At 57.5% G+C, this 57,671-nt stretch carries 46 protein-coding genes (1 of these 46 running past the window's edge); 11 read left to right on the top strand and 35 right to left on the bottom strand.

All coding sequences use genetic code 11. The features are described from left to right. The first annotated feature begins 91 nt into the window (after nt 1-91). A complete protein-coding gene (locus ACP90_RS13945; protein WP_062488681.1) occupies nt 92-1,243 on the top strand; it encodes a fumarylacetoacetate hydrolase family protein in 1,152 nt (383 codons plus the stop codon). Nucleotides 1,244-1,302: 59 nt separating this feature from the next. Here ACP90_RS13945 and fumC read toward each other — a convergent pair whose 3' ends face one another. Continuing rightward, on the bottom strand, nt 1,303-2,688 hold the full coding sequence (gene fumC / locus ACP90_RS13940; RefSeq protein WP_062488680.1) for a class II fumarate hydratase: 1,386 nt from the start codon (nt 2,686-2,688) through the stop codon (nt 1,303-1,305). A gap of 21 nt (nt 2,689-2,709) precedes the next feature. Then, nucleotides 2,710-3,519, bottom strand: coding sequence for an alpha/beta hydrolase (locus tag ACP90_RS13935; protein ID WP_088665231.1), 810 nt, complete (start codon nt 3,517-3,519; stop codon nt 2,710-2,712). Between the two features lie 153 nt (nt 3,520-3,672). Here ACP90_RS13935 and ACP90_RS13930 point away from each other — a divergent pair, with 153 nt between their 5' ends. The 3 genes from ACP90_RS13930 (at nt 3,673) to lexA (ending at nt 6,981) form a co-directional block, all read left to right on the top strand. Then, complete coding sequence (locus ACP90_RS13930) at nt 3,673-5,253, top strand: acyl-CoA synthetase (RefSeq protein WP_062488679.1); 1,581 nt, start codon at nt 3,673-3,675, stop codon at nt 5,251-5,253. Nucleotides 5,254-5,345: 92 nt separating this feature from the next. Beyond that, entirely contained in the window at nt 5,346-6,149 is an 804-nt protein-coding gene (locus ACP90_RS13925; RefSeq protein ID WP_208993318.1) for a hypothetical protein, read from the top strand. Nucleotides 6,150-6,270: 121 nt separating this feature from the next. Further along, on the top strand, nt 6,271-6,981 hold the full coding sequence (gene lexA, locus ACP90_RS13920; RefSeq protein ID WP_022998485.1) for a transcriptional repressor LexA: 711 nt from the start codon (nt 6,271-6,273) through the stop codon (nt 6,979-6,981). 4 nt (nt 6,982-6,985) lie between these two features. Here lexA and ACP90_RS13915 read toward each other — a convergent pair whose 3' ends face one another. After that, nucleotides 6,986-9,394, bottom strand: coding sequence for a ComEC/Rec2 family competence protein (locus ACP90_RS13915; protein ID WP_082809739.1), 2,409 nt, complete (start codon nt 9,392-9,394; stop codon nt 6,986-6,988). A gap of 131 nt (nt 9,395-9,525) precedes the next feature. Here ACP90_RS13915 and gltX point away from each other — a divergent pair, with 131 nt between their 5' ends. The 3 genes from gltX to ACP90_RS28010 all read left to right on the top strand — a co-directional run bounded on the left by gltX (nt 9,526) and on the right by ACP90_RS28010 (nt 15,343). Beyond that, the gene (gene gltX / locus ACP90_RS13910; protein WP_062488677.1) at nt 9,526-10,950 is read left to right on the top strand and encodes a glutamate--tRNA ligase; all 1,425 of its coding nucleotides are present in this window, start codon (nt 9,526-9,528) and stop codon (nt 10,948-10,950) included. Nucleotides 10,951-11,186: 236 nt separating this feature from the next. Next, on the top strand, nt 11,187-12,479 hold the full coding sequence (gltA, locus tag ACP90_RS13905) for a citrate synthase (protein ID WP_022998477.1): 1,293 nt from the start codon (nt 11,187-11,189) through the stop codon (nt 12,477-12,479). Nucleotides 12,480-12,916: 437 nt separating this feature from the next. After that, nucleotides 12,917-15,343, top strand: coding sequence for a methyl-accepting chemotaxis protein (locus ACP90_RS28010; protein WP_062488676.1), 2,427 nt, complete (start codon nt 12,917-12,919; stop codon nt 15,341-15,343). Nucleotides 15,344-15,693: 350 nt separating this feature from the next. Here the strand turns inward: ACP90_RS28010 and ACP90_RS28245 are convergent, their stop codons facing one another. Beyond that, the gene (locus ACP90_RS28245; RefSeq protein WP_145915775.1) at nt 15,694-15,957 is read right to left on the bottom strand and encodes a hypothetical protein; all 264 of its coding nucleotides are present in this window, start codon (nt 15,955-15,957) and stop codon (nt 15,694-15,696) included. A gap of 3 nt (nt 15,958-15,960) precedes the next feature. Here ACP90_RS28245 and ACP90_RS13890 point away from each other — a divergent pair, with 3 nt between their 5' ends. Beyond that, entirely contained in the window at nt 15,961-16,350 is a 390-nt protein-coding gene (locus tag ACP90_RS13890; RefSeq protein ID WP_145915774.1) for an aminotransferase class I/II-fold pyridoxal phosphate-dependent enzyme, read from the top strand. Between the two features lie 315 nt (nt 16,351-16,665). Here ACP90_RS13890 and lpxB read toward each other — a convergent pair whose 3' ends face one another. The 14 genes from lpxB to rpsB all read right to left on the bottom strand — a co-directional run bounded on the left by lpxB (nt 16,666) and on the right by rpsB (nt 31,194). Then, nucleotides 16,666-17,838 (bottom strand): lipid-A-disaccharide synthase, encoded by a 1,173-nt coding sequence (gene lpxB, locus ACP90_RS13880; protein ID WP_286145678.1) that lies wholly within the window; start codon nt 17,836-17,838, stop codon nt 16,666-16,668. 11 nt (nt 17,839-17,849) lie between these two features. Next, complete coding sequence (lpxI, locus tag ACP90_RS13875; RefSeq protein WP_062488671.1) at nt 17,850-18,755, bottom strand: UDP-2,3-diacylglucosamine diphosphatase LpxI; 906 nt, start codon at nt 18,753-18,755, stop codon at nt 17,850-17,852. 3 nt (nt 18,756-18,758) lie between these two features. Then, nucleotides 18,759-19,556 carry an acyl-ACP--UDP-N-acetylglucosamine O-acyltransferase gene (lpxA, locus tag ACP90_RS13870; RefSeq protein ID WP_062488670.1) on the bottom strand — a complete coding sequence of 266 codons (798 nt, stop codon included), beginning with the start codon at nt 19,554-19,556 and terminating at the stop codon, nt 18,759-18,761. Between the two features lie 6 nt (nt 19,557-19,562). Continuing rightward, complete coding sequence (gene fabZ / locus ACP90_RS13865; RefSeq protein WP_022998467.1) at nt 19,563-20,027, bottom strand: 3-hydroxyacyl-ACP dehydratase FabZ; 465 nt, start codon at nt 20,025-20,027, stop codon at nt 19,563-19,565. A gap of 49 nt (nt 20,028-20,076) precedes the next feature. After that, nucleotides 20,077-21,114: a UDP-3-O-(3-hydroxymyristoyl)glucosamine N-acyltransferase gene (gene lpxD / locus ACP90_RS13860; protein WP_062491620.1), complete on the bottom strand. Its 1,038-nt coding sequence runs from the start codon at nt 21,112-21,114 to the stop codon at nt 20,077-20,079. Between the two features lie 79 nt (nt 21,115-21,193). Then, nucleotides 21,194-23,575 carry an outer membrane protein assembly factor BamA gene (bamA, locus tag ACP90_RS13855; RefSeq protein WP_031268423.1) on the bottom strand — a complete coding sequence of 794 codons (2,382 nt, stop codon included), beginning with the start codon at nt 23,573-23,575 and terminating at the stop codon, nt 21,194-21,196. 164 nt (nt 23,576-23,739) lie between these two features. Next, nucleotides 23,740-24,882, bottom strand: coding sequence for an RIP metalloprotease RseP (rseP, locus tag ACP90_RS13850; RefSeq protein WP_062488669.1), 1,143 nt, complete (start codon nt 24,880-24,882; stop codon nt 23,740-23,742). A gap of 112 nt (nt 24,883-24,994) precedes the next feature. Next, nucleotides 24,995-26,194 carry a 1-deoxy-D-xylulose-5-phosphate reductoisomerase gene (locus ACP90_RS13845; RefSeq protein WP_062488668.1) on the bottom strand — a complete coding sequence of 400 codons (1,200 nt, stop codon included), beginning with the start codon at nt 26,192-26,194 and terminating at the stop codon, nt 24,995-24,997. Between the two features lie 16 nt (nt 26,195-26,210). Then, nucleotides 26,211-27,053, bottom strand: coding sequence for a phosphatidate cytidylyltransferase (locus ACP90_RS13840; protein WP_055654495.1), 843 nt, complete (start codon nt 27,051-27,053; stop codon nt 26,211-26,213). A gap of 15 nt (nt 27,054-27,068) precedes the next feature. Next, nucleotides 27,069-27,836: an isoprenyl transferase gene (locus tag ACP90_RS13835; RefSeq protein WP_022998461.1), complete on the bottom strand. Its 768-nt coding sequence runs from the start codon at nt 27,834-27,836 to the stop codon at nt 27,069-27,071. Nucleotides 27,837-27,867: 31 nt separating this feature from the next. Then, nucleotides 27,868-28,431 (bottom strand): ribosome recycling factor, encoded by a 564-nt coding sequence (gene frr / locus ACP90_RS13830; RefSeq protein ID WP_022998460.1) that lies wholly within the window; start codon nt 28,429-28,431, stop codon nt 27,868-27,870. A gap of 111 nt (nt 28,432-28,542) precedes the next feature. Further along, entirely contained in the window at nt 28,543-29,262 is a 720-nt protein-coding gene (gene pyrH / locus ACP90_RS13825; RefSeq protein ID WP_022998459.1) for a UMP kinase, read from the bottom strand. Nucleotides 29,263-29,331: 69 nt separating this feature from the next. Then, the gene (gene tsf, locus ACP90_RS13820) at nt 29,332-30,249 is read right to left on the bottom strand and encodes a translation elongation factor Ts (RefSeq protein ID WP_062488667.1); all 918 of its coding nucleotides are present in this window, start codon (nt 30,247-30,249) and stop codon (nt 29,332-29,334) included. 144 nt (nt 30,250-30,393) lie between these two features. Further along, a complete protein-coding gene (rpsB, locus tag ACP90_RS13815) occupies nt 30,394-31,194 on the bottom strand; it encodes a 30S ribosomal protein S2 (protein WP_031268422.1) in 801 nt (266 codons plus the stop codon). A 321-nt stretch (nt 31,195-31,515) separates the two neighbouring features. On the opposite strand from rpsB, the gene ACP90_RS13810 reads away from it, so the two are divergent. Continuing rightward, complete coding sequence (locus ACP90_RS13810) at nt 31,516-31,917, top strand: VOC family protein (protein WP_201030468.1); 402 nt, start codon at nt 31,516-31,518, stop codon at nt 31,915-31,917. 67 nt (nt 31,918-31,984) lie between these two features. Here the strand turns inward: ACP90_RS13810 and ACP90_RS13805 are convergent, their stop codons facing one another. Continuing rightward, the gene (locus ACP90_RS13805; RefSeq protein WP_062491618.1) at nt 31,985-32,347 is read right to left on the bottom strand and encodes a cupin domain-containing protein; all 363 of its coding nucleotides are present in this window, start codon (nt 32,345-32,347) and stop codon (nt 31,985-31,987) included. Between the two features lie 105 nt (nt 32,348-32,452). On the opposite strand from ACP90_RS13805, the gene ACP90_RS13800 reads away from it, so the two are divergent. Then, on the top strand, nt 32,453-33,922 hold the full coding sequence (locus ACP90_RS13800) for a PLP-dependent aminotransferase family protein (RefSeq protein WP_062488665.1): 1,470 nt from the start codon (nt 32,453-32,455) through the stop codon (nt 33,920-33,922). 19 nt (nt 33,923-33,941) lie between these two features. On the opposite strand, the gene atzF is transcribed toward ACP90_RS13800, so the two are convergent. Genes atzF through ACP90_RS13775 form a run of 5 tightly spaced genes read right to left on the bottom strand, consistent with a single transcriptional unit; the run spans nt 33,942 to nt 40,965 of the window. After that, a complete protein-coding gene (gene atzF / locus ACP90_RS13795) occupies nt 33,942-35,780 on the bottom strand; it encodes an allophanate hydrolase (protein ID WP_062488664.1) in 1,839 nt (612 codons plus the stop codon). Nucleotides 35,781-35,801: 21 nt separating this feature from the next. Further along, entirely contained in the window at nt 35,802-37,433 is a 1,632-nt protein-coding gene (locus ACP90_RS13790) for an ABC transporter ATP-binding protein (protein WP_055654506.1), read from the bottom strand. Nucleotides 37,434-37,444: 11 nt separating this feature from the next. Further along, nucleotides 37,445-38,335 (bottom strand): ABC transporter permease, encoded by an 891-nt coding sequence (locus ACP90_RS13785; RefSeq protein WP_062488663.1) that lies wholly within the window; start codon nt 38,333-38,335, stop codon nt 37,445-37,447. Continuing rightward, nucleotides 38,332-39,357: an ABC transporter permease gene (locus ACP90_RS13780; protein ID WP_062488662.1), complete on the bottom strand. Its 1,026-nt coding sequence runs from the start codon at nt 39,355-39,357 to the stop codon at nt 38,332-38,334. Before ACP90_RS13780 ends, ACP90_RS13785 begins: the two co-directional genes overlap by 4 nt. A 3-nt stretch (nt 39,358-39,360) precedes the next feature. Continuing rightward, a complete protein-coding gene (locus ACP90_RS13775; RefSeq protein ID WP_062488661.1) occupies nt 39,361-40,965 on the bottom strand; it encodes an ABC transporter substrate-binding protein in 1,605 nt (534 codons plus the stop codon). Nucleotides 40,966-41,088: 123 nt separating this feature from the next. Here ACP90_RS13775 and ACP90_RS13770 point away from each other — a divergent pair, with 123 nt between their 5' ends. Then, nucleotides 41,089-42,003, top strand: coding sequence for a LysR family transcriptional regulator (locus tag ACP90_RS13770; protein WP_062488660.1), 915 nt, complete (start codon nt 41,089-41,091; stop codon nt 42,001-42,003). A gap of 83 nt (nt 42,004-42,086) precedes the next feature. On the opposite strand, the gene dnaE is transcribed toward ACP90_RS13770, so the two are convergent. From dnaE to nuoL, 11 genes are all read right to left on the bottom strand, one after another. Beyond that, on the bottom strand, nt 42,087-45,590 hold the full coding sequence (gene dnaE, locus ACP90_RS13765) for a DNA polymerase III subunit alpha (protein ID WP_208993529.1): 3,504 nt from the start codon (nt 45,588-45,590) through the stop codon (nt 42,087-42,089). 509 nt (nt 45,591-46,099) lie between these two features. After that, nucleotides 46,100-46,816 carry an ABC transporter ATP-binding protein gene (locus tag ACP90_RS13760; protein ID WP_022998443.1) on the bottom strand — a complete coding sequence of 239 codons (717 nt, stop codon included), beginning with the start codon at nt 46,814-46,816 and terminating at the stop codon, nt 46,100-46,102. 11 nt (nt 46,817-46,827) lie between these two features. Continuing rightward, nucleotides 46,828-48,132, bottom strand: coding sequence for a lipoprotein-releasing ABC transporter permease subunit (locus tag ACP90_RS13755; protein ID WP_022998442.1), 1,305 nt, complete (start codon nt 48,130-48,132; stop codon nt 46,828-46,830). Between the two features lie 124 nt (nt 48,133-48,256). Continuing rightward, the gene (gene proS, locus ACP90_RS13750) at nt 48,257-49,585 is read right to left on the bottom strand and encodes a proline--tRNA ligase (RefSeq protein WP_055656575.1); all 1,329 of its coding nucleotides are present in this window, start codon (nt 49,583-49,585) and stop codon (nt 48,257-48,259) included. 561 nt (nt 49,586-50,146) lie between these two features. Further along, nucleotides 50,147-50,437: a DUF1467 family protein gene (locus tag ACP90_RS13745; protein ID WP_022998440.1), complete on the bottom strand. Its 291-nt coding sequence runs from the start codon at nt 50,435-50,437 to the stop codon at nt 50,147-50,149. A gap of 3 nt (nt 50,438-50,440) precedes the next feature. Beyond that, nucleotides 50,441-50,845, bottom strand: coding sequence for a methylmalonyl-CoA epimerase (gene mce, locus ACP90_RS13740; RefSeq protein WP_006934701.1), 405 nt, complete (start codon nt 50,843-50,845; stop codon nt 50,441-50,443). A gap of 44 nt (nt 50,846-50,889) precedes the next feature. After that, complete coding sequence (locus tag ACP90_RS13735; RefSeq protein WP_055654514.1) at nt 50,890-52,575, bottom strand: ribonuclease J; 1,686 nt, start codon at nt 52,573-52,575, stop codon at nt 50,890-50,892. A gap of 42 nt (nt 52,576-52,617) precedes the next feature. After that, a complete protein-coding gene (locus ACP90_RS13730; RefSeq protein ID WP_062488659.1) occupies nt 52,618-53,391 on the bottom strand; it encodes a biotin--[acetyl-CoA-carboxylase] ligase in 774 nt (257 codons plus the stop codon). An 8-nt stretch (nt 53,392-53,399) separates the two neighbouring features. Then, nucleotides 53,400-54,839 (bottom strand): NADH-quinone oxidoreductase subunit NuoN, encoded by a 1,440-nt coding sequence (gene nuoN / locus ACP90_RS13725; RefSeq protein WP_062488658.1) that lies wholly within the window; start codon nt 54,837-54,839, stop codon nt 53,400-53,402. 22 nt (nt 54,840-54,861) lie between these two features. Next, nucleotides 54,862-56,388 (bottom strand): NADH-quinone oxidoreductase subunit M, encoded by a 1,527-nt coding sequence (locus ACP90_RS13720; protein WP_022998436.1) that lies wholly within the window; start codon nt 56,386-56,388, stop codon nt 54,862-54,864. Further along, nucleotides 56,388-57,671: the 3' portion of an NADH-quinone oxidoreductase subunit L gene (gene nuoL, locus ACP90_RS13715; protein WP_055654518.1), read on the bottom strand. 720 nt of this gene lie beyond the right edge of the window; only the last 1,284 of its 2,004 coding nucleotides appear in the window; its start codon lies off the right edge, out of view — the gene reads right to left on this strand; it ends in the stop codon at nt 56,388-56,390. The genes ACP90_RS13720 and nuoL overlap by 1 nt, the downstream gene beginning before the upstream one ends.

The raw sequence follows: 57,671 nt of genomic DNA, 5'->3' as shown, positions 1-57,671 counted from the left end.
TGCGTTTCCACATTTGTTGGACAACTGAGAATTTTCCCAGCAGACTAGGGAAAACCAACAATGATGGCCTAACGGCCAACCCGGGAACGCCATGAAATTCTATTCAGAAACTGAATTGTCCTCCGGCACATTTTTGGGCCGTGTCTGGCGACCCGATGTCAGGGGGCCCGCCGTCGTCACGCTGCGCGAAAACCGCGTTTTCGACATCACGTCCGCAGCGGCCCCCACCGTTCGGGATATTTGCGAACTAACGGAACCGGCTGCCTATGTTGCCGCAGCTAAAGGAGAAGATCTTGGCACTCTGGATGAAATCGCGGCAGGTACCTGCAGCGATCTCGCCAACCTGCATTTTCTGGCTCCCTGCGATTTACAGGCAGTGAAGGCATGTGGCGTGACATTCGCAAATTCCATGGTCGAACGCGTGATCGAGGAGAAAGCGGCAGGAGATCCTCAAAAGGCCGAAGCCATACGGGCACGGGTAGGTGCAACCATCGGCGACAGCCTGCGGAACCTGCGAGCCGGATCCGAAGAAGCCGCCAAGGTCAAACAAGCGCTTATCTCCGAGGGCCTTTGGAGCCAATACCTGGAAGTCGGCATCGGCCCGGATGCCGAGGTCTTTTCCAAGGCGCAGGTTCTTTCCTCCGTCGGCACCGGAGCCGACGTCGGACTGCACCCGGTGTCCAGCTGGAACAACCCAGAGCCGGAAGTGGTTCTGACAGTCTCCTCAATGGGTGTGATTGTTGGCGCGACGCTAGGAAACGATGTCAATCTACGTGATGTCGAGGGCCGTTCGGCTCTGCTCTTGTCCAAGGCAAAGGACAACAATGCATCCTGTGCGATCGGACCGATGATCCGACTATTCGACCAGGGATATTCATTGGATGACGTTCGACTGGCAGAGCTGGACCTGACGGTGGAGGGAACGGACGGCTTCATCCTGAAGGGAAGATCTTCGATGAAGGAAATCAGTCGAGATCCTTTGGATCTGGTCCGGCAAACCCTGGGCCGTCATCATCAGTATCCCGACGGGATCATGCTGTTTCTCGGTACCCTCTTCGCACCGACGCAGGACCGGGACGTTGCCGGAGAAGGTTTCACTCACAAACTGGGCGACGTCGTTACAATCGAAAGTCCGGGCCTCGGTCGATTGAGCAACACGGTCCGGCTTTCGACCGAATGTCCGGAATGGACATTCGGCATAAGCTCCCTCATGCGCAATCTCGCGCAAAGGGGTCTCTTGTAGTCGTACGCCGAATTGCCCAGCGCATCACGAAAGCGCTCATCGGGAACCTTTCGGCCGACCTAAAGCGACGGCTGGACCATCTTCGCCGGATCAACAACCCGGTCGAATTCCTCCGCACTGACGAATTCAAGGTCAAGGCACGCCTGCTTCAAGGTCAGATCATGCTCGAACGCATGGTGTGCGGCATGACTGGCCTTGTCATATCCGATCACCGGACTTAGCGCAGTCACCAGCATCAGGGATTGATCCAGAAACTCCCTGATGCGCTTCTCGTTCGGCTCCATGCCTTCCACCAGGAAAAGGGAGAAGTTGGTGCAACCGTCGCCCATGATCTTTACCGACTGGAGGATCGCATTGATCATCAGCGGCTTGTAGACATTCATCTCCAGGTAGCCACTGGCGCCACCTATCCCGACGACGACGTCATTGCCCATCACCTGTGCTGCAACCATCGCCAGTGCCTCGCACTGCGTCGGGTTGACCTTGCCTGGCATGATCGAGGAGCCGGGCTCGTTTGCCGGAATTTTCAGCTCAAAGAAACCGCAGCGGGGCCCGCAGGACAAGAGGCGGATATCGTTTGCGATCTTGAACAAGGACACTGAAAGCGTCTTCAACGCTCCGCTCAACATGACAAGAGCATCATGCGCCCCCTGAACCGCAAACTTGTTCGGAGCCGTATAGAACGGCAAGTCCGTCAGTTCCGCGATCCGGGTGGCAGACAACTCCGCAAAAAGGGAATGAGCGTTGATTCCCGTCCCAACTGCGGTTCCGCCCAGCGCAAGTCCATAGACATCCTTTAGGGCAAAACTGATGCGCTCAATGTCCTGACGCAGCATTTCCGCATAACCGGAAAACTCCTGACCAAGCGTCAGAGGCGTGGCGTCCTGCATATGCGTTCTGCCGATCTTTATGATGTCGTCCCAGGCGTCGGCTTTGTCTTGCAGGCTCTTGTGGAGCATCTGCACGCCGGGCAAAAGGCGATGCGTCACCTGGAGTGCAGCGGCCATGTGCATCGCTGCGGGAAAGCTGTCATTGGACGATTGAGACAGGTTCACGTGATCGTTCGGATGAACCGGATCTTTTGACCCCAACACACCACCGGCAAGGGCAATGGCGCGATTGGAGATCACTTCGTTCACGTTCATGTTGGTTTGTGTTCCGCTGCCGGTCATCCAGACGTGCAACGGAAAATGGTCGTCAAGTTTTCCATCAATAACTTCGTCGGCAGCCTGGACAATCAACCGAGCAAGATCTGCATCCAGCAACCCCAGCTCTTCGTTTGCAAGGGCCGCTGCCTTCTTCAAAACGCCATAAGCGTGGACAAGCTCTATCGGCATCAGGTCGCTACCGATGGAAAAATACTTCAAGGAGCGCTGTGTCTGTGCCCCCCAGTATTTGTCCTCCGGCACGTCTATTTCGCCGATGCTGTCGCTTTCAGTACGCATATGCGCCTCCTCGTGAGTGGCTCAAGGGGCCAGCAAGGTTTCCGTCAGTTCACTATCGGGATCCTTCAAACCGTCTATGACATCGAAATGATGGCGGCCGGGATCCTCCTTGTAGGTGGCCATTGGCCAGGCATCCGCAAGGAGTTTCGATTGCCTTAGAAACTCCGGACGCTCCGCTCCACCGACCCAGGCGACAACCGGACAGTCGACGGCGGGCACCATCAATGCCGCACTTTCGTCCATGGCATCGTCTTCGTTCATCTGGAAGGACTTGTTCATCACCGTGTTTCTGAGCGGGCGAAGGTCGTGCAAACCGCTAATGGAAACAACACGCTCGATTCGATCCAGAACGTCTTTCGGCAACCGGCTGTCTTCGCAAATCATGCGTGTGACCAGATGCCCACCGGCGGAATGCCCGGCAAGACGGATCGGGCCACCGACGCGAGCAGCCGCCTTTGTAATCGCAACAGAGATTTGCCGCGTGATATCTGCGATCCGCGCCTCAGGAGCCAGATCATACGACGGCATGCATACCGTCCAGCCTCTTGCCAGGCAGCCGCTAGAAAAATGCGACCAGGAACTTTTATCGAATCTCAACCAGTAGCCCCCGTGCACGAACACGACGAGCCCCTTGGACTTCCTCTGTGGCCGAAACACATCGAACCGCTGACGATCCCCTTCCCCGTAAACGACATCCAGATCCTTTTCGACCCAGCTTTTCCGGAAGGTTTCCGCTTCCTGCGCCCAGCGCACGATGAAATCGTCAGCGCCCGGAATATAGGCAGCATTTGAATAGGCATCGTCCCAATCAATAATCGTCATCTCACTCATTCGAAATCCTCAGGCAAACGTCGAAACCGATCGGCGGCATACTTGCACGATTTACCTAGAAAGCGGAACGGCCTGAATGCCAATCTCAACTTGTCAAACGGACTGCCATCAACCTAACGTCTGAAAAAACCAGTAGTCGGGAGGCAAACTTAGATGGTGGAGCGCTGTTCCAATCGCGTGGCCAATCTTGCGCATTTTCTGTCCAGGAACGCTGCCCGGTGGCCCTCTGGTCCCGCAGTTGTCGAGGATGGGGTCACCTTGAGCTGGTCGCAAATCGATTCGCGCGTCTCCGCACTTGCCAAGGGTCTCCAATCGGAATTCGGCGTTTCCAAGGGCGACGGCTTGCTGGTCCAGGCCCAGAACTCGCATCAGATGATCGAGATCATGTTGGCCGCATTTCGTCTGGGAGCCATCTGGGTTCCCTGCAATTTCAGACAGGCTCCGGGCGAAACGGCCTATGCTGCGGTAAAAGCGAAGGCGAAGGTTTTCCTGTGTGACGCTGATTTTGGTGCTCAGGCCGATGCAGTGCGAAACGCCCAAGATCAGCTGACAGGATGCATTACAATTGGAGCCAGCGACTTTGGCACAAGCTATGAGGATCTCCTCTCCCGTTACCAGGGACAGGTCCTGCAGAACGAGGCAGTGGACTATAACGATCCCTGTTGGCTGTTCTTCACCTCAGGCTCAACCGGCCGCCCGAAGGCGGTTGTCCTCAGTCACGGGCAGATCGGATTCGTTTGCGTCAACTACATGGCAGACCTGTTGCCCGGGACGACGGAGCGCGATGCGTCGCTGGTCATAGCTCCATTGTCACACGGTGCAGGGTTGCAACTGATTGCCCAGCTATCAGTTGGTTCCACACATGTTCTCCTGCCCGGAGGCGGCTTCAATCCTTCGACTGCATTCGAGTTGATCGAGAAACACAAGGTCAGCAATCTCTTCACCGTTCCCACTATCGTCAAACGCCTGGTGGAAGACCCTGCTGTCGATCAGTACGATCACTCGAGCCTTCGTCACGTCATATATGCGGGGGCTCCCATGTACAGGGAGGACCAGAAGCTGGCTCTCCAGAAATTGGGGCAGGTTCTGGTTCAATACTACGGACTTGGCGAGGTCACCGGAAACATCACCGTGCTGCGGCCACAGGATCATTTTCTGGAGGATGGACCTGAGACACGCAGCGGCACCTGCGGTACGGAGCGCACAGGTATAGAGGTTTCGATTCAGGACGAGGAAGGCAATCATCTGCCCCCCAATGAAACGGGTGAAGTCTGCGTCATCGGTTCGGCAGTCTGTGCTGGCTATCTGGAAGACGAAGACGCCAACCAGAAGTCTTTCCGGAACGGCTGGTTCCGCACCGGAGACATCGGTCACATGGATGAACAGCGCTACCTCTTTCTGACAGGCCGAGCGTCGGACATGTACATTTCTGGTGGCTCCAACGTCTACCCGAAGGAAGTCGAGGAAGTGCTGCTTACACATCCGGATATTTCCGAGGTCGCAATTCTCGGCATTCCGGACAGGCAATGGGGCGAAGTCGGCCTAGCCGTTTGTGTGGCTGCCCCGGACAAGTCACCCGACCCTCAGGAACTCAGCGACTATCTGAACGGCAAGATCGCCCGTTACAAGATGCCTGCACGTTATCTCTTCATTCCCGCAATGCCGACAAGTGCCTATGGCAAGATCACCAAGAAACTGGTGCGGGAGCATTTGACCGAGAAAGGCCTGTTGTGAGACGGCCCGCCCCCAGGTCTCTGTCCGACATTCGTCATCCCGGCCCTTCTGCCATCAATCGGCTCCCCCATGCCAGATGTCTGGCGAAACCATTGGAAATCTCCCTGGCAGAGCAAACTCCCTTGCTGGAGGCGCTGGGCCGCTTCGCCACGCACCAAGGACTGAGCTCCGCCGTTCTCGATCTTTCCGGGCTCACGCTCGAAGCGTTCGACTTCGTAATGCCTGCCTGTGCAATCGATGACCGACATGCAGCCTGGTACAGCGACACGCACTCTTCGAAAGGCGCAACGCTGAAGTCCGCAGTTGCCATTCTCGGGATACGAGATGGTGAATGGTTCGCTCATGTACACGCTTATTGGCACGAGGAAGAAGTCGAGCACCTTGGCCACTTACTGCCGCATACGCTGAAGGTTGCGCATCAAGGGGCTATCAAAGGGTACGGCCTGCAAGGCGCAGCGTTCGTGGCATCGCTGGATCCGGAAACCGAATTCACGCTGTTTCGTGTGCAACAGGATGACGAACAGTCACGGACAACCGACTACAATGCGCTTATCACCACACTCGCTCCGTTTGCCGACCTGACGGACAGCATCCAAGAACTCGCAAAAGAGCTGAAAGCACCCTCCTACGAAGTCTATGGACTGGGCAGTCTGGCCGGAGCAGCGTTCCGCGATGCCCAGCCGATGACAGGTCTGATCTCCGAGATACTCCTGTCTGCAAACGCTGGCGCGAAACCGAAGCAAGAGCTTTGCGTCCCAATCCGCGCCGTTGATCTCGAAGGTGGACTGCATCGGGGCATTCTCACCGCTGGTGGCGCGCCGACTTTGATCACCTGTGAACTGCTGATCCTGACCGGATCGAAGGATGACCTAAATCCGATATCGGAGACGGATTGAATACGGCAACTTGTTCGAAGCCAAGAACAGTAAGAGAACATTTACCCTTGCAGAACACAATGAGAACAGGTACCATGTTCTTGATTTGTACCAGATGTTTTCTCGGTCAGGGGACGCCTACATGCTGACGCGCAAGCAGTACGAACTGCTCATGTTCATTCACGAAAGACTGAAAGAAACCGGTGTGCCGCCGTCTTTCGACGAAATGAAGGATGCGCTCGACCTGCGCTCCAAGTCTGGCATTCACCGCCTGATCACCGCGCTTGAAGAACGTGGCTTCATCCGGCGCCTGCCGAACCGGGCCAGAGCCATGGAGGTTGTTCGTCTTCCGGACTCCATCGCACCCGGCCTGGGTGCTCCACGGCCAAGAGGCAGCTTCTCACCTGAAGTCATTGAAGGCTCACTCGGCAAACCTGAGCCGGAAAAAGCTGCACCGGTGCCGGTGTCCAGTGTTACCGAAATCCCCGTCATGGGCCGCATTGCAGCCGGCGTGCCCATCGAGGCCATTCAAACACACAGCCATTCCATCACAGTGCCGCAGGACCTGCTTGGTCGCGGGGAGCACTATGCTCTGGAGGTTCGTGGCGATTCCATGATTGAGGCGGGCATTCTGGACGGTGATACCGTGCTTATCCGCCGGACCGACAGCGCCGACAGTGGCGACATCGTGGTTGCACTTGTGGACGATGAAGAAGCCACCTTGAAGAGGCTGCGCAAGAAAGGCGCTTCCATCGCTCTTGAAGCAGCCAACCCGGCTTATGAAACCAGGATCTTCGGTCCCGGCCGCGTTCGTGTTCAGGGCCGCCTCGTTGCCCTGTTTCGTCAGTATTGACCAGTCACTCCTCTGCGCGCGCTTCGGCCACCGAGGCGCGCTCGGCTAGACGCAGGCTGTCTCTCGTTACCGTACCCTGGTGATGCCAGGGGCGCGGTGGGTCAGGGATGGCAAACTTCAGTTTCTCGATTTTCAGATTTTCGTTTGGCGGATGGCCCGGTGCACTGGCACCGCTCGTAGCATTTGCGGCCTCGCTGAAATCACCGGGCGATAGCCAGATGGAGACGGCACCACGTTCGGTGCGCGTACCGCGATCCAGGACGAGGGCTGCACCGCAGCTCTCCGGGGCGACAAGATCGGTCACGACCAAATCGGCATATCGGCAATCCAGCTGAAACGCTTCAAATGTCTTTGGCTGCGCGATTGCAAGAAAGGATCGCTTGCCATCCAGCCGTTCTGCGTCCTCTGAATCGACGTAGGCCCTGATGACACAACCGTCGTCATCGCAATTTCTTTGAGGTGATTTCATCTTGCGCGACAAGATCGCATCACTCCTCACTCCTTCCGACTGCAGCCAGAGATCACTTGCAAACGATCTCCCCCTTGCTGCGTAGCGCAAAATTCCCGTTTCATCGCGGGCAGCTATTCGAGAGCCGCTTGCAGCAATCTGGATATCCGGAGGCCGGCTGGTGAGAACAATCAATATTCCTGCGACAAGAGGCACTCCTGCGAGCACACGCTTTCTGCCAGGCACCAACAATCCGGCAAACAATGCTGATAGCAACAGCAATGCAGCAACCCCGTCGAGCCTTCCGGAAGTTCCGCTGCCGGCATCAAGGGCTGCGGTAAAGGAGGCGACCTTCAACAGAAGTGAAACTCCGAAAGACATGACAGCCAGAGGGAGAGCCGCAAGGCCGAATGGCATCAGAACGAATGCAAGTACTCCCATCGGCATCACAACAAGTGAAAACACCGGCATTCCCAGCAAGTTGCCGACAAGGCCATAGGGTGCGATGCGGCTGAAGTGATGAGCTCCTATAATGCCGGTCGCCAGCCCTGCGACCAATGCGGTGACGAACAGCCCTGCAGCCCACTTGCCGAGGTAAAGACAAGTCGCCACGCCCCATCCGGACACTCTTTCACCAGATGACAGGGAACGATCTCGCTGCCGCCACAGGTCATATACGGCGACCAGGCAGATCACGGCAGCGAAGGACATCTGGAAGCCGGGAAAAAACAACCTCTCGGGAGCAATCAGCAAGAGTACGAGGCCAGCCAACGCTACGCTTCGCAGGGTCAGGCCGCGTCGCCCCACCAGAATTCCGACAAAGACAATCGCAATCATCAGGAACGATCGTTGCGTCGCAACCGCACCACCGGACAGAAGCAGATAAATAACTGCAGCACCAAGGGCTGAAAGCGCGGCCCATTTGTGCACCGGCCACCTGAGCGTCAGGACCGGCACCAACGAAAAGAGCAGCAAGACCGCGCCATAGGCGCCGCCGGCAAAGAGCGCCATATGCAGTCCGGAAATTGCAAGAATGTGAGCCAGTCCGGCGGCCCGCAAAATCTCTTCCTGCTCTTCGGTAATTCCGCTGCGGTCTCCAACCAGAAGAGCAACGATCAGTGCGGTTTCCGGTCCTTCCGAAAGATTGGCCCTGATGCGTTCCGCAAGGTCTATTCGAAGCTTGGCAACGGCAACGGCCGGGCGAAATTCATTTCCAACGTCCTCAGCCTCGATGACCTCGGGGGACCCGAAACTGAAACCCGTCGCACCTATCTGCTGAAAGAAGGCCCGGAAGGAATAATCGTATCCTCCTGGAAAGACGGGACCTGCAGGGGGAAACAACCGCGCACTGACGCTCACGGTGCGCCCCACGTCAATGTCGCTTCCTGCCGGAACGCGCAAGCGCACCTTAGCAGGGAACTCGCCCTCCTCGACAGGACGCCCATTGACCGAGGATACGGCCAGTACGATCCGGTGACCGGCCGCCCCGCTGTCAATCTCTTCTATGTAGCCAACAAGATCCGCGTTCATCTGCTCGGCAAGGCGCGGCGCCGAAACATATGCCGTGCGAAGACTGGAAGCTGCCAGTCCGGCAAAGAATGTCAGGAAGAGAACGACGGAAACCGCCACCGTGCCGCGCCGCTTCACACGCCAGAGAACCGCGCTTACCAGCACGACCAGAACCCCCAACAGAACCCAGGAAGGTTCTTCAGGCAATGAAACGTAGACACCAATTCCCCCGGCAAACGCGAAGGCACACCACAACAGCCCTTGCGAATCCCAAAGACGATCTGCTGACGCATTGTGAGCGGAATAAGTGTGACCAGCACCCGCGAGCCTTGAACGCCGTTTCTCAAGTACTTCAGGCTTGAGCACGGCAGGTGATAAATCCTCGCGATCAACATCAAGGGTTGCCGTTTGCGACCGGCCGGCAGAAATATCGAGCGGACCGGACCGTGACGTCACTTCAGCTCCTCGTTTTGGTCCAAGAAATGGCCGGAGCCCCTATTTAGCCTCGCCAAAGCCTGTGCTAAGACCGCGCCACCAATCCGGCGCGCTCCGCGCCGTCATACTGACAGAGACTTTCATAAAGCACCATGGCACAGAACATCGTCACGCGCTTCGCCCCGTCCCCGACGGGGTTCCTGCATATCGGCGGCGCCCGCACCGCGCTCTTCAACTGGCTCTTCGCGCGTCATCACGGCGGCAAGATGCTGCTGCGGATCGAAGATACGGATCGGGCTCGCTCCACACAGGAAGCGGTGGACGCATTGATTGACGGCCTGTCCTGGCTTGGGCTCGACTGGGACGGAGACCCGATCTCCCAGTTTTCCCGTGTTGAGCGCCACAAGGAAGTGGTCGAGGAAATGCTGGCCAACGGCACGGCCTATCGCTGTTACTGCACCCCGGAAGAGCTCGACGCCATGCGCGAGAAAGCCCGCGCCGAGGGCAAGCCGCCCCGCTATGACGGGACATGGCGCGAGCGAGACGCGTCCGAAGCCCCGGCCGGCGTTGACCCGGTCATCCGCATCAAGGCCCCTCAGGAAGGCGAGACGGTGGTCGACGATCTCGTTCAGGGTCGCGTCGTGATCCCGAACAAGGACCTTGATGACTTCGTACTGATGCGCTCCGACGGGACGCCGACTTACATGCACGCCGTTGTGGTGGACGATCACGACATGGGCATCACACACATCATCCGCGGCGTCGACCACTTGACGAATGCAGCCCGCCAGACGCTCATTTTCAAGGCTCTGGGATGGGATGTGCCGGCGATGGCGCATATTCCGCTCATTCACGGGCCGGACGGCGCAAAACTTTCCAAACGTCACGGTGCGACCGGCGCCGAAGCCTATCGCGAGATGGGCTATCTGCCGCAGGCCATGCGGAATTATTTGGCACGTCTCGGCTGGAGCCATGGTGACGAGGAAATCATTTCGCTCGAAGACATGATCAAGTGGTTCGGTTTCGACGCTGTCGGCCAGTCGGCTGCGCGTTTCGATTTCAAGAAACTTGAGAACCTCAACGGTCATTACATGCGCGCGACCGATGACGGCGAATTGCTGAACCATTGGAAGGTCTATCTCGCACACGCCGAAGGCGGCGACCAGATTCTCGCCTGGCTTGCGGATGGTGACAACGAGAACACCACGCTTGCTGCACTTCCCGGACTGAAGGAACGGGCCAAGACCCTGGTCGAACTGACGGAAAGCGCCTCCTATCTGTGGCGTCAGCGCCCGCTCGACACCGACGAAAAGGCCCAGAAGATCCTGGACGACGACGCCCGGGCGATCCTGAAGGATCTTCACGATGTTCTTTCCAGCGCTTCTGACTGGAGCGCGGACCCGCTGGAAACTGCTGTAAAGGCCTACGCGGAAGACAAGGAATTGAAACTGGGCAAGGTGGCGCAGCCGCTACGGGCCGCGCTGACGGGCCGAGGCACGTCACCCGGCATTTATGACGTCCTGATCGCTCTTGGCCGGGAAGAATCCCTTGCCAGAATTCAGGATCAGGCAGCCTGAGACAAAGCACTGCCGGATGCATTTTTAGGCAAAAGCCAAGCTTCCGGCAGTCACTCTGGTTGGCGAAATCCGTCTTTGACCAAAGCGTTATATCGGCCAGCTTGCGGCAGTGCAGTAAATGGGCTACGCAAGACGCGAAAAAGTCTCCAGTGCTGGTCCGGCAACCGGAAACGGGACCCATCGCCAGAAGGGTCAAACCAGGACAGCACATCCGTTTAACGTAAAGGGGTTTCTGAATGGCCGACAACAACGCCAAGCTCAATGTCGGTGGTAACGACCACGCATTCGACGTTCTTGACGGATCCATCGGACCGTCGGTTGTGAACATCTCGTCCTTGTACAAGGACACGGGCATGTTCACCTACGACCCGGGCTTCACCTCCACCGCCTCCTGCGAGTCCAAGATCACCTATATTGATGGTGACGAAGGCACCCTGCTCTACCGCGGGTACCCGATCGAGCAGCTCGCGGACCACGGCGACTTCCTGGAGTCCTGCTATCTTCTGCTCTACGGCGAACTGCCGACGAAGACCCAGAAGGACGACTTCGTCAATCGTGTGACCTACCACACAATGATCCACGAACAGATGAACCGGTTCTTCTCCGGCTTCCGTCGCGACGCCCACCCGATGGCAGTCATGGTCGGCACGGTTGGGGCGCTGTCCGCTTTCTATCACGACTCGACCGACATCACTGATCCGCACCAGCGCATGGTTGCCTCCCTGCGCATGATCGCGAAGATGCCGACCATCGCCGCAATGGCTTACAAGTACCACGTTGGTCAGCCATTCGTTTATCCGCGCAACGACCTGAGCTATGCGGCAAACTTCCTGCACATGTGCTTTGCGGTCCCTTGCGAGGAATACAAGGTGAACCCGGTTCTGGCCCGCGCCATGGATCGCATCTTCATTCTTCACGCCGACCATGAGCAGAATGCATCGACCTCCACGGTTCGTCTGGCAGGTTCTTCGGGTGCAAATCCGTTTGCCTGTATCGCAGCCGGTATCGCTTGCCTCTGGGGGCCGGCACACGGCGGTGCCAACGAAGCAGCGCTCAACATGCTGTCGGAAATCGGCTCCGTGGACCGCATTCCGGAATATGTCGCTCGTGCCAAGGACAAGAACGATCCATTCCGTCTGATGGGCTTTGGTCACCGCGTCTACAAGAACTACGACCCGCGTGCGCGCATCATGCAGAAGACCACGCACGAAGTTCTCGGCGAGCTTGGCATCAAGGACGATCCGCTGCTGGACGTTGCCATGGAGCTCGAAAAAATCGCGCTCAACGACGAATATTTCGTCGAGAAGAAGCTGTACCCGAATATCGACTTCTATTCCGGCATCACGCTGCGCGCGCTTGGCTTCCCGACCACGATGTTTACCGTTCTGTTCGCTCTGGCCCGTACCGTCGGCTGGATCGCCCAGTGGAAGGAAATGGTGGAAGATCCGTCCCAGCGCATCGGCCGTCCGCGCCAGCTCTACACTGGTGAGAAACTGCGCGACTACACGCCGATCGACCAGCGCCGCTAAGGCCGCACACCGACAAACGCCTGGAATTTGCAGCAGCATTTCAGCTGAATGCATATCAAAACGGAAGACGCTCGGCTTTATTGCCGGGCGTCTTCTTTATTTTGTGACCCAGCGGAAACAAAACAAATCCAAGAAATATTTTTCCCGTTCAATCGAGGCAAGAAAAAAAGCATTCACCTACCATTACTCAAGAGAATAGAAAATATCGAATATTTTCCGAAAAATAAACTGAAGCAAAAAAAGTTAAAAACACGCACTTAAAACTCGAAATGATATTTCTCTAATTTTCCTCATTTACATATGAGATAAAGAATTAATCGTTATAATTACACCCTAAATTCCCGTAGTAGAGAACTTTCACGAATAATAAGGAATCTTTGCTTACCCTTTCAAACAAATAGCGCGCATTGAACACGCTGGGGTTTCGAGGGGTTAACATGAGTTTCCTGAAGTTCGCTTCTGACTTGAAGTTTGGGGTAAAAGTCGGCGGTAGCTTTGCTGCCGTTGTTGCCCTTACGGGCATTGTAGGTGGTGTTGGCGCATACAGCGTCTTGACCCTCTCGGAGCGTATGGAGGTTGCGAAACAGTCAACTTCCGCCATTGCACAGTTGCAAAACCTGGCAAGCAAGAAGGAAAGCTTCCTGTCCTCACAGGACCTTCAGACAGCTGAGGCGACAATCTCCGACATCGGTGTGTTGAGTGCCGAACTTGAAACGCTCCAGAACCAGCTCAAGGCTGATCCCGAAGCTCAGGTTCCCGTCGCTGAAGCAGCTACTGCTGTAAAGCAATTCCGTGAGGCTTTCGAAGAGGTCGTCGGCCTGACGCAGACACAGACCGCAAAGCAACAGCAACTTGATGGCGCTGTGCAAAATCTTGAGAAGATCTCTTCGGAGATTCTCGGCAAGGCCCTGATGGCACGAGACGGCGTCAGCCAGGACGAGACAAACGCACGCAAGACGCTGGTGCTCGCCAACAAGGTGGGCCAGGCTGCCGCCGGTTTCCAGGAAGAGGCGCTTACCCTTCAAAATCTTTTCAACGCTGCAGCCAACAACGCCAAGCAGCTTTCAGACATCAAGGATCGGGTTGCCCTGCTTGTTCCTTCTGCCAAGCAGATGGCAGCAAACAGTTTTGACGGCGTCGACCCGGGCAAGTTCCAGCAGCTTGCTGCCAAAACGGCCGAACTGGAGCAGACACTCGGCAAACTGACCGAGACGAAGGACTACATCGCGATCTTCGACCTGACAGATGCCGCCAAGGCGGGGTTCGAGCAGCTTGTTTCCGATGTGAAGGAAATCCGGTCACAGGCAAATGTGGCCATCGACAATGTCTATGCACAGGCTGACCAGATCAACCAGCGTTTCTATGTCGTCGACAGCGTCGCGGACACGGTTATGCAGATCGAGGCAGACGCAAACGCAGTAAAGGCCGCCGCGTTCTACTTCATGCTGTCGCCGAGCGACACGTCTCAGCAGACCGTGACGACCGGTATCGAGGGCCTCGACAAACTGGCGTCCCGGCTCGAATCGAGCGCAAAGGACTTCCCAGCGATCGCCGACATCGTCCCGGCTGTGAAGAGCTCTATCGACAGCTTCGCTGCGAGTTTTTCCGAACTGGCTTCAAACCAGCTCCAGCTCGCCGAACAGATCGACACCATGACGGAACTGTCTCAGACAGTGCAAACGCAAATCACCACCATCTCCACCAATCAGAGCACTGCTGCACAAGCCTCCAGCACCAGCGCACTTGGCGTTATCAGCCTCGCCCTTCTGACAGCCATCCTGGCCGGCGTTGGGATGGCTATCGCACTCAACTTCGCGGTAACACGCCCTCTCCGCCGGACCACCGAAACAATGTCCCGCCTGGCGGAAGGTGACACGGATGTCGAGATCGACGGTATCGGGCGCGGTGACGAGATTGGCGACATGAGCCGAACCATGCAGGTCTTCCGCGACAACGCTGTTGAGCGTCTGCGCCTGCAGTCGGAAACAGAGCAAGACCAGCACCTGCGTGCAGAGCGGCAAGCCCGCATTGAGGCGCTGATTTCCGGTTTCCGAGAGAAAGCGACAGAAGTCCTGGGCTCCGTTGCAGAAACGGCACAGACACTTGATGGCACCGCTCAGGATCTCAGCGCTATCGCCAGCCAGAACTCCAGCCTTGCCGATAGCACCTATGGTGTAACCGACGAAGCGACACAGAACGTTCAGACGGTTGCGAGCGCCGCAGAAGAGCTTGCCGCTTCTATTCAGGAAATCTCCCGTCAGGTGAACCAGACCACGCAGGTTGTCGACCGGGCAACCGAAGGCACGCAGGTTACCAACGAAAAGGTTCAAAGCCTTTCGACAGCAGCCACCAAGATCGGCGAAGTCGTCAACCTGATCCAGGCGATTGCAGAGCAGACCAATCTCCTGGCCCTCAATGCAACGATCGAAGCTGCACGCGCCGGCGAGGCCGGCAAGGGTTTTGCAGTCGTTGCCGCCGAAGTAAAGGAACTGGCAACCCAGACGTCCAAGGCCACTGAGGAAATCAGCTCGCAGATCTCCGAAATCCAGAACGCAACCAAGGACGCCGTTGTCGCAATTGAGGCGATCACACAGACTATGGAAGAGGTCAACGAATACACCTCAACCATTGCAGCGGCAGTCGAACAGCAAGGTGCTGCAACGAGCGAAATCTCGGTCAACGTTCAGCGGGCTGCCGAGGGCACAGGTTCCGTAAAGACCAACATGTCGGATCTATCGCAGGCAGTCGCCCAGACCAGTCAGAACGCCAATCTGGTTCTCGGCGCTTCAAGCGAATTGTCGCAGAAAACCGATATTCTGAAGAATGAAGTCGGGCATTTCCTGGACAACGTAGCCAACGCCTGAACGAAGCAACCTAATCCCACGAGACTTGGAAGAACCGGGGGCGAACTGCACCCGGTTTTTGTTTGTCTGGCCTGCACCGATTCATCGGAGCTTCCAATCTCCTCGGCCCGCAAGGTTGAAGAGGCCTACAGATCGTTCCTCAAATCTGCCAGAGACCAGATGCAATGTGGCGCCGACACGAGTGTGCACCTGCAACCTACCCACGTCGTCGATATCTTCTGGCACACCCACATCCTCTTCACGCGAAAATACTTCAAGGACTGCGAAGCGGTCTTCGGACAATATCTGCACCATGAACCAGTTTTGCCCGGCCAGTAACCGTCTCAAATACCCGAGAACTGCTGCCCCTTTCAGGCTGAATCATCTTCTGAAGGAGCGCCAGGGACCTTTTCAGGTGGCCCAAAACCTTCGAAGCTGACATTCATGCAATAACGGCCCAGATTGGCGAAGCTGCCAGCGCGGGCGTACTGGCCGGGATTGAAACGGACCTTCAGGAAAAAACCGAGAGAGCAGCGCGCACTGCTTTGGGACTTTCGGATGGTGTCTCGGCTGTCTTCGGCCACAGTATTATCCAGCTCCTGGAGCAGGTTCTCATCACCCGATCCGAGAACCATCCAGTGGCGACCTTGAACAAGGATTTCTTCCTGTTCGACAAGACCTTGATGAAACTCGGTATCGCACAGGAGAAGTTCCCGACACTGGACGAGCTGATCAGGAAATCTCCTTCGCATCACACTATCCTGCTAAGTGCCCCGAACAATCCAACCACGCAGGATCTTTCACCCTGCGAACTGGAGGACCTGGTGAGTGCCAGAGAAGGACTGGTGCTCCTGGACGAGGCTTACGTGCTTTTCTCAAAAGCCCCAGAACACTGCCTCGCCTTTTTGAAGAAGCATCCCAACCTGGTTCTTTTGCGCGGCCCTCAAAGAGCGGTCTCGCGGGTCTTGGACTTGGCTATATGCTTTGTAGCGAGACGACTGCTGTGGAGTTCCTCCAGTCGCGCGTGAGCAGTATGATAAGTGCCATTCAAGCCGCCATGGCGATACGCTTGTTCGGCAAATACGATGAGCTCCGGCGCATGGCAGCCCGTCTCGCAAGCATGCACGACGACACTGGACGCAGGATCGCGCAAGAGACCCGATGCCAACCGGTTTCTGGCAGTTGTGACTTTCTTCTGATACGCACCGGACGCAGCGATTGCAGCAAAATCGTCCGCACGATGAATGACAGTGGAATACCCGCACTCGCCTATCAACGGCTGCCCGGCTATGAAGACGTGGTGAAACTGTTCCCCGCCGCTTTTGAGCGAGGCGACGACATCGTCAGGATTCTGTCTTCATAGCAGCAAGCACGACATCGGCCGCAGCCCCGCGCTGGCTATGCCCGTCCGGCAATCGCATGACATCATCAAGCCATTGCAGATGCTCGATCTGTTGCTGGCGTTCAGGACCGCTGTTCAGAAGCTCAACGAGATGGTTCGCCAGCACCTTTGGCTGCACTTCCTCATCAAGGAACTCCGGGATGGCTTTTGTTCCCAGGATGATATTTGGCAGGACAAAGGAATCAACGCTCGAGAATTTGAAGACCCGGTTGAGTTCCTTCATCCGTCTGAAAAACCAGTCGACCTTGTAGGCAACGACCATCGGAACGCCTGATAGAGCCAACTCAAGTGAAACAGTGCCGGACGCGGCCAAGGCTGCGTGCGCCTTTCTGAAGGCCGCCCGCTTGGCGTCCAGGCCGGTCACAATCTCGACCGGAACAGGCCAATGGGCCGTATCCTGCCGGATCTTGTCTTCAAGGTGCGCGACTGCCGGCAGAATAACCTTGAGCCCGGGCAACTTTTCTTTGACGATCGCAACGGTCTTAGCGAAGTCGCCTAGCAACCTGTCAATCTCGCTTCGCCGGCTCCCCGGCAGCACAAGCAGGATCTTCTCGTCTGCCTCTACAGGCGTTCTTTCGCCAACCGAGGGGCGCAGTTCGGATGCGATTTCACTCAAGGGATGGCCGACGTAATGGGTGCGCGGGCCACCGAGCTTGCGGTGCACATCAGGTTCAAACGGCAACAAGGCCAGAAGGTCGTCGACGTAGACGCTCATCTTGCGGGCTCGGCCTGGACGCCAGGCCCAGACAGAAGGCGAAACATAACCGACGATGGGTATGTGCGGCGCGCGCTTGCGCACGCGCTTGGCAACGTTATGCGTGAAGTCCGGACTGTCGATAATAACCAGAATATCCGGATTGGCCGCAACCACGGCATCCACGGTCTGGTAGACCCGCCTGATGATCAACGGCAATCTGGCGAGGACTGCCGTCAACCCCATGACGGAAACATCAGACATGTCAAAGAAGCTTTTGAGGCCCAGAGACATCATCCTTTCGCCGCCGACACCGCAGTAACGAACACCCACGCCCAACCGTTCGTTGAGCGCCTTCATCAATTCCGACCCGAGCTGGTCACCAGATTCTTCGCCTGCAACCAGGCAAATCGTGGGCATTTTTCCTGTCATCACGAACGCTCGTCCGATTGTCCCTTTGTGGTGACCCCGAACCTGGTGCCGTGCTCTATACCGATGACAAAAAGGCCGGCATTATCCGCCTTCCTGAGCGTCTCTTCCTTTTCCGCGATCAGTGCGCCGCTCGCCTCAACTGCAATGCCGGCAAGGCCTGCTGCAGCTGCGAGGTCAATAGTCATCGGGCCGACGGTTGGAAGATCCACCCGCAAGTCCTGGTTCGGCTTTGCTGTCTTTACCAAGACACCCGCGCGGCCTTTGCAACGGATCCTGCCAATGCGCTTGAGCTCCGCGCAGCGCTGCAGCATGGCGTCGGTCCCTTCTGCTCCCTCAAGCGCAACAACCCGCCCACCAACAGCAATCGCCGCCTGACCGATATCGAGTTCACCGAGCTTTTCCGTCGCCCGCAAGGCCAGCTCAGCATCCCGCCAGTCTCCCTGGTTCGGCTGAACTTTGCCAAGCACACCACTTGAGGCAAGCAGTTGCGGCGCCACATCCTTGATCCCCACAACGCGATACCCCTCAACTTCAAACAGCCGGATCACCTTGGTCAACAGACTGTCATCACCGCCGGCCAGTGCCCGGATGATCGTCGGCAATCGCTTCAAGGTACCCAAATCGCCAAGTATGGACGTGAAATCAGGGCGCCTGGAGACACCTCCGATCAGAAGCACGTCCCGGCACCCCGTCTTTTTCAGAAATTTGTAAAGCCGGCCGATTTCACCCCAGCCAAGTTCGGTATCGGCTTGCGCCCGCGTGCGTTCATCAGCCTCGCCCTTGATGGCGATAATCCTGAATTCACGTCCGGCGCTGCTGAGCGCTTCAGCGATCTGACAGGGCAGACTGCCATTGCCTGCGATCAGGGCAAGGCGTGGCTTCAGTCCCGTATCTGCCCTGTTCATCAGTCAGTCTTCGCTGCGCGGTGTGCAGAACCGGCGGTCTTCCTTTTCAAGGATGAAGTCGGTAACCGTCTTGACCAGGGGCTGATCGGCACCTTCTGCAGCAACAGCTTCTGCCCGGCTGCGCAGGGTTCCTTCGTTGCTCTCAAACAGCGCGCGATAAGCTGCCCGCAAAGCGTGGATCTGCTCCCGAGGCAAGCCCTTGCGCTTGAGACCCACCAGATTGAGACCGGCAAGACGTGCGCGGTCACCGATCACGGAACCATAGGGAATGACGTCGAATTCGACGCCGGTCATTCCACCGACGATCGCACCTGTTCCAACGCGAGACCATTGCCGGACCGCACTCAAGCCGCCCAGAATGACGAAGTCGTCAAGCTCGACGTGACCTGCAAGCGTGGCGTTGTTCGCCAGAATTGCGTGATTGCCGACCTGACAATCGTGGCCGACATGCGAGCTCATCATGAACAGGCAATTGTCACCGACCCTGGTATAGCCACCGCCACCTTCCGTACCGGGGCTCATGGTGACATGTTCACGGATCTGGTTGTTTGCGCCGATTTCCAGAAAGCTCACTTCACCCGCAAACTTGAGATCTTGCGGCTTGTGACCAATGCTGGCGAAGGGAAAGATATGCGTTTTGGCACCCACACTCGTGTAGCCCGTGACGACGACATGCGATTCCAGGATAACTCCGTCAGCAAGTTTCACGTTCGTGCCAACTGTAGAATAAGGCCCGATTCGAACGCCCTCGCCGATTACGGCCCCGTCTTCGACTATGGCCGTTGGATGTATGTCAGTCATATTTCCTCACGCATCTACCAGCATGGCGCTGACTTCAGCTTCTGCGACCTTGTTGCCATCTACCTTGGCAACGGCGTCGAACTTCCAGATGTTGGAGCGTTGCTTGATCTTCTTGACGTGGAAATGAACCTGATCACCAGGCTCAACAGGCCGGCGGAACTTCGCCTTGTCGATGGTCATGAAATAGACAAGCTGCGGCGGCGCATCGTCACCACGGGCATGAACGCAAAGGGCCCCGGCGGTCTGTGCCATGGCTTCGATCAGAAGAACACCCGGGAAAACGGGCCGCTCCGGAAAATGTCCGGTGAAGTGCGGTTCGTTGATGGTGACGTTCTTGATGCCGATGCAGCTGTTGTCGCCATCCATCTCGATGATCTTGTCAATCAGAAGAAAAGGATACCTGTGCGGCAGCAGCTTCATGATCCGCATGATGTCTGCGCTGGCAAGTGTTTTGTTTTCTGCGTCTTCCATATAATACCCCTTGGCGAATTACCGCCGCAAAGTCCTGTTTGTATTCCGTTTACGATCCGCCGCCACGCTCTGCAAGCTTTCTGACGGCAGCAACTTCACGGAACCACTGTTTGACCGGCTTTGCGGGCGTGCCGCCGTAGCGTCCCCCGGCAGGCAAATCATCGTTGACTACGCTCACCGCGGCCACCTGCGACCCCATGCCGATCGTTACGTGACCACGCACACCGGTTTGTCCGCCAATGGCGACGAAGTCCTCGAGTGTGCAGCTTCCGGAAAGACCAACCTGAGAAACGATCACGCAGTGACGTCCGACCACGACATTGTGGCCAATCTGAACCTGGTTATCGATCTTCGTGCCTTCGCCGATGATGGTATCCCGGTTTGCTCCACGATCGATGGTGGTGTTGGCGCCGATTTCAACGTCATCCTGAATGATCACGCGGCCAACCTGGGGCACCTTGAGATGACCCATCGGCCCCATCGCATAGCCAAAGCCATCCTGACCGCAGCAAACGCCAGGATGCATGTAGACGCGGTTGCCAAGCACTGTGTGCTGAACCGTGCAATTCGAACCGATCACACAGTCCCGGCCAATCTTGACGCCCTGTCCGATGACAGCGTTGGCCCGGATCACAGTGCCCGCACCGATCTCTGCCCCCGCACCGATCACGACACCAGCTTCGACCGTGACATTGTCTTCCAGCGACGCAGCCGGATCGATTACAGCCCGTTCTGAAATGACTGCGGCGCCAGGTTCTACCGGAACCATGGCTGCAGGATAAAGTTTGGCGAGGACCTTCGCCCAGGAGCGATAGGCATCTGAACATACAAGAACAGCAACGCCCTCCGGCACCTTGTCCTTGTGTTTCCGGTTGACAAGGCATGCAGCTGCCGTGGTCCCGTCCAGTTGCTTCAGGTAAGCGGTGTTGTCGAAGAACACCAGAGCACCGGGCGTGGCATCTTCCAATGGCGCTACACCTGTTATTTCCAGGGTAGGTTCGCCGCGAGCGATCTCAGCTTCCGCCCACGTTGCGATGTCTGAAAGAGAGACCGGAGCCGGAGACTTAAAAAATTTTGGCTCGGACATGATGTTATCCTTCTTGCCAGCCAACAAAAACGGCCGCCGAACGTGTCGGCGGCCGTTTTTTATCCTATGTGACCGCAGTTTAGAAGCGGGTACCGCCGCTCAACCGGAAAATCTGCGTTTTGTCGGAGTCGTCTTTGACGATCGGGTAAGCAAAGTCTGCCCGCAGAGGTCCGAATGGAGAGTTCCAGCGGATACCTGCACCAACCGACGCACGAACGTTGAAGTCGTTCGAGTCGATCTGGCCACCGTTGGTTTCCACCAAGTTCACCAGGCTGCTGTCGGCATCCCACAGCGAACCGGCATCGGCAAACACTGCACCACTCAGGCCGAATTCCTTCGGGATGACCGGGAACGGGAACCGGGTTTCGGCAGTTGCCGCGAAGTAGAACCGACCACCGATAGCGTCTTCGGTCGTTGCGTCACGCGGGCCGATACCCTGGTTCTCAAAGCCACGAACGAGAGTACCACCAAGCATGAACTGTTCGGACACACGCAGACGCTCATCACCAAGGGCCATGATGTTACCACCACGCACCGACAGGCTACCGATCAGACCGTAGTCAGCCAGGATTTCCTTGTAGGCGCGAGCCTGAGCTTCGGTCTTGATGTAGAAGCTGTCGCCACCCAGACCAGCAATTTCCTGACCGAAGGAAGCATAGATACCGTCGGAGGGATCCAGGATCCGGTCGAGCGTGTTGTAACGCAGCTCGTAGCCAACCAGAGACGTCAGGTAGGTGCCGAGGGAGTCACAGACCGCCAGGGAAAGGCTTGCGGTGTCACAGTTGTTGATGTTGGTCGAGTTGTTGTCCGGATCGGAGTTCTTCTCCTGGAAGATGTTGTAGAACAGACGGACAGTCAGCTCATCTTCCCGAAGCGGCAGAGTGAAACCGAACCCGCCACCGGTCTTCTTCTGATCGAAGGAACGGTAGTCGTTGGCATCATCCACCTTGCGATAGAGGTCCAGATCAAGGGCAACACGGCGTCCCATGAAGAACGGTTCAACGAAACGGAACTCGTAGGACTGGGTGTCCGTACCGCCGCCAACAGCGAGCTTCACGAACTGGCCACGGCCCAGGAAGTTCTTCTCGGTCAGCGAAATGTCACCAATGACACCGTCAACCGTCGAATAACCGACACCGAAGGAGATTTCACCAGTCGGCTTTTCTTCGACGCGAACGTTCACGACCACGCGATCAGGTGCACTGCCCTGCTGCGTCGTGATGGAAACCTTCTCGAAGAAACCGAGGTTGCGCAGACGGCGTTCCGCCTTGTCGACAAGCGCACGGTTGAACGCATCGCCTTCAGCAATGTCGAACTCGCGGCGAATGACATACTCACGGGTACGGTCGTTGCCGATCACGTTGATCCGCTCGATGTAGGCGCGAGGACCTTCTTCGATGTAGTAGATCAGGGAGATCGTGTTGTTGTCGTAGTCACGAGCACCACGCGGACGGACACGAGCAAAGGCATAACCCTCTTCCGACACACGAAGCGTGATGTCTTCGACAGACTGCTCGACGCGCAGCGAGTTGAAGGTCTGACCACTCTTGGTACGGATCAGGCGGCGAAGATCTTCCGGATCAACGTCGGCAATCGTGGAAACGATCTCGACATCGCCAATCTCGTACTTCTCGCCCTCTTCCACCGTGAAGGTCACGTAGAAGATGTTCTGCTCGCGATCGAGGTCTGCGCTGGTGGAGACGATACGGAAGTCCGCATAGCCCTTCTTGTTGTAGTACTGACGCAGCAACTCCTCGTCCGCAGCCAAACGGTCCGGATCGTAGGTGTCGGTGCTGCGCAGCCAGCTCAGAAGGCCGCTTTCGCGTGTACGGATGACATCTCGCAGGCGGCCGTCGCTGAATGCGGAATTGCCGATGAAGCTGATCCGCTCGACGCCGGTCTTCGCACCCTCGTTGATCTCGAAAACGAGATCGACACGATTCTGACCACGATCGATGATCTGCGGCTCGACGGACGCGCCATAGCGACCGGAGCGACGATAAGCTTCAAGAATATTCTGGACGTCAGCCTGAACCTTGGCACGGGACAGCATCGAGCGCGGCTGTGACCGTACGGCGGTTTCCAGCGCGCTGTCCTTGATCTTCCGGTTACCTTCGAAAGAGACCCTGTTGATGATCGGGTTCTCGGTAACCGTCACAACGACAACGCTGCCACGCGGGGTGATGTCGACCGTTGCAAAAAGGCCGGTTGCGTAGAGCGCCTTCAGTGACTCGTCGACATCGAACGCGCTGTAGGAGCGTCCGGGAACGATGGTCATGTAACTGACAACGGTTTCATCCTCGACACGGGTATTGCCACGCACGTCAATGCTTCTGGCCACCGCCGCCTGTGCCTGTGAAACCAGGGACACCGGCCCGAAAGCTTTCGGCAAAACCGTCCCGATCGAAAATACGGCAACCGCCAACAGTACGGCCCGTGTAAGTCTCTGCAATCGCTGCATTATTGCGCTATGCCTTTGTTTTTAATACCCCTCCCGAGAATCCGCACTCACCCCAGCAGATTCTCGGAACCGACGAGTGTTTTATAGGTTTTTACCGATAACGCAACCGCCCTTCCGGGCGGAAAGCGATTTAGTCTGAAGACGTTGCGTCAATGTCACGGGTGTCATGAATTGGTTCCCACGAGCCGCATGATATCCTTCCATGTGACGAACACCATCAGCATGAGAACAAGTCCCAGACCGATCCGGAAACCAACGTCCTGCACCCTTTCGCTGAGCGGTTTGCCACGCAGGGCTTCTGCAGTGAAGTAAACGAGGTGTCCACCATCGAGAATCGGCACCGGTGCCAGGTTGATCAGACCGATGCTGACAGAAAGTACGGCCGCCAGAGAAATGAGCGGAAGGAACCCGAGATCTGCGACCTGCCCGGAGATCTGTGCCACGCGGATCGGACCACCAAGCTGGTCAGCTGACTGCCGCTGGGAAATGATGCCCCAGATATAGCTGACCGTGCTTTCGATGATGCGCCAGGTTTCCGCAGTTCCTTCAAGAGCCGCTTCGCCAAGCCCGTATTTGATGTGAATGAGATGAGACGGATCGGACACGCCGCGAAGGCTGATATCGCCGGCCACCTGCCTCTCACCGAAAAAGACTTCTTTCTCCTTCGCGTCGGGCGTAACGGTCAAAGTGACGTCTTGCCCGCCCCGTTCGACTTCGAAAACGAGAGGCGTGTTGGCATTCATCAGGACGATCTGACGCATCTCGCCGAAAGTCTGGATAGGCCTGCCGTCAATTTCCTTCACGATATCGCCGGCCAGAAGCCCGTCGCGCTCAGCTGCGCCGCCCGCAAAAACCTGTTCGACGACAGGTTCGAAACCCTGCTTGCCGGAGGTTACGAAGAGGGCGGTAAAGATCACGATTGCGAGAAGGAAGTTGGCGATGGGCCCCGCGGCCACAACGGCCATGCGTTGCCAGACCGGTTTTGCGATGAAAGCCGTTTTCCGGTCCTCTTCGCTCATCTGCGCAATTGCCTCACGGCTTGGTACACTTGCCGCATTTTCGTCGCCGGCGAACTTGACGTAGCCACCAAGCGGAATCCAGCAGAGTTTCCAACGAGTTCCCTTCCGGTCATTAAAACCGAAAAGCTCACGCCCGAAGCCGACGGAAAAAGCATCCACCTTTACGTTGCACCAACGAGCCACAGCGAAATGGCCGAGCTCATGGAAGAAGACGACGATTGTAAGCACAAAAAGAAAGGGAATGATTGTGCCGACTATCAGGGAATAGGCGGAAACGAGAAGGTCCATGAACTATGTCCGATCCTGCGCAGCTAGGATTGTTTTGAAGGATTGTACTAAAAAGAAAATTACGGCGTGTTAATGGTGGGAGACCAAAAATTCAGGGCCTTCAACACCCCGATTACCGCGATCTTATCCATTCACCAGTCTTCTGCCGTGCTTCTGCGTCGATGGCAAGAACATCCTCGACGCCGGCAGCGTCCGTCAGCTTGCCGCCTGCCCCCATCGCATCCAGCACCTCTTCAATGGCAGCCGGAATGTCCATGAAGCCGATCCGGCTCTTCAGAAAAGCGTCCACGGCAACCTCATCTGCAGCGTTAAGCACAGCCGGTGCCATTCCCCCTGCCCGCATGGCTTCCAGTGCAAGACGGAGCGCCGGGAACCGGTCGAGATCCGGTGCTTCAAAAGTGAGTGTGCCGAGTTCGGCCAGATCCAGACGTTTCACCGGAACGTTCATCCGGCGGGGAAAGGCAAGGCAGTGGGCGATCGGCGTGCGCATGTCCGGACTACCGAGTTGAGCCAGCAGGGATCCGTCCTTGTATTGCACAAGTCCGTGAACCGTCGATTGAGGATGGACAAGAACGCCAAGCTGATCGTGGGCAACCGGAAAAAGATGGGACGCTTCGATAACCTCGAAGCCCTTGTTCATCATCGTTGCACTGTCGATCGTAATGCGTGCGCCCATGTCCCAGTTCGGATGCTTGAGCGCCTGCTGTGGTGTTACCCGTGCCATGTCGGCTTTCGAGACACTCCTGAACGGTCCGCCCGACGCCGTCAGAATAACCTTCTCGACCATGTCGGCCTTGTCGGTTTCAAAAACCTGAAAGATGGCATTGTGCTCGCTGTCGACGGGCAGGAGTTCCGCCTCGGTCGCGCGGATCTTGGCCATGAACAGATCACCTGCACAAACCAGGCATTCCTTGTTGGCAAGTGCAATGCGGCGTCCTGGCCGGATCGCGGCCATGGTCGGCTTCAATCCCGCGGACCCTACAATGGCACCGACGACGATATCCGTATCCTGCGTGACCGCTTCCAGAACGGCAGCCTCACCGGCTCCCGTTGCAATGCCGCTGCCGGCAAGCCGCTCCTTGAGCTCCGGATAACAGGTTTCCTCGGCAAGGATAGCGGAACCGGTCTTTAGCGCTTTTGCCATGTCGGCGAGGCCCGCGGCGTTCCGGTTCGCAACCAGCGCGACGACTTCATAGCTGTCCGGATTTCTTTGAATGAGATCCGCCAAGCTCTGGCCGATGGACCCAGTGGCCCCTAGAACGGTTATCCGGGTTTTCGCGCCAGGGTCGCGGGCTGCAAAGGCAGCTGCCATGCCTGTTACTCCAAATTCAAATCAGACCGAGGCCGGCAATAGGGTCTGCAAGGCTGCCGCCAGCAACTAGGCCAATCAGCACGGCGAAAATGGCAGCGGCCACCAGACCGTCGATCCGGTCCATGATGCCGCCATGCCCGGGGATCAGCTTGCTGGAATCCTTGACGTCAAACCGCCGCTTGATGGCAGACTCCAGAAGGTCCCCTGCCTGAGAGACGACCGAGAGCCCGGCCGCCAGCAAAGCCCAAAGCATCAGGTCCTGCGCATTTGCGACAAAAGCAACGCCAGCGCCAAAAACCGTGGCAAGCACCAGCCCGCCGATGGCACCAGACCAGGTCTTTTTAGGTGATACACGTGGCCAGAGCTTGGGCCCACCCAATGCACGGCCGGTAAAATAGGCGAAAATGTCGGTTGCCCAGACAACAAACAGCAGGAAAAACGCGACCAGAAGCCCGTTGCTTCCTTCACGAAGTACAAGCAGCGAGAACAGTGCAAGCCCGCTGTAGAGGATCCCTTCGATGGCCCATCGTCCAGCCTTGGAGAAACCACCAAGCGCATAGGCGATGAAAGCACCAGCAACCATGGCCCCGAGACCAAGGTCAGGATGTCCGGCTACTGTCAGCACCCCAATGGCAAACAGCGTTGCAAATCCGGTGAGTGAACTGGGTGACTTTGCCTGTGTCCCGGTGATCGTGAACCACTCCCACAGGAACAGTCCGGACGCGACCAGCGTCAGCGCAGCAAAGGGCAGATTGCCCAGATAGGTGATCAGAAGAACAAGAGGCCCCAGAACGAGTGCCGAAATGAACCTGAGGCGAAGGTCGGACAGTTTTTTCGGGTTCTGGTGTGGTTCTGCCATTGCTCAAGCCGGAGGTCAGTTGGCCTTGGCGTCAAGGCCGCCGTACCGGCGCTCACGGCTGCAGAAACAGCTCAAAGCCTTGTCGAAGGCCGCCTCATCGAAGTCCGGCCAGTAAAGATCGCAGAAATAGAACTCGGAATAGGCGGCCTGCCACAGCAGGAAATTGGAAAGACGCATTTCTCCGCTGGTGCGGATGATGAGATCGGGATCCGGCAAACCGGAGGTATCCAGCGCCGCCGTGATCGCGTCTTCGGTTATCTCGGCCGGCTGCATCTCTCCAGCCTGAACCTTTGCTGCCAGCTCCTGTGCCGCCCGCACGATTTCCGACCGTGCACCATAATTGAACGCAACGACCAGGTTCAGGCCGGTGTTGTGACGGGTCAGGTCTTCAGCTTCTTTCAGAAGCGCCAAAATCCCGGGTTCCAGATCACTGCGCCCGCCGATGATGCGGATACGCACATTGGCTTCGTGAAGCTCGCTCAGATCGCGCTGGACGAAACGGCGCAGCAGCCCCATCAGGAAAGAAACTTCAGCCTGTGGCCGGTTCCAGTTTTCGGATGAGAAGCTGTAGATCGTGATGGTTTCGATGCCGACACGGCCAGCGTGGCGGATCACCTTGCGCAGTGCGGCAAGCCCCTGTCGATGTCCCTCTGTCCGTGGCAAACCGCGCGCAGTTGCCCATCGCCCGTTGCCATCCATGATGAAGGCAACGTGACGGGGCATTTTCGCACCGGTTTCATCCGCAGCAGGTGCATGCAGGTTGCGGTCCGGGCTGACGCTCATGTGCTCCCCCAACTCACACTCCCCAGGTCGATCAGACCTGGGAAATTTCCTGCTCTTTTTTCTCCAGCATGCCGTCGACCTCAGCAATCATCTGGTCGGTCAGCTTCTGCACTTCATCGGATGCGACACGGCTGTCGTCCTGGGAAATGTCACCGTCTTTTTCGGCCTTCTTGGCAGCGTCCATGCCATCGCGGCGGACGTGACGGATCGCAACTTTTGCCTGTTCGGCGTATTTATGGGCCACCTTGATGAGTTCCTGGCGGCGTTCCTGGTTGAGCTCGGGAATCGGCAGCCGCAGAAGCATGCCGTCTACAACCGGGTTCAAACCAAGGTTGGATTCTCGAATCGCCTTTTCAACGGCCGACACCATGCTCTTGTCCCAGACCTGAACAGCCAGCATGCGAGGTTCGGGAACGGAGACGGTGGCTACCTGGTTGATCGGCATGGACTGGCCATAGGCATCAACAGTAATCGGATCCATCATGGAAGAAGAGGCGCGGCCGGTACGCAGTCCGGCAAATTCCGTTTTCAGAACCGACAAGGCTCCCTGCATGCGGCGCTTCAGATCATCAAGGTCCACACCTTCTACCGACATTTTATCCTCACTGTTGTTTTATGCTTGGCTTAATAGAGTCTCGGCGCGCGCCAACATGGCATAAACGCACCGAAACACAAGAGCTTGAACCGGGATTGGTTCTTAAAACTTTCAGTCACCCACGACAGTGTAGGTGCCGGTTTCCTGAAGCACACTGACGAGGGCGCCGGGTGAGTGAATGGAAAACACAATGACGGGAATGGAATTGTCACGGGCCAGGGCAATGGCCGTCGTGTCCATGACTTTCAGGTTGCGGGTTATGATTTCGTCATAACCAAGGGTGTCATAGCGCTCCGCGTTCGGGTTGACCTTGGGGTCCTCGGAGTAGACGCCATCCACCTGTGTCCCCTTCAGGAAGGCGTCGCACTTCATTTCAGCAGCCCGCAGAGCCGCACCGCTGTCCGTGGTGAAGAACGGGTTGCCGGTGCCCCCTGCAAAGACGATCACATCGCCATCTTCCATGTAGCGGTCAGCGACACGCTGCGAAAAGGTTTCACAGATCGAGGGAACGGATACGGCAGACAGAACACGGGCATTGACCTTCAGGCGGCGCAGGGCATCCGCCAGCGTCAGGCTGTTCATGATGGTGGCCAGCATGCCCATGTGGTCGCCGGTGACGCGGTTGCCACCCTTGGCGGCGACTGCAACACCGCGGAAGATGTTCCCTCCCCCGACGACAACGCCGACCTGAGCTCCAAGAGCCACTGCGTCGGCGATTTCCTTGGCGATCCTTTGTACGATGGCCGGGTCAATTCCAAAAGCCTGCGATCCCATCAGGGCCTCGCCGGAGAGTTTCAGAAGGATCCGTTTCCAGCGCAAGGAATTCGTCATGGGTGCACCCTTTTTGAAATTGTCTTTCTAAAAAAAAAGCGCCGGACTTGCCGGCGCTTTTCCTTGAGCTTACTGCCCGGTGGCTGCTGCCACCTCTGCGGCGAAGTCTTGCTCTTCCTTCTCGATCCCTTCGCCGATTGCGAAGCGGACAAAGCCGGTCAGTTTGACTTCAGCGCCGATTTCTTTAGCGAGCGCCTCGACGGCCTGCTCAACCGTCTGATCCGGGTTGATCACGAAGGCCTGCTTCACGAGGGTAACTTCCTCGTAGAATTTGCGCAAACGGCCTTCCACCATTTTTTCAATGATGTTTTCCGGCTTGCCGGATTCGCGTGCCTGTTCGGAGAAGACAGACTTCTCACGTTCGACAACGGTCGGATCCAGTTCTTCGGTGTTCAGCGACAGCGGGCTTGTTGCAGCAACGTGCATGGCAATCTGACGGCCAAGGCCATTCAGCTTGTCCTTGTCACCAGTGGACTCCAGGGCCACCAGAACGCCGATCTTGCCGAGACCGTCGGAAACAGCACTGTGAACGTAGGTCGCGACAACGCCTTCGTTTACGGCCAGAACCGCAGTGCGGCGCAGGGTCATGTTTTCGCCGATCGTGGCGATCGCATCGGTGATCGCTTCTGCAACCGGCTTGCCGCCAAGGTTTGCAGCGGAAACGGCTTCAACGGAACCATCGGTGCCGACGGCTACCTTGGCCACATTGGAGACCAGCTCCTGGAACCCTTCGTTGCGTGCAACGAAGTCGGTTTCGGAGTTCAGCTCGATCACGGCAGCCTTGTTGCCATCGGCGGCAACGCCGACCAGACCTTCAGCAGCCACACGGCCTGCCTTCTTGGCAGCCTTGGCCAGACCTTTGGTGCGCAGCCAGTCAACAGCTGCTTCCATATCACCGCCTGCTTCAGTCAGGGCGGTCTTGCAGTCCATCATGCCAGCGCCGGATTTCTCGCGGAGCTCTTTTACCATCGCAGCGGTAATGCTCATCGATTGCCTCGTGCATGGGGGTTTCAGATGAGACACGGTTTAGCCCATGGCCTTCCGCGCCTTTATGACGGGGCTGCAACAAAATGCAGCCCGCCTTGCGAATTTCAACAGTATTCTGCCACGGCAGACCGCGGCAGGAGAGGCTTAAGCCTCGGCAGCTGCTGCTTCAGCCGGAGCTTCTTCAGAAGCCTCAGCAAGAACTTCTTCAACCGGAGCTTCTTCGGAAGCGCCGATGTCCATGCCGGAAGCACCCTGTGCACGGGAAATACCGTCGATAGCGGCACGAGCGATCAGGTCGCAGTACAGCGACAGAGCGCGGCCGGCATCGTCGTTACCCGGCACCGGATAGGTGATGCCTTCCGGATTGGAGTTGGAATCGAGGATCGCGGCAACCGGAATACCCAGACGACGGGCTTCCTGGATGGCAATGGCTTCGCGGTTGGTGTCGATCACGAAGATCAGGTCCGGAATACCGCCCATGTCCTTGATACCGCCAAGGTTCCGCTCGAGCTTTTCACGCTCGCGGTCCATGAACAGACGCTCTTTCTTGGTCAGAGCGTTGGCAGCGTCGGAAGACAGGGTTTCTTCCAGCTTGCGCAGGCGCTGGATGGACTGGGAGATGGTCTTCCAGTTCGTCAGCATGCCGCCGAGCCAACGTGCGTTGACATAATACTGAGCGGAGTTGCGCGCTGCAGATGCAACAGATTCCTGTGCCTGGCGCTTGGTACCTACGATCAGAACGCGGCCACCACCGGCAACCGTGTCGGACACGGCCTTGAGTGCCTGGTGCAGAAGCGGAACGGTCTGGGACAGGTCCATGATGTGAACATCGTTGCGTACACCAAAGATGTACTGACCCATGCGCGGGTTCCAACGGTGTTTCTGGTGACCAAAGTGAACGCCAGCTTCCAGCAGCTGACGCATGGTGAAATCGGGCAAAGACATGGCCCTTATCTCCTGAGTTTTTCCGGTTTGACCTCCGCAAGAGGATGTGGACCGGAGAGATTTCCCTTCGGCCACCGGAAGGACCCCGATAAGCTCGGTTTCCGCCCCTTGCGTGTGGAATGCGCGCCTTATAGTTGGGAAGAAATTTTATTTCAAGGCCCAAGGGCCGGTTTTCTTCATCCCACTCGCCGTTTGAAAAGCGAATTTTCCCACTCTGGTGCAAGCTCACGTTTCGATACCTTGATAAGCAGCGACGTGTGTTGACGAACAATCATGGCATTTATACCTATTTTGGACTCGCCACAGCAAGGACACTCCACCGTGACCACCAAAGGCATCAACCACCTGGGCCTCACAGTCCGAGACCTGGATCAGACCACCGCCTTTTTCACCGAGCTGCTCGGCTGGCAACTGCTGGCACGTGATGACAACTACCCGCGAACAACCGTTTCCGACGGTACTGCCCGCCTGACGCTCTGGCAGGCAGACCGCACAAGGCCTGTGACGGGCTTCGACAGGAAAACCAATATCGGCCTCCACCATCTGGCCCTTGAAATCTCAAGCGAAGAAAAGCTGCTGGAAATTGCCGAAAAGGTGAAGGCCTGGCCGGGAGCCGAGATCGAATTTATGCCGGAGCCTCTCGGCGGAGGCCCACGCAAGCACATGATGCTGGCTGAACCCGGTGGTATCCGCATCGAATTTATCTGGCCCGCAGGGCAGTAAAAGCTCGCCGAGAACTACCTCGTTGGCCAGGCCGGAACGCACAAAAGTCCCGGCCCGAACCACTTTGTCAGATCCAGAGATCGTTTTCCTGGGTCCTGTCTCCGCCCGCATGGCCGGTATTGAGAATACCCTTCGGTTCGATCAGCAGCAGCTCGGCTTCAGATTCCGCATAAGGCTTGTGCTCGACGCCCTTCGGCACGACGTACATTTCCCCCTCGCCCAGTACAATGGCTCGATCACGAAAATCGATGCGGATTTCGCCCTTGAGAACGATGAAGGTCTCATCCGTTTCAGGATGATCATGCCAGACGAAGTCTCCTTGAATGCGGGCGATCTTGAACTGGTAATCGTTCATTTCCGCAATGACGCGAGGCGACCACAACCCTTCGAGCCTTGCAAGTTTTTCCGTGAAACGGATCGGATGTTCCATTGCCATGTCCGGCACTCCTGATTGATGAAATGTCCGACCCGGTTTGACATCTCTCCTAAAATCAAAACAGATACAAAAACTCGAAAATGAACAGACACAGTTGAAATGGTTTCGTTCAAATACCAGTCCGTTGCCCAGTCCCTGGCTCAACTGATCGACAATGGCACCTTGAAGCCCGGGGAGAGGTTCCCTTCCCTCCGGCGCACCATGCGCGGGTATTCCGTTAGCCTGTCGACAGCCAACCAGGCCTATGCCCATCTCGAAGACAAAGGCTATATCCGGGCACAGGCAAAGTCCGGCTATTTCGTCACCCGCCCAGCAAGCCACAGGCTCATCGAGCCCAGTATAACAACGCCACCCGAGACCAGCCGCAGTGTCGTGTTTCAGGTTCCTTACCTGGAGATGCTCGAACATGCGTCAAACCCGGCATATGTGCCGCTTGGCTGCGCCATTCCCGCCCCGTCTCTGCTGGCCGCAGAGCCGCTGAACGCCTTGCAGGCACGACTCCTCCGCTCGAAAGGACAGCAACTCAACGCCTATGGGTCTGCTCAGGGGTTACCGGAACTCAGGAGAGAAATCGCAAAGCTTATGTGCCTGCATGGCAGCACAGTTTCCCAGGAAGAAATTGTCATTACGAGTGGCTGCACCGAAGCTCTGGGGCTCGCACTTCAAACGCTCACACAGCCGGGCGATACGATCGCCGTTGAATCGCCCGCCTATTTCGGACTGCTGCAGGTGCTCGAACGCCTGAAACTGAAGGCCTGGGAGTTGCCAACCTCGCGGGACGGCATCGATCCGTCCGCACTCGAGCTGGCTCTGAAATCGGGAACCGTAACTGCCGTTGCCTTGTCGTCCAGCTTCACCAACCCACTCGGCACCATGATGCCGGAGCCTGCGAAACGTTCTGTCCTGAAGCTGCTGGACCGTTACAAGACACCCTTGATCGAAGATGATACCTACGGCGGCCTCGGGTTTGGCGGATGCCGTCCGGCACCGTTTTTCAGTCTGCCGCACGAGACCGAGATCTTCTATTGCAGCTCTTTCTCGAAAACCCTCGCCCCAGGCTACCGAACTGGCTGGATCCGCGCGCCCGGCCGCATTGCCCAAATCACCAAGGCCAAGTTCTCCGCCTCAATCTGCAACCCGTTGGCACCTCAACTGGCTTTGGCTGAATTTCTGTCATCCCGGGACTTCGAGCGCCATGTGTCTCGCATGGCCCGGACAATGGAAACCAATGTCTCGCGCGCGCGCCGGGCCATTGCACAGTCCTTTCCGGCGGGTACCAGGGTCACACATCCGGACGGCGGTTTCGTCTTGTGGATAGAAATGGACAAAAACATCGACACAACAATTCTTTATTACAAATCTTTAAATCAAAATATCTGCTTTGCTCCTGGCAGTCTTTTCACCGCATCAGGCCTTTATGCAAATTGCCTTCGCATCAGTTGCGGCGACGTTTGGTCGGACGCACTTGAATCCGCTATTTACCGCCTGGGGACGCTGGCCTGCGAAGAGCTTGGTAATCAGCAATCAGAAGAAACATTCCGCCTACCCTCAATTTCCCGCACTGACTGAACCCTCGTATGTCAAAAGTTCAGCTTGCATGCGCGGTCAGCTTCTCGTCCGAGACATCCGGCTGGGAAACGGAAGCAACCACTGAGGAAAGATAAGTTCGCCAGGAACTCAGTTCGGTGATTTCAACAGCCCCTTCAACTGCATGTCCTTCACACAAAAATCCCTTCACGTCGGTTCCGTCTTCCAGCTTGACCGTGCCGATGCACAGCGGTGCCGGAATACCCGTCATGAAACTGCCGAAGGTCTCAAGCGGCATTGCCCAGACCTCCACATTGATTGATCCGCCCGAGCCGGCCCCAACCTGCACAAGGCCCGGCCGCTTCGGAGGCCCGCCTGCAAGTGCAAAGAAACGGTATTCCGGTGCTGTCTTGCTGGATTTTACAAAGCGTGCGCCGTGAGAAATCAGCTCCTTGTTTAGCGGCAGTCCCGACATGTGGGCGCCGCAGACCGCAACAGCTATTTCACCGGCAGCGATCTCGCTTGTGGTCAGCGCAGGTTTCTGGCGAGCCCAGGTCGTTGCTCCAAGCGGCCCCGCTTCCACTGTAGCGGCAAGCGCGGCGGCGGCTGCATCCTGACCGCAGCGGGCCAGAACGGTCAGGCTTCCAGGCCGGCCGTCCTGTCGCAAACCTGTTGGCACGGCAATACCGCAAAGATCTAGAAGGTTTACGAAATTCGTGTAGGTGCCAAGGCCCGAATTCGGGCCAATGGGGTCAGCGGTAATTTCTTCTACCGAGACGAATGTCGGTATCGTCGGAACGCAGAGGAAGTCCGTTTCTGCCAAAAGCTCATCACATATCCGGCGCAGGTCCTGCAGCTTGTAAAGTCCACGGAATGCGTCGACAGCGGTCAAAGAAAGACCCGGTTCGATAATTGCGCGCGTCGTCGGATGAAGCGTCTGCGGCGCATCAATCAGACGACTACCGACAGCAGCTGTACGTTCCGCGACCCAGGCCCCCTCGTAGAGCAGGCTGGCGACATCGTAAAACGGCTGAAAATCGATTTCCTGCACAACGGCCCCCTGCGTGCGCAGCGATGCGATCGTTGCCCTGAAATGGTCCGCCTGAGCCATGTCACCGAAGGTTTTCAGTGAAGCATCGTCAGGGACCGCGATCCGTACAGCTCCCTGACTGGCAGACAATTGCTTGACCGGCAGCTGCCTGGAATAGGCATCTGCCGGGTCGTAGCCTGCAGCAGTCTCGAATACGGCCCATGCATCCGCAACGGTCATGGCAAAAATCGAGATCGTATCGAGGGTCCGGCATGCAGGGACCAGACCTGAGCCGGACAGAACGCCCAGGCTTGGTTTGAGCCCCACAATGCCGTTGAGGGCTGCCGGCACACGCCCGGACCCTGCCGTGTCGGTTCCCAGCGAGAAACACGCGAACCCGTGGGCAACAGCAACGGCCGAGCCTGAGGAAGAGCCACCGGGAACGATTTCCGGATCCACCGCGTTCAATGGCACGGGGTATGGCGTTCTCACTCCGACGAGGCCAGTCGCGAATTGATCGAGATTGGTCTTGCCAAGACAAATTGCACCCGCTTGCCGAAGACGTCCAACGACAAAAGCATCGCTATCAGCGAAATACTCGAAATCCGGGCACGCTGCAGTCGTCGGCATGCCAGCCACGTCGATATTGTCCTTGGCCACATAGGGAATTCCCCAAAGAGGCCGGTTATCGGGATTGCCTAGACTACGGGCCTCAGCAAGTGCCGTTTCTCGTGCCTGGTGAATGAAGATTCCCGGGTCGCCGATGGCATCAAGCCGCCTGAAGGCTTCTTCGATCACGGCCTCAACAGACAAGCCTTCGGCGTAGGCCTGCCGGAGCCCGGCGAGCGTGAAGGGAAGTTCGCGGATCATGTCTAGTCCTTCCAAAATATCTTAGGCGGCGGTTTTGCGCGCCGGTGCCTGGGGCGCAGCCGTAAGCAATTCGCGAGTGTACGGGTTCTGGGGCGTATCCATGACCGTCTCGACGGCTCCCGCCTCAACAACTTTGCCGCCCTTCATGACGACGACATGGTCGCACAGCAGACGCACGACATTGAGATCATGGCTAACGAAAAGGTAACTCATGCCAAGCCGGGCCCGTAGGTCTGCAAGCAGGTTCAGGACAACGGCCTGAATGGAAACATCCAGAGCGGCAGTCGGCTCATCAAGGATCAGGAGATCGGGATCCGGGGCGATTGCCCTGGCTATGCCGACGCGCGCCTTCTGCCCCCCTGACAGCTGGTGCGGAAACCGATCAAGAAGATGGCTCGGCAAGCCTGTCAATGCGGCCAGCTCTTCCACCCGTTCGCCCAAGTGGGCGCCTTTCAATCCTGTCAAACGCTTCAATGGTTCGGCTATCGACTGACGAGCGGTATGTCTGGGATTGAGACTGTCCGTCGCATCCTGGAAGACCATCTGGATTTTCTGCCGCAGTGGATGCCGGGAGAAGTTCTCCGACGGGAGCTTGGCAATATCCTCCCCCCTGAAAAGCAGGTGGCCCGACGTCGGATCAAGCAGTCGCACGATCATGGAAGACGTGGTGGATTTTCCGCAGCCGGATTCGCCGACCAGTCCCACGCTTTCGCCTTCGCGAATAGTGAAGCTGATGCCCTTGACGGCGTACACCGGACCGGATTTGCCCTGGTAGGTCTTGGTCAGGTTGACGACTTCCATCATCGGAGAATTGCCGATTGTCCGTGCGGCCAGCGGCGCACGTTGATCTTCCGGCAGCAATGAACGAATGCTGGCTCCGCGCCGCGGCGTCGCGTCCACCAGTTTTCTGGTATAGGCATGTCGAGGGTTTGAAAACAGGTCCGCCGGCCTGCCCTCCTCCACAATGACACCGTCCTTCATCACGACGATGCGGTCGCAATATTCGGACGCCAGGCCGAGATCGTGCGTAATCAGGATCGACGACATTTCGCGCGCCCGAACAAGATCATCGACAAGGTCCATGACGGCCTTTTGGGTGGTGATATCGAGGCCGGTGGTCGGCTCGTCCGCGATGAGAAGCTTGGGGTCACAGGCAAGCGCAATGGCAATCACGACGCGCTGGCACATGCCCCCCGAAAGCTCGAAGGGATAGGCTTCGTAACGCTCAGCAGCCTCGTTGATCTTCACCGCCTCCAGTGCCTCGATTGCCTTTGCTTTCGCATTTTGCCTGGTCGCCCGGCCATGCTGGCGAAGGACGTCCTCAAGCTGGTGCCCAACCTTCCGAATGGGATTGAGTGCGGCACGTGGGTTCTGAAAGATCATCGAGATCTCCCGACCGCGGATTTCACGCATGTCACGCTCCGCCGCCTGCTTGAGATCGATACCGTCATATACCGCTTCACCGGATTTGATCCGGCCACCGGCGTCCAGAATGCGCATCAGGGCATAGGATGTAACGGATTTTCCCGATCCGCTTTCCCCGACGATGCCCAGACGTTCGCCCTTGGCGAGGTCGAAACTGATACCCTTGACGGCCTGAACGTCACCGCGGCGGGTCTTGAAGGCAACTTTGAGATCCTTGATGGTCAGCATGGCAAAGCTCCTCAGGTCCGGCGACGCGGGTCGACGATGTCGCGAAGACCGTCTCCCATCAGGTTGAAGGTAAAGACTGCCAGCATCAGCCAGAGCCCCGGAAACAACGCCAGCCACCACTCGCCGGACACGATGAAATTCGCGCCTTCAGCAACCATGATGCCCCACTCCGGCGTGGGCGGACGAACACCAAGGCCGATAAAGGACAATCCGGCCGCGTTCAAAATGGCCCACCCCAGATTGAGCGAGACCTGCACCATCATCGGCGGCAGGGCATTCGGGAATATGTGAAACGCAAGCACCCCGGTATCCGAATTGCCGGCAAGCTTTGCGGCAAGCGTGAAGCCGGCTTCCCGCCGGATGTTGACCTCCGCACGAACAAGACGGGCGTAGAACGGAATGTTGATGATCGCAGTGGCCAGAATGATGTTGGAAATCGAATTCCCGAGCGCCGCCACAATGCCCATGGCCAGCACGAACAATGGAAAGGCCATGATGGTGTCGAGAAACCGGTTGAGCACTACATCCAGCCAGCCTCCACGGTAACCGGCCACGGCACCGAGGACCGAACCGATGACGAAGGAAAGCGCGACAGCGGACACCGAGATGATCAGATCAAGGCGCGTTGCAACGATCACCCTTGAAAAGACATCGCGGCCAAGATTGTCGGTTCCGAACCAATGAGACCAGCTGGGGGCCTGCAATGCATTTGCCGCATTCGTCTGCAGCGGATCGTAGGGAACCAGTGCAGGCCCGAGCAGTGCTGATCCGATGAAAAAAGCGAACATGGCGAAAGACAGGGCCGTGACCGGATTTTCCCGAAGGACATAGATCGTATGGGCCAGCGCACCGGAGCCGGTCTTCCGCTCCGCGACGGTTGGAGGCAACGTCGTATCACTCATTTCGAAGATGTCCCGAAACGTGGATCAATCAGCGAATAGGACAGATCGATCAAAAGGTTGAGAATGACGAACAGCAATGCCATCGCCAGAACGAACCCCTGAACCGCGGCGTAATCGGAAACCACAAGCGCCTCGACCGCATAGGATCCGATGCCTGGCCAGGCGAAGACCTTCTCGACCAGCACATTCGCCCCAAGCACAAAGGAAAACACCATGCCCAGCGTGGTCACGACCGGAAGCAGGGCGTTGCGGAAAGCGTAGCCGTAGAGGACCATCCCTGGTCCGAGGCCTGCTGCCCGTGCGGTCCTGACATAGTCGGCCGCCAATGCAGACAGCATCGCCGCTCGCGTCATGCGCGCGATCGGGGCAAGGGTGAAGAGGGCTAGCGTCGTTGCTGGCAAGACCAGCTGCTTCAGCGCTCCGAACCAGGTTTCCAAATCTCCGGCAATTGCAGCGTCGATCAGGAAGAACCCGGTTATCCTGGGCGGATCAAGATAGATGAAATCGAGCCTGCCGAGGGGCGACGGAGCGATGCCCAAGAGGTAATAGAAAACGTAGATCAGAACGATGCCGGTGAAGAAGGTCGGCAGAGATACGCCAGCGGTGACAAGGATCCGGCATAGCTGGTCAATCCAGGTTCCCGGCCGTGTCGCTGCCAGAACGCCGAGTGGAACGGCTATCAGGCAGGACAGGATCAGGGCGGAGAGCGTCAATTCGAGCGAGGCCGGCAGTCGGGACGCAAGTTCCGTCGCAACCGGCCGGCCGGTGGAAACCGACTGGCCCAGATCTCCCTGCAGCAGATCTCCTACATAGATCAGGAACTGCTCCGGCAACGGTTTGTCGAGGCCAAGAGACCGTCGAACCTCTTCGATGGATTCAGGCGTTGCCGCAGCTCCGGCAAATTGCACTGCTGGGTCACCGGGCAAGGCACGTGTGAGGATGAAGCTGATCACCACAACGCCAATCAGAACCGGTATCGCCTGCAGAATGCGGTTAAGCGTAGCTGAGCTGCGACGCGCCATGACCTAGCTCTCCACGTTCGTCAGAGAGCGGACATCGAGCTGGCGGTGGAACCAGAACTCGTAACCGTCGGCACTGTTGACCGCGACGTTGAGCGCCGGTTGATAAAGCGGAATCCTCGGCAGGTCTTCCATCGCGACCTCGAACATCCGCTTGATCTTTGGCGCGTACTCCGGATCGTCCTGCGCCATGTGAAGCGTTTCCGAGGTCAGGGTCTCGATTTCCTCGTTTCGATAATTCGAGGAATTGAAAAGGTTGCCTTCCTGATACGCCCAGAAGAAGTAGTAGTCGGGTGTGTCCAGCCAGCCGCCGAAGTTTTCCAGATGTAGCGGCAAGCGCTTTTCCACGAGCACCGCCGTGCGCCAGTTTGCCCCGGGGATCTTCTCGATTTCCGTCTTGATGCCGAGTTTGCCGAGACTTTCCTGGATCAGCAGTGCAGTTGGCTCCATCCAGGATGCAAGGTCTGTGCTGATCGACAGAGGGACTTCGAAGCCATCAGGATAGGCGGATGCCGCAAGCAACTCCTTGGCTTTCTCCATGTCATGGCTATAGGGCGACTTGCGTGGCCAGGAGGTGTCTTCAATGGTCTCGCTACCGCCCCACAACGGTGCGCCGCGGCCGTAAGCTGCAGTATCGAAGATATCCTTGTAGGGAATCGCGTAGGCGATAGCCTTGCGCACATTCGGATCCTGGAAAGGTTCGAAAGTGTAATTCAGGCCAACCACATGCATGGTGTTGGCAATCGGTGTGGAATACACCTTCACCTTTTCAGCGAGCTCAGCAGCATCCTTATCCGGTATGTCGAAGGACACCTGCACATCACCACGTTCGATCAGGGCGCGGCGCGTTGCCGGACTCGGCACTTCTCGAACAATGATTCTGCGAACCTTGGGCAAAGGTCCACCAGCCCATTCGTCAAAGCGTTCGTAAACGATCTGCTGGCCGGAATCCCAACGGGCAACCTTATAGGCCCCGGACCCGGCAGGTGTCGTGTGAAGATACTCAGTCGCCCAGGGATCATCGGCTGTCGCATGTTCCTTCGCGACTTTCGAATTGATGACGAACGGCACAGGAACTGCCAGATCCGGCAAGGATAGCTTTGATGGCTTGTCGAGCTTGACGACAAAGGTTTCCTCATCGACGGCTTCAAACTGATCCGGCCGCACAAGGCCGCCAGCTTTCATCTGCGTGCTCGGGAACCCGCCAACTGACACTGCCCTGTCGAAAGACCATTTTACATCCTCAGCGGTCACCTTGCTGCCGTCCCAGAAAACGGCGTTCGGCTTCAGCTTGAAGGTAATGGTCAAACCGTCGTCGGAAATTGTCCAGCTTTCCGCGAGTTCCGGTTCCAGCTTCGAATAGTCGAAGGAAACGCTGCCATCGTCCAGGGTCTTGCTGCCGAACGTAATCAACCGGTCATAACTGTTGATGGCAACCTGATAGCTGGCCCTGTTGGTACCGGTACGGTGAAGATCCAGACTGTTGATGGTCTGACCGGTCACCGCCACCAGAGTATCGCTTGCGGCGAAGGCAGACAGGGACCGGGAAAACGGGAGGGCGCCGACGACGGCAGCTCCGGCTTTGAGGAATTCGCGTCTGTGTAGGGACATGTTCGGAAACTCCGCTGTGCGATTGGCTTTCCGAAGCTTGCAGGTGTTTTCTGTTTCCGAAAAATGCTATAAATTCACAGATGCGATGAAAAAAATGCAACACTATAAACAAAGCCTATTGAAATGAGACACTTATACACGTTTCAGCTCATTGAGGCTGTCGCCCGAGCGGGCTCCATCAGAAAAGCGGCGGAAGACATGAACCTGACCGCCTCGGCGCTTACGCGCCGGGTGCAAAGGTTCGAGCAGGAGTTTGGCGCACAGCTCTTTGAGCGCCTACCGAAGGGCGTACGTCTCAACCCTGCCGGAGAGCTTCTTCTCCACCACTACCGCGCAAGCCTTTCAGACCTTGCTCGTGTGCAGAGCCAGGTCGCGGATCTTGCAGGAGAACGCAGAGGGCACGTTTCCATCGCCTGCTCCCAGGCCATGGTTCCTTATTTCCTGCCCGAGCAGATCGCCCGGTACCGGTGTGATCATCCGGGCGTCACGTTTTCAGTCAACGTCAGGGACAGAACCCAGGCCGAGCAGGAACTCGTGTCCTATTCCAGCGACCTGGCACTGGTGTTCGAGCCAGTCTATCTGGTGGATTTCGAGGTGCTTCATGTCATCCCGCAGGAGGTTTTTGCGGTCATGGCGAGCGACCACCCACTGGCAAAAAAAGCGGAGGTGCGCCTGCGGGATTGTCTCGATGTACCCCACGTCGCACCGACAACCAAATATGGCGTCAGGCATCTGCTGGACTTTGCTGCCCGGCGTGGCAGTCGCCGCGTATCTCCCGCTGTCGAAACCGAAAGCTTCGACCTGATCCGGCACTACGTTCTTTGTGAGAAACTGATCGGCTTCCAGATCCCTCTGGGGCTCAGAGAGCAGGATGACGGCTCGCTGGTTTTCAAACCGATCTCGAGCAAGGACCTGCCACCCGGGAACCTAATTCTGGGCCAGATGCGCGGGCGAACACTTCCCGTGGCTTCAGCGCGCTTTGCGTTGCAGCTGGCCACTGCGCTCAAGGACTATCACAGCGCCCGCATCGGCAACTGACAGAGCGAGCATTTTCAGGACCATTGAAACCCTGGCGCACCAGCGCTCCCACAGTGAAATCGCACTGTCGGCGCCCTGGATGCTCACGCCACCTGTACGTCCGTTACACCTGGCACTGCCTTGAGTGCGCCCGCAATTTCCGGTGACAGGCGGAACCGGCCGGGGAGTTTGACTTCCACTTCCCGTGCGCCGTTTTCCAGAAGCACAATCACTGTTACGTCGCCTTCCCCCCTCACCTGCAACTGCTTTGCAAGGCTCGGGATTGGACGTTCATCGCGAACAAAGACACGCATGCTTTTCTGCAGGCGGGCTGCAACCTGATCGATCGGATCAACCTGTTCGATTCGAAGGGAGGGCTCGTCGTCGCGCATGTCGGCCCCGACGAGCACGACAACGGAACGTCCAGCCTGCAAGGCATCCCGGAACTGTTCGAGTTTCTCCCGGAAGAGCAACGCCTCATACTGGCCCGTAGCATCGGACAAGCGAACGATACCCATGCGATTGCCGGTCTTGGTCTTGCGTTCCTGCATGGACACAACGGTGCCGGCAAGCCGGCCGTGAGACGCCCCCTTCTTGACTGCTTCCGAAAACTGGCTCCACGGCTGTGCCCGCATCTTTTCCAGCACGGAGGCGTATTCGTCGATCGGATGCGCTGACAAATAAAACCCGATCGCCGAGTGTTCCCGCTGCAGCTTCTCTTCGTTTGTCCAGCCATGGACATCATCCAGCTGCAAGGGTTCTTCGCTGTCGCTGCCACCAAAAAGCTCATCCTGGCCGAGCGTCTTGTTTTCCTCGGTGCGTTGAGCCAGGCCCATGATCCTGTCGAGGCCTTCAAAAACCCGCGCCCGGTTGGGCTCAAGCTCATCGAATGCACCAGCCGCCACCAGGTTTTCAAGCGTTCGCTTGTTGAGGGCCTTGGGTGAAATCCGACGCGCAAAATCGCCAAGGCTCTTGAAAGGCTTGTCGCCCCGAACCTCAACAATGTGTTCAACAGCCTGCTCGCCGACACCCTTGATCGCGCCCATCGCGTAAAGGATCTTGCCGTCGGCAACGTCAAAATAGACTTGCCCGCGGTTGATTGTCGGCGGCTCGATCTCGATCTTCATGCGCCGACATTCCTGACGGTAGTCGCCCAGTTTTTCCGTATTGCCCAGATCCAGTGTCATGGAAGCGGCCATGAACTCGACCGGGTGGTTCGCCTTGAGCCAGGCCGTATGATAGGAGACCAGTGCATACGCCGCAGCGTGCGACTTGTTGAAGCCGTAGTTGGCGAACTTCGCCACAAGATCGAAGATTGTTCCGGCGTGGCTCTTGTTGATCCCACGTTCCACCGCGCCGTCGACAAAACGCGCCCGCTGGACTTCCATTTCCGCGGCAATCTTCTTACCCATGGCGCGGCGCAGAAGGTCAGCTTCACCGAGAGAGTAGCCGGACAGAACCTGCGCAATCTGCATCACCTGTTCCTGGTAGACGATAATGCCGTTCGTCTCCATCAGGATGGGTTCAAGCAAGGGATGCAGACAGTCCGGGTCCTGTTCGCCGTGCTTCACCGCGTTGTAGACCGGGATGTTCTCCATCGGTCCGGGACGATACAAAGCCACAAGGGCAATGATGTCTTCGAACCGGTCGGGTTTCATGCCTGCAATCGCGCGGCGCATGCCCTGACTTTCCAGCTGGAACACGCCAAACGTTTCGCCGCGCGCCAGCAGCTTGTAGGTTTTCTCGTCGTCGATCGGCAGGGCTGCGACGTCGACGTCGATACCGCGCCGTTCAATCAGCTTCACCGCCGTATCGATAACCGTCAGTGTCTTCAGGCCGAGAAAGTCGAACTTAACAAGTCCGGCATCTTCCACCATCTTCATGTTGAACTGGGCAACCGGCATGTCGGAACGCGGGTCTCGGTAGAGCGGCACCAGCTGTTCCAGAGGCCTGTCACCGATGACAACGCCCGCAGCGTGCGTGGAAGCGTGCCGGTAAAGGCCTTCGAGCTTCTGAGCCATGCCCAGCAGCCGCTCGACGATTTCCTCTTCCTTGGCTGCCTCGCGCAGGCGTGGCTCTTCCTCGATCGCCTGACCAAGCGTTACGGGATTTGCCGGGTTGGCGGGAACAAGTTTGCAGAGCCGGTCGACCTGGCCATAAGGCATTTGCAGCACGCGGCCGACATCGCGCAGCACGGCGCGGGCCTGAAGCGATCCGAAGGTGATGATCTGCGCGACCTGCTGCCGGCCGTATTTTTCCTGAACATAGCGGATCACTTCTTCACGCCGGGTCTGGCAGAAGTCGATATCGAAGTCAGGCATCGAAACGCGTTCAGGATTGAGGAAGCGTTCGAACAGCAGCGAGAACCGCATGGGATCGAGGTCGGTAATGGTCAGGGACCAGGCAACCAGAGACCCCGCACCGGACCCGCGACCCGGGCCGACCGGAATATCCTGCCCTTTTGCCCATTTGATGAAGTCGGCAACGATCAGGAAGTACCCGGGAAATTTCATGCGTTCGATGATGCCGGTCTCGTAGTCGAGACGGTCCCAGTAGTCCTTCTCCTCAAGACCCGGCGCCAGTCCGTGCGCATCAAGGCGCGCCTGCAATCCTTCGCGCGCCTGGCGGATCAACTCTTCCGCTTCTGCCTTCTCCGCTTCTTCCGGATCCGCATCCGCACCGGCAAACCGGGGCAGGATCGGCGCGCGCTTCAACGGGCGGAAGCTGCAGCGCCGGGCAATTTCTACCGTTGAAACAAGCGCCTCTGGCAAATCCGCAAAGAGCGCGCACATTTCCGCGCGGCTTTTGAAGTAGTGCTCCGGTGTCAGGCGTCTGCGGTCATCCTCTATCAGCACCCGGCCTTCAGAAATGCAGATCAGGGCGTCATGAGCTTCATAGTCTTCGCGCTTGGGAAAGAAGGCTTCGTTGGTGGCGACCAGTGGCAGCCCGTATTCGTAGGCCAGATCGAGAAACGCGTCTTCGGTCTTGCGCTCGGCTTCCATGCCATGGCGCTGGATTTCCACGTAGCAACGGCCAGGAAAACGGTGCGCCAGTGTTTCCAACCGGCTTTTTGCGAGGTCCTTGCGTCCGGCAAGGAGCGCAGCCCCGATCGGCCCTCCGACACCACCGGTCAGAATGATAACGCCTTCGGACTTTGATAGAAGATACCCGGAGGAAACGTGTGGCCTCAGACCGGTCTCCGTGTCGAGGAAGGCCCGAGAACTCAGCTCCATCAGATTGCCGTAACCGGCTTCTGTCATGGCGAGAAGAACAACGTCCGAAAGCGCAGGTTCCCCTCTCCGCCCGCTTTCAAGTCCATCGTCGAAAAAGACGGAAAGCTGACACGCCGCAATCGGCTGAATTCCGGATCCCCACGCTTTGGTTGCAAATTCCTGCGCGCCAAACAGATTGTTGGTATCGGCAATCGCCAGCGCCGGCTGGTCATCGGCCTTGGCGAGGTCGAGAAGCTTCTTGATCGGCAACGCACCTTCCAAAAGCGACAACGCGGAATGGACCCGAAGGTGAACATAGCCGGGACCGCTAGCCTCACCGCCGGCATTTTCTGACGAACCGGAAGACAGAGAATTATTGGGATCTGTAGCAGACATGGCGGCTCTCATAACATCTTCCAGAATCAGCGCTCAAGTGAAGCGTGTTCGGAATTGCGTGTCGAGACGCCGAAGGAGTTGTTACCGCTGTTCTTTGTAATCCTGACTTCGCATCACACCGCAGCGGACTGAGTCCAGGAACTCAAAAAACGCACTGACACCATTTGCCGAAACAACGACCGTTCAGCAGAGATTGATCAGCCGACGGACAGAAGCACGTCGCCCCAGACGGCGAGCGTCGTGCAGAAGCAAACCATTGCACCGAAAGCGGCAAAATCACGAGCGATATGGATCATCACATCCTCCAACCGTTGCTAATTGCGTAACTGGATGATGTTCCATTTTTGTTCCTATTGCAAGCCCTTTTTGTTCCCCTTGTCATCAAGCAAATCAAATTTGCTGAAAACTTTGGGTTTTTGCTTTGTTCTTCTGGGCAATCGCGGCTCTGAGGAGCCCGGTCACACGGGTTAGAAGCAATTTTCTGGCTTGGAATATCTTACCGGAAAAACCTAGAGGTCCCTGACCAGGCCTTCGGACAGCGTTATTGCCCTGTCCATCCGGCCCGCCAGTTCCAGGTTGTGAGTTGCGAACAGCGTCGCAACACCGGACGCCCGCACCAATGCCTGCAAGGCGTCGAATACATAGCCTGCAGTGTTGGGGTCCAGATTTCCCGTCGGTTCATCCAGAAGAAGGATACGAGGCGCATTCGCAACCGCACGGGCAACGGCAACGCGCTGCTGCTCCCCACCGGAAAGCTCCGAAGGGCGATGGCTGCCACGCTCACCGAGACGCATGTATTTCAAAAGTTCGTCTGCTCTCTCCGCTGCCATCTTTCGCGGCAAGCCACGGATCATCTGTGGCATCATCACGTTTTCCTGTGCGGTAAACTCCGGCAGCAGGTGATGAAACTGATAGACGAATCCGATGTCGTTACGCCGGATCGCCGTGCGCTCATCATCCGACAGATCCGAACAGTTGACCGGTCCGAGGAAGACATCGCCCTCGTCCGGGCGCTCCAGCAAACCTGCAATATGCAAGAGGGTCGATTTGCCGGTTCCGGAAGGCGCCACAAGGGCAACCATCTCACCGGCCTCGATGCGCAGATCGGCGCCGTTCAGGATATGAAGTTCGCGATTACCCTCGTCGAAACTGCGGGTAATGCCAGACAATTGCAGGGCGGCGGGCGCCAGTCCCGGTGCCTGGTTGGGGTCAACGGCCATGTTCATCTCCCGTCTCCCTATTCATATCTGAGGGCTTCAACGGGATCGAGCCGCGCAGCCCGCCACGCAGGATAGACCGTCGCCAGCAGTGACAACGCAAGCGCCATGACAAGCACTGTTATCGTCTCTCCGGAGTCAATCTCCGCGGGCAGCTGTGACAAAAAGTAGAGCGTCGGATCGAACAGTTCCGTCCTGGTAAGCCAGGAAACGAATTGACGGATGCTCTCGATGTTCAGGCAGACCAAAAGTCCGAGGAAGAAGCCGGCGAAAGTACCCACGAAGCCGATGCTGGCGCCTGTGATCAGGAAGATCCGCATAATCGACCCACGCGTCGCGCCCATGGTCCTCAAAATCGCGATGTCCTTGCCCTTGTCCTTTACCAGCATGATCATTCCGGAAACGATATTGAGCGCCGCCACCAGGACGATCAGCGTTAGGATGATGAACATCACGTTCCGCTCCACCTCAAGGGCTGCAAAGAAGGTGACATTGCGCTGGCGCCAGTCGGTTACGAAAGCCGGCCGATCCGCGGCCTCCTCGATCGTGTCCTTCATGATACCGACCCTGTCGGGGTCAGCTACATAAACTTCGATACCGGTCGCCTTGGTATCCATGTTGAAATAGGCCTGCGCCTCTTCCAGTGGCATGAACAGAAAGGTCGCGTCGTATTCACTCATGCCGATTTCGAAAATGGCGGTGACCGGATAGGCCTTCAACCGCGGCGTAACGCCCATGGGGGTCACACTACCGCGCGGTGAGATAATGGTGACATTGTCACCAAGGGTGATGCCGAGCTGTTGCGCCATGCGCGAACCAATGGCAACCCCCTCGCCCTCATCGAACCCGTCAAGGGTTCCGGCCCGCACATTGTTCGCGATAAGCGGCACACGGCGCAGATCGCTTTCGTAAAGGCCACGAACGAGCGCTCCGAAATTCCCTGCAGGCCCGGAAACCAACGCCTGGCCTTCCACAAAGGGCATGGCACTGACCACATCCGGCACACCCTGCAACCGGGCAGAAACCGCATCATAGTCCGTCAGCGGCTGGTCGATCGGCTGAACCAGCATATGACCGTTGATACCCAGGATCTTGCCGAGAAGCTCCGTCCGGAACCCGTTCATCACCGCCATCACGATGATCAGCGTTGCCACGCCAAGCATGATGCCAGCAAAGGAAAAGCCTGCAATGACGGATATGAAGGTTTCGCGGCGCCTTGATCGCAGGTAGCGCCCTGCAATCATCCATTCAAATGCGGAAAAGGCGCGTGTCGGGGCTGCCGGTTTGCGACCGTCGTCAATGTCCGCCGTATCTACCGCTGTCATTGTCCATCCAGTTCAGCACAGCCCCAAATTCAGCACAGCCCACCTACCGAAATATTTCCGGCAGGCCGGCTGGCCGCAGCAGACGCCGCGACCGAATCCCCACACAGAGGATCACCGGACTTGGTTAGTCCGTCAATGCCGCCGTCAGCTTGTTCAAGGTGGCTTCCGGAGAAAGCATTTCCTTTTCCCCAGTTGCCCGGTCCTTGACTTCCAGCAAGCCGTCTTTCAGTCCACGCGGCCCGGCAACGACCTGGAACGGCAAGCCAATCAGATCCATCGTCGCAAACTTGGCACCGGCCCGGGTGTCCGTATCGTCGTAAAGAACCTCGATGCCGGCAGCTTCAAACTTGGCATAGAGATCTTCACACACCGGATCCGTCAGGTCGTCACCCGGCTTCAGATTGACCAGCCCGACATGGAACGGCGCGACGGATTTCGGCCAGACGATTCCATTTTCATCATGATTGGCTTCGATCAAGGCGCCAAGAAGGCGTGAAACGCCGACACCGTAGGAGCCCATGTGGACCGGCACTTCCGTGCCTTCTGCAGTCGCAACCTTGGCACCCATCGCATCGGAGTACTTGGTACCGAAATAGAAGATATGACCGACTTCGATACCACGCGCCGACACGCGGGTGTCTTCAGCCAGTGCACCGAAGGCGGCTTCGTCGTGCATTTCGTCCGTTGCCGCGTAGGGCGTCGTCCATTCGGTCACGATCGGCGTCAGGTCGGAGGAGAAGTCCGTATCTTCCGCAGGCGTCGGCAGCTCCAACAACGACTTGTCGCAGAAGACTTCGCTTTCGCCGGTGTCGGCAAGAATGATGAACTCGTGGCTCATGTCGCCGCCGATCGGGCCGGTATCGGCTTTCATCGGGATCGCCTTCAGCCCCATGCGCGCGAAGGTGCGCAGGTAGGCGACAAACATCCGGTTATAGGCATGGCGGGCCGATTCCTTGTCCAGATCGAAGGAATAGGCATCCTTCATCAGGAACTCCCGGCCGCGCATGACACCAAAGCGCGGGCGCACCTCGTCACGGAACTTCCACTGGATGTGATAGAGGTTCAGTGGCAGGTCCTTGTAGGATCGCACGTAGCCACGGAAGATGTCGGTGATCATCTCCTCGTTTGTCGGCCCAAACAGCATGTCCCGCTCATGACGGTCGGTGATGCGCAGCATCTCCTTGCCATAGGCATCATACCGGCCACTCTCACGCCACAGATCGGCTGACTGGATCGTCGGCATCAGCAACTGGATCGCGCCTGCCCTTGCCTGTTCTTCTTCTACGATCCGTTCGATCTTGCGCAGGACCTTCAACCCAAGTGGCAACCAGGAATAGATTCCGGCGGACTGCTGACGAATCATGCCGGCACGCAGCATCAGCCGGTGGGACACGATTTCCGCTTCCTTGGGTGTTTCTTTCAGTATGGGCAGAAAGTAACGGGAAAGACGCATGAATGTTCTCTCAATCTTGGGCATCGCCTGTTTTGTGCGCAGTCAAAGCGCAAGCTGCCACCAAATACAAGCCCTTTGCGCAGGCATGCCTGCCTTATACAGAAATGACGGCAAAATAGCGCGCAAATGCAGGCATTTGCTGAAGTTTGCCGCCTAATTTTTTGCCGGCTTCAGAACTAAGGTCTTAGTACCAATTGCCGCCAAGGAAATAGGCAAGCAAAAAAAATAGCCTGTGCACGACAAATAGGTGACAAGGCTGAATCAATCCGCTAGTTTCCATCTTCATAACAAAAAGATGCCTTGGCAGAAATGCCAAGAGGCTCAAGGACATCGCGGTCTGAGTCTTGGGAGGAAGGATCCTCAGGCGCACCTTTTGGTTTGCAGCCGCCCAGCTGTACGGGAATACCGGACAGTAAGGGTACAGGGTCGAATTTAGACGCGGAACTTTACAAAGGCAGAGCTTGGCTCTGCCTTTTTTCTTTGCGGAATAGCGTCAGTTTTCTTGCAACCGAGCGCACTTGTCGTGGGATCCGAACAAATATGCCCCGGGAGGCGCACCCGTCAGTTGGACGGGTGACTGTAGCTGCCGGTTGGCGGGTTGAGGAACGGAATGTCGTCCAGCCCGAATCCCGAGTTGCGCATACCGAGGTATCCGGCAAAAACCACAGTGGTGACGATGGTGGTCAGGATGATTACCCGACGGAATCGCGGCTGCTCGGGAGCGCTTGGCTCGGTTCCTGGTACAACCTCGCCTGCTTCCTCCTGCGTCCGGCGCATGCCGAACGGCAGGATGGCAAACAGAATGATCCACCAGAGCATGAAATAGATGGCCATGCCGAACGCGATGGACATGAATTAAGCCTCTTCCAGTTCAGTCAAGGTACCGAGAAAGTCCTTGGGATGCAGGAACAGCACGGGTTTGCCATGCGCCCCTATCTTCGGTTCACCGTCGCCGAGTACCCGGGCCCCATCTGCCAGCAGCTTGTCGCGCGCGGCAATAATGTCATCGACCTCGTAGCAAACGTGGTGAATGCCACCTGAGGGATTCTTTTCCAGGAACTTTGCAATGGGAGAATTCTCGCCAAGCGGCTCGAGCAGCTCGATCTTGGTGTTCGGCAAGTTGATGAACACCGTGCTGACGCCGTGATCCGGCTGCTCTTCCCTGGCTGAAACCTCTGCACCGAGAGTGTCCCGGTAGACTGCCGTTGCTGCCTCGATATCCGAAACCGCAATGGCGACGTGATTGAGCCGTCCGATCATTTGCAAACCTCCGCTGTCGGCGGCCACTCAGGCCGCCGTGATGACTATAGTTGGGTCACCATCACCTTGCAGAGCGTCTTTTTGCCCCAGACGTTCAGGATCTCGGACCGGGCTGCACGGCGCGCAGCCTCCGCAACCAGATCCTTGTCCTTGCGCCGGTTCTTCGGGATGCTGGTAACAGCGCCCCTGACAGCCTTGATGACGATATCCTCCATCGGATCACCTTCATCATCCGTGTCCGGCAAACCCAACAGGACAACATTGGGGTCGTCCAGCAGCTCCCCGGATCGGTTGACCACCAGCGCGATCACCGCAGCGCCTGCGAACGAAAGCTTGCGCCGTTCCTTGACGCCGGTGACTTCCGGATCGTCCAGGATATCCCCGTCTTTCACCAGGATGCCTGACGGCGCCTCGTCGATGATGCCGGCACGACCCGCACTCAGGCGGATGATGTCCCCGTTCTTGCCGCGCACCACTTCAGGCACCCCGAGGTCCTTTGCGAACGCGGCGTGGGCGGCAAGATGCAACGGTTCCCCGTGGACGGGAAGCACGACTTTCGGCTGGACCAGTTTGTAAAGCTGCTCCAGCTCGCCCCTGCGCGGGTGACCGGACACATGCACAAGGGCGTCACGGTCGGTGATGATGTCGACATCCTTGTCGGCAAGGTTGTTCAGCACCTCACCAACGGCTTTCTCGTTGCCGGGGATCGTGCGCGAAGAAAAGATGACCATATCGCCCTTTGACAGCGCGATGTTGCGATGGTCGCCGGCTGCGATCCTGGCAAGGGCAGCGCGGGCTTCGCCTTGCGATCCCGTGCATAAAAGCACGGTCTTTTCCCGCGGCAGATAGCCATAGGCCTCTTCATCGTGAAACGGCTTCAGTCCATCCAGATAGCCAAGCTCTCCGGCAACCTCGATCACCCGGTGCATCGAGCGGCCGACAATCACCATGTCGCGGTCGTTCGCGGCGGCTGCTTCCGCAATCGCCCGAATGCGGGCGACGTTGGATGCAAAGGTGGTGACCGCAATTCGCTTGCTGGCCTTTGCCATCACCTTTTTCAGCTCGACAGCAACATCTGCCTCGCTGGGGCTGACACCGTCACGAATTGCATTGGTACTGTCACAGACAAGCGCCATCACCCCTTCCCGGCCGAGCTCGGCAAGCCGGTCCAGATCGATGGGAAGGCCGACGCCAGGCGTCCTGTCGATCTTCCAGTCGCCGGTATGCAGCACCATGCCGGCAGGCGTGCGGATCGCCAGCGCGCAGGGCTCCGGAATGGAGTGCGCCATCGCAACAAATTCGACATCAAACGGACCAATCTTGTGGCGCTCGCCCTGCTTCACCACCGTCACCGGAACCTCTTCTGCTCCCGGCTCGCTTTCCGTCTTGGCTGCGAGCAGACCGGCAGTGAAGGCCGTTGCATAGACCGGTACCTTAAGGAAGGGCCACAGATGCAGGATCCCGCCGTAATGGTCTTCATGTGCGTGGGTAATCACCATGCCGGCGATATTGTCGACTTCATCTTCCAGGAACTTGATGTCCGGAACGACTACATCGATGCCCGGAAGCTCCGGTCCGGCGAAACTCACACCACAGTCGACGATCAGCCATGTCCGGTCATCTTCCGGACCATAGCCGTACAAACCGAGGTTCATGCCGATTTCGCCAACCCCGCCCAGGGGCAGAAACACGATGTCGTTGTTGTTGTTGTTTTTCTTGGCCGAAGCCATGGATTGCTCCTTTAAACGTCAGATCGGGCAACGGCCCGGCGCTCAAGCGCCAGGCAAAAACACATCACCCGCATAAATCGTTCGCTCACCGCCACCATCCTGTTTCAGGACCAGGTGGCCGCGCGCGTCCAAATCGGCAAAAGTGCCGGTAATTTCTTCCTGGGCAGTCCGAACCGTTATGGTCTTGCCCAGATGTGCCGCCCGTTTCAGCCAGGCTCGGCGAATTCCTTCAAAGCCGCCCGGTTGCTGCCAGCGAGACAGGTTATCCGCCAGCGTCTCCGCAAGACATTCGAACAACCGTTCAGCTGTTACCTGATAGCCCAGGCTCCTGAGATCCGTCGCCTGATACAAGGACAACGGCGGGTGGGAAACACAATTGACACCGAAACCAAGGACAACTGCCTGCCGGCCATCGTTAAGCGTTTCAGCCTCCAGCAGGATACCGGACAGTTTCGAGCCCTCTACAAGCAGGTCGTTTGGCCATTTCAGGCTTACCAGTTGCAGTGTACCTGCGGCTTTGTCAACGGCTTCCGCCAATGCAACGGCAGCGGCAAGCGGCAATTCGCCGATCCGTTCAGCCGGTTTTGGGTCGATCAGAAGCAGGCTGGCGAACATGTTGCCTATCGGTGAGGACCAGTCACGCCCGCGGCGCCCGCGACCTGTGGTCTGCTCGTCCGCCCTGATCCACAGATGACCAGTGTCCCCTTGCCGTGCCTTGTCGAAACACAGCGAATTCGTGGAGCCGACAGTTTCCAGCTCCACAAAGCGAAAGTCCGGCGCACCTGGCGCCGGACGTTCATGTCCATAACTTGTCATGCGATCGATCAGAACAGCGACTGGGCAGCAGAGCTGGCCGCGCTGACGATCTGTCCCGGTGCCAGCCAGAAGAAGATCACGAATACACTCGACAGGCCCAGAACCACGCGCAGCTCCATCGGCATGGCCTCGAAACCCTCAACAGGTTCGTCGAAGAACATGACCTTGACGATCCGCAGGTAATAATAGGCACCTACAACCGACGCGACCACGCCGATCACGGCCAGCGGGAAGAGACCGGCCTCGACGGCCGCGCTGAACACGTACCACTTGCCGAAGAAACCGACCAGCGGCGGAATACCGGCGAGCGAGAACATCAGCAGACCCAGCAGGATTGCCATCGGCAGGTTTGTCTGGGACAGCCCAGCAAGATCGCCGATCTCCTCGACCATGCCATCCTTGCGGCGCATGGACAGGATGCAGGCGAAGACACCAAGCGTCATGCCCATGTAGGCGATCATGTAGAAAATGACGCCTTCGACACCTGTCTGGGTGCCGGCAGCAAGACCGACCAGCGCGTAGCCCATGTGACCGATGGACGAATAGGCCATCAGTCGTTTCAGGTTGTGCTGACCGATAGCCGCGAAGGCTCCGAGTACCATCGATGCTATCGACACGAACACGATGATCTGCTGCCAGTCGTTGGTAACCGGCTGGAAGGCCTCGATCACGATCCGGACCAGCATGCCCATAGCGGCAACTTTCGGTGCAGCGGCGAGGAATGCGGTAACCGGGGTTGGCGCCCCTTCATAGACATCCGGCGTCCACATGTGGAACGGAACCGCGGAAATCTTGAAGGCAAGACCGGCAAGAATGAAGGTCAGGCCGATCACCAGTCCGATGGAAGCGCCATCGTGGGACAGCGATTCCGCGATACCCTCGAAGGCCACCTGCCCTGTGAAGCCATAAACCAGCGACATGCCATAGAGCAGCATGCCCGACGACAGCGCGCCCAGCACGAAGTACTTCAGGCCGGCTTCGGTCGAGCGCACGCTGTCCCGGTTGATGGCGGCAACGACGTAGAGCGAAAGGCTCTGCAGTTCCAAGCCGAGATAAAGTGCGATCATGTCATTCGCCGACAGCATCAGCATCATGCCGAGCGTCGCAAGAACGATCAGGATCGGATACTCGAAATGGTCGAAGGACTGGCTCTTGGCATAGGCCCAGGACATGGCGATGGCAAAGAACGAACCTGCCAGCACCAGCAGTTTGAGCAAGTAGGCGAAATCGTCCAGAACGAACGAACCGCCGAACGTTTCACCAAAGGCCGGCACGAACAGAAGCACCAGGAAGGTGCCGCCGAGCAGGCCCATTGCTCCACCGAAGACGGCGTAGCTGACGCGCTTGCCGCCAAAGGCGCCGATCATCAGCAGCACCATGGCTCCGAGGGCCAGGATGATCTCCGGCAGTACCGGCTTGAGATCTGGCAATAGGGTCAATTCAGACATAGCTCTGTCTCGTCCTCGAAACCTAGTGGGCCGCCGCGGCAGACGCTGCGTGCTGGACAACGCCAGCCGCGTCGAGCGCCGCGGTGTATTGATTGATGAGATTGTCGACCGCACCCTGGGTCACATCCAGGATGGCCATCGGATAGAAGCCGAAGAAGATCGTCAGGATGATCATGGGGATCAGGATAACCTTTTCCCTGAGGTTCAGGTCGAGGATCGACTTGAGGCTTTCCTTCTCCAGCGCGCCGAAGACGACGCGGCGATAGAGATAGAGCGCGTAGGCAGCGGACAGGATCACACCGGTGGTAGCAAAGAACGCTACCCACGAATTGACCTGGAACGCCCCCATCAGCGTCAGGATTTCCCCAACGAACCCGGAAGTACCAGGCAGGCCGACGTTGGCCATGGTGAAAATCAGGAACGCAACCGCATACTTCGGCATCCGGTTGACCAGACCGCCATAGGCAGCGATCTCGCGGGTATGCATCCGGTCGTAGATAACGCCTACACAAAGGAAAAGCGCACCGGAGACAATGCCGTGGGAAAGCATCTGGAAGATACCACCCTGCACACCCTGCTCCGTCATCGTGAAGATGCCCATGGTCACGTAGCCCATGTGTGCGACCGATGAATAGGCGATCAGCTTCTTAATGTCTTCCTGAGCAAGCGCCACCAGCGACGTGTAGATGATCGCAACCACAGACAATGTGAACACGAAGGGTGCGAACATGTCGGATGCAAGCGGGAACATCGGCAGCGAGAAGCGCAGGAAGCCGTAGCCGCCGAGCTTCAGGAGCACGCCCGCCAGAATGACGGAACCGGCAGTCGGTGCTTCCACGTGTGCGTCCGGCAACCAGGTATGCACCGGCCACATTGGCATCTTCACGGCAAAGCTCGCGAAGAAGGCCAGCCACAGCCATGTTTGCATCCCGCCCGGGAACTGATGCGCCAGCAGCGCTTCAATGTTGGTGGTGCCTGCGTTCCAGTACATCGCCATGATCGCGATCAGCATCAGCACGGAGCCGAGCAGCGTGTACAGGAAGAACTTGTAGGATGCATAGACCCTGCGCGCACCGCCCCACACACCGATGATCAGGAACATCGGAATGAGGCCAGCTTCGAAGAACACGTAGAACACGACCAGATCCAGCGCGCAGAAGACGCCGATCATCAGCGTTTCCAGAACGAGGAAGGCAATCATGTATTCCTTCACCCGCTTCTGAACGCTGTCCCAGGAGGCCAGGATGCAGAACGGCATCAGGAAGGTCGTGAGGATCACGAAGAGGACGGAAATACCGTCAACGCCCATGCGGTAGCTGATGTTGCTTCCAAGCCATTCCCGGTGTTCCACGAACTGGAAGCCGGAATTGGCGTAGTCGAAATTGCCCCAGATGAACAGCGACAGAAGGAAGGTCACCGAGGTGGTCACAAGAGCGACCATCCGGATGTTCTTCTTGCTGCCCTCGTCATTCCCCGGAACCAGGAGAATGAAGAGCACGCCCAGCAGCGGCAAGAACGTCGTGAGTGACAGAATTGGCCAGTCAATCATTAGTGTGCACCCCCGCCGGTGCCTGCACCGGTGAACATCGACCAGGTGATAAGCGCAGCCACACCGATCAGCATCGCAAATGCATAGTGATAGAGATATCCGGTCTGAAGGCGGACGACCCAGGCGGTCACATTCTGAACACGGGAAGCAACACCGTTCGGGCCATACCCGTCGATCACGGTGCCATCGCCCTTCTTCCAGAGGACCCGGCCGAGCCACATGGCAGGACGGATAAAGATGAAGTTATAAAGCTCGTCGAAGTACCACTTGTTGAGCAGGAACTGATAGAGGCCGGAATGGCGCTCCGCCAGCTGCTTCGGCATTTCCGGAGAGCGGATGTAGAACTGGTAGGCAACCAGGAAGCCGAGCACCATCATGACGAACGGTGACACCTTCACCCATCCAGGGACTTCGTGCATGGCATGCAGGATGTGGTTGGTTTCACTGTTGAACAGTGCGCCCTTCCAGAACTCTGCATAACCTTCACCGTAGAACGAACCGTAGAAGACCATGCCCGCCAGCACAGCGCCGATGGACAGGATGAACAGCGGCACGGTCATCACCAGTGGCGATTCATGTACGTGTTTCATCACATCGACAGGTGCACGTGGCTTGCCGTGGAAAGTCATGAACGTCAGGCGCCAGGAATAGAACGACGTCAGCGCAGCAGCGATAACGGTCATCCAGAAGCCGTAGAGGGCCATCGGATTGGCGTGTTCACCCACGGAACCGGCAAAGGCTGCCTCGATGATCGCATCCTTGGAAATGAAGCCGGCGAAACCGATATGGGTGAATGGAATGCCCACACCCGTCAGGGCCAGCGTCCCGATCATCATCGTCCAGTAGGTAATCGGAATATGCTTCCGAAGACCACCCATCTTGCGCATGTCCTGCTCGTCGGAAACGGCGTGGATCACCGAACCGGCGCATAGGAACAGCAGCGCCTTGAAGAAGGCGTGGGTGAACAGGTGGAAGATACCGATCGAATAGGCGCCAACGCCAAGTGCAACGAACATGTACCCGAGCTGCGAACAGGTCGAATAGGCGATCACGCGCTTGATGTCGTTCTGCACCAGACCGACAGTTGCAGCGAAGAAGGCCGTCGTCGCACCAAAGAACACGATGACCGTCAGCGCGGTGTGCGAGAGTTCCATCAGCGGTGACAGACGTGCCACCATGAAGACACCAGCGGTCACCATCGTCGCGGCATGGATAAGCGCGGACACTGGTGTCGGGCCTTCCATGGCGTCCGGCAGCCAGGTGTGCAGCAGAAACTGCGCCGA

Source organism: Labrenzia sp. CP4 (assembly GCF_001579905.1).
Taxonomy (GTDB): Bacteria; Pseudomonadota; Alphaproteobacteria; order Rhizobiales; family Stappiaceae; genus Roseibium; species Roseibium algicola.
Note: the sequence above shows the minus strand (reverse complement) of the source record. Positions and strands in the feature narration are given on the sequence as shown.

Bases quoted from the DNA above. Each gene is read 5' to 3' on its own strand.
- fabZ (WP_022998467.1), bottom strand. From the start codon at position 20,027: ATGGAAGACGCAGAAAACAAAACACTTGCCAGCGCAGACATCATGCGG.
- atzF (WP_062488664.1), bottom strand. From the start codon at position 35,780: ATGATCCGCGAACTTCCCTTCACGCTCGCCGGGCTCCGGCAGGCCTAC.
- ACP90_RS13800 (WP_062488665.1), top strand. From the start codon at position 32,453: ATGGTTTCGTTCAAATACCAGTCCGTTGCCCAGTCCCTGGCTCAACTG.
- ACP90_RS13720 (WP_022998436.1), bottom strand. From the start codon at position 56,388: ATGATTGACTGGCCAATTCTGTCACTCACGACGTTCTTGCCGCTGCTG.
- lpxD (WP_062491620.1), bottom strand. From the start codon at position 21,114: ATGTCCGAGCCAAAATTTTTTAAGTCTCCGGCTCCGGTCTCTCTTTCA.
- ACP90_RS13775 (WP_062488661.1), bottom strand. From the start codon at position 40,965: ATGTCCCTACACAGACGCGAATTCCTCAAAGCCGGAGCTGCCGTCGTC.
- rseP (WP_062488669.1), bottom strand. From the start codon at position 24,882: ATGGACCTTCTCGTTTCCGCCTATTCCCTGATAGTCGGCACAATCATT.
- ACP90_RS13845 (WP_062488668.1), bottom strand. From the start codon at position 26,194: ATGGCAGCTGCCTTTGCAGCCCGCGACCCTGGCGCGAAAACCCGGATA.
- ACP90_RS13755 (WP_022998442.1), bottom strand. From the start codon at position 48,132: ATGACAGCGGTAGATACGGCGGACATTGACGACGGTCGCAAACCGGCA.
- lpxI (WP_062488671.1), bottom strand. From the start codon at position 18,755: ATGAACAGGGCAGATACGGGACTGAAGCCACGCCTTGCCCTGATCGCA.
- ACP90_RS13780 (WP_062488662.1), bottom strand. From the start codon at position 39,357: ATGGCGCGTCGCAGCTCAGCTACGCTTAACCGCATTCTGCAGGCGATA.
- lpxB (WP_286145678.1), bottom strand. From the start codon at position 17,838: ATGCCCACGATTTGCCTGGTTGCAGGCGAAGAATCTGGTGACCAGCTC.
- proS (WP_055656575.1), bottom strand. From the start codon at position 49,585: ATGCGTCTTTCCCGTTACTTTCTGCCCATACTGAAAGAAACACCCAAG.
- pyrH (WP_022998459.1), bottom strand. From the start codon at position 29,262: ATGACGAATTCCTTGCGCTGGAAACGGATCCTTCTGAAACTCTCCGGC.
- ACP90_RS13770 (WP_062488660.1), top strand. From the start codon at position 41,089: ATGAGACACTTATACACGTTTCAGCTCATTGAGGCTGTCGCCCGAGCG.
- ACP90_RS13805 (WP_062491618.1), bottom strand. From the start codon at position 32,347: ATGGAACATCCGATCCGTTTCACGGAAAAACTTGCAAGGCTCGAAGGG.
- ACP90_RS13835 (WP_022998461.1), bottom strand. From the start codon at position 27,836: ATGAGCGTCAGCCCGGACCGCAACCTGCATGCACCTGCTGCGGATGAA.
- rpsB (WP_031268422.1), bottom strand. From the start codon at position 31,194: ATGTCTTTGCCCGATTTCACCATGCGTCAGCTGCTGGAAGCTGGCGTT.
- lexA (WP_022998485.1), top strand. From the start codon at position 6,271: ATGCTGACGCGCAAGCAGTACGAACTGCTCATGTTCATTCACGAAAGA.
- ACP90_RS28245 (WP_145915775.1), bottom strand. From the start codon at position 15,957: ATGGTTCTCGGATCGGGTGATGAGAACCTGCTCCAGGAGCTGGATAAT.
- ACP90_RS13935 (WP_088665231.1), bottom strand. From the start codon at position 3,519: ATGAGTGAGATGACGATTATTGATTGGGACGATGCCTATTCAAATGCT.
- gltX (WP_062488677.1), top strand. From the start codon at position 9,526: ATGGCACAGAACATCGTCACGCGCTTCGCCCCGTCCCCGACGGGGTTC.
- ACP90_RS13785 (WP_062488663.1), bottom strand. From the start codon at position 38,335: ATGAGTGATACGACGTTGCCTCCAACCGTCGCGGAGCGGAAGACCGGC.
- ACP90_RS13760 (WP_022998443.1), bottom strand. From the start codon at position 46,816: ATGAACATGGCCGTTGACCCCAACCAGGCACCGGGACTGGCGCCCGCC.
- frr (WP_022998460.1), bottom strand. From the start codon at position 28,431: ATGTCGGTAGAAGGTGTGGACCTTGATGATCTGAAGCGCCGCATGCAG.
- lpxA (WP_062488670.1), bottom strand. From the start codon at position 19,556: ATGACTGACATACATCCAACGGCCATAGTCGAAGACGGGGCCGTAATC.
- ACP90_RS13745 (WP_022998440.1), bottom strand. From the start codon at position 50,437: ATGTCCATCGCGTTCGGCATGGCCATCTATTTCATGCTCTGGTGGATC.
- ACP90_RS13930 (WP_062488679.1), top strand. From the start codon at position 3,673: ATGGTGGAGCGCTGTTCCAATCGCGTGGCCAATCTTGCGCATTTTCTG.
- ACP90_RS13730 (WP_062488659.1), bottom strand. From the start codon at position 53,391: ATGACAAGTTATGGACATGAACGTCCGGCGCCAGGTGCGCCGGACTTT.
- dnaE (WP_208993529.1), bottom strand. From the start codon at position 45,590: ATGTCTGCTACAGATCCCAATAATTCTCTGTCTTCCGGTTCGTCAGAA.
- tsf (WP_062488667.1), bottom strand. From the start codon at position 30,249: ATGAGCATTACCGCTGCGATGGTAAAAGAGCTCCGCGAGAAATCCGGC.
- mce (WP_006934701.1), bottom strand. From the start codon at position 50,845: ATGATCGGACGGCTCAATCACGTCGCCATTGCGGTTTCGGATATCGAG.
- fumC (WP_062488680.1), bottom strand. From the start codon at position 2,688: ATGCGTACTGAAAGCGACAGCATCGGCGAAATAGACGTGCCGGAGGAC.
- ACP90_RS13735 (WP_055654514.1), bottom strand. From the start codon at position 52,575: ATGGCTTCGGCCAAGAAAAACAACAACAACAACGACATCGTGTTTCTG.
- gltA (WP_022998477.1), top strand. From the start codon at position 11,187: ATGGCCGACAACAACGCCAAGCTCAATGTCGGTGGTAACGACCACGCA.
- nuoN (WP_062488658.1), bottom strand. From the start codon at position 54,839: ATGTCTGAATTGACCCTATTGCCAGATCTCAAGCCGGTACTGCCGGAG.
- ACP90_RS28010 (WP_062488676.1), top strand. From the start codon at position 12,917: ATGAGTTTCCTGAAGTTCGCTTCTGACTTGAAGTTTGGGGTAAAAGTC.
- ACP90_RS13945 (WP_062488681.1), top strand. From the start codon at position 92: ATGAAATTCTATTCAGAAACTGAATTGTCCTCCGGCACATTTTTGGGC.
- bamA (WP_031268423.1), bottom strand. From the start codon at position 23,575: ATGCAGCGATTGCAGAGACTTACACGGGCCGTACTGTTGGCGGTTGCC.
- ACP90_RS13840 (WP_055654495.1), bottom strand. From the start codon at position 27,053: ATGGCAGAACCACACCAGAACCCGAAAAAACTGTCCGACCTTCGCCTC.
- ACP90_RS13790 (WP_055654506.1), bottom strand. From the start codon at position 37,433: ATGCTGACCATCAAGGATCTCAAAGTTGCCTTCAAGACCCGCCGCGGT.